The sequence below is a fragment of the Thalassobacillus sp. C254 genome (assembly GCF_001310615.1).
On the sequence record NZ_BAXQ01000009.1, the window covers coordinates 1 to 57,671 of the forward strand.

The following is a 57,671-nucleotide window of genomic DNA, read 5'->3' on the forward strand; positions in this document are numbered from 1 at the left end:
TCTAGCAATCTATGAATTGCCGCCTCAACAGCGACTCAATTAATATTATCAGAAATTGTTTTTAATGTCAACAACTTTTTAATAATAATTGCTGTTCTCAACAGCGACAAGTAATAATATATCATGTCCTTAAAACACATGCAACACTTTTTTGTATTTTGACTGAGACTGATAAAAAAGAACATTATAAATGGAAGATCACTCACCCATCAAAAAAAGCAGGGACTTTTAAGGACCCCGCCTAAACTTTTTCTCTCTATGGAAGAATCAATAAATCGACGACTACGAGAAGTGCCACTCCAGGAATGCCCAGCAACCCGGAGATCGAAACTGTAAAGAGGTTTAAAGGGATATGATAACCCACTGCACTCCCAAAGACATTTAAAAAGAATAAAGCAAGAGCTCCAATCATCAAACGTATGACCCCTTTTCCAATCCACCGAAAGGCTTAAAGGGCCCAGTGACAAATAAAATAAAAAAGACGAGCAAGCCTAATGCTGAAATAAGTAGTATCGGGTCCACTTTCGTTCACCTAGCCTTTCCACTCACTTGTTTACTCTATATGTATGTCCATCCTAAAAAATCTTTCCCCTTAAAATACCTGTTAGAAGTAAAGGCACTTCAGACTGGTCCTTCCCCTAAAAACAGCAGCCCATATCAGGATAAGCTTTCCTTCATTCATCTTCCATAATCAATAAGGTAAAGGAGGGGAGCGAAAAACAGATATACCGGCTTTACTTCTGCTGACTGCAGAAAAGAGCAAGTGAACAAAAGGGGCCAAATAAATAATACAAAGAAACCCACGCTTTAAAAAAACGTGGGTGCCTCTTCAATATGAAGGATGAAGGTGCTTTTTTACTTACTCACTCCGCTTACCTTCTTTTGTCTTGCTTCTTTTAAGAGAAATAAATACTTGGCTTCTGTAAGCTTAACATCAGCCAACACTTCTCTTGATGGCTCTACACTTTTTGATACAAATGCCTGCTGTCTTTCCAGCTGGTGCTTCATTTCCCCGATTAAACGCACGAGCCTCTCTCTTTCTTTTTGCCGGATTCTTTTCTTTTTAAATAACATCGGCATCCTCTTTCCTATAACTCACGTCGTCCCTCGATCGCTCTTGATAACGTTACTTCATCCGCGTACTCCAGATCTCCTCCTACAGGAAGCCCGTGTGCAATCCTTGTTACCTTAATTCCTGTAGGTTTAACAAGGCGGGAAATGTACATGGCAGTGGCCTCCCCTTCAATCGTAGGGTTTGTTGCCACAATGATTTCAGTCACTGTGTCATCTTGAAGTCTTTTAAGAAGTTCAGGAATTTTAATATCTTCCGGCCCGATTCCCTCCATAGGGGAAATTTCTCCATGAAGCACGTGATACAAGCCATGATACTCACGCATCTTCTCCATCGCCATCACATCTTTTGAATCTTGCACTACACAAAGAACGGTTTGATCTCGTTGTTTATCCTCACATATCCTGCATGGATCAGTATCTGTTATATGGTGGCATACTGAACAGTACGTCAAATCTCTTTTTGCGTTAACGAGGGCTTTGGCAAAGTCCAGGACGTCATCTTCCTTCATGTCTAACACGTAAAAAGCAAGACGGCTGGCTGTCTTTGGCCCGATTCCCGGGAGTTTCATAAACCCGTCAATAAGCTTTGAAATAGGGCAGGTACTGCACCGAACACTCCTCCTAATTTAGAACATCCCAGGCAGGTTCATCCCTTTCGTGAACTTGCCCATATCTTGTTCTACTAACTCGTCTACTTGTTTTAGTGCTTCATTTGTTGCGGCTAGAACCAAGTCTTGAAGCATTTCTACATCATCTGGATCTACTACATCTTCATCAATTTCAATATCTACAATTCGCTTGTCACCAGAAGCGATAACCTTAACCGCTCCTCCACCTGCTGTCGCCTCAACAGTTTTTTCTTTCAGTTCTTCTTGTGCTTTTTGCATCTGTTTTTGCATCTTTTGCATTTGTTTCATCATACTACCCATATTTTTCATTTCTCACGCCTCCTAATATAGTCACTATTCACTTTCTACAATTTCTATTAAATCAGAACCTACTAATTTAATGGCTTCGTCAACAATCGGCTCCGTTCCTGCCTCGTCTTCTGTCTGGCTGCTGAGCTGGCTCCGCATATAATCTTCCTTAACCTTTTCCCATTGGCCCATAAGAATGGTTATAAGAGTCATCGGCTTCCCGCTGATCGTTTCAATCGCGCTTTCAACTAATGAGCGGAACTTTGAGTCCACCATGTTTCTGTGCATCTCGTTTTGAAATGCCAGGAGCACAGAATCCCCTGTGGCCGCCACCGGCTTAGAATCACTTGCCCAGGCACTGGCCGGGACACTTTCGCCTTTAATTTTATTCATTACTTCCGGCCATTTAGAAGAAATGACTTGAAGTTCCTGTTTCGAAGCCGAACCTAGCATTTCTTTGACTTTGCCCAGTCCGGCTAAATTAACCCCGCCCTGTTTGGAGGAAGAAACAGAAGGCGCCACTCGGGATTTTGGCTGCGATTCTTCTTTTCTTCCTGCAGCGGCAGGCACTCCCTGTTTTTTCAACGTCTCCAACTCTTTTCCATCCGGCTGAGCTTCTTGTGTAATTCCTGGACCTCTGCAGAGCTTGTTCCTTCAGCCTGGTTTTCTACATAACAAACATTGATTAAAGATAGCTCCAAAAAAATTTTGGGGTGGCTTGCCCACTTCATTTCCTGATGATAGTGGTTCAACTTATCAATTACTTCATATAACCATGGAGTGTCAATGGACTGGGCTGTCTCCTCGAAGCTTTCCTCCACTCTCACACGGTCAAGCACTTCATCCAGCTCCGGTGCTGTTTTATATAAAAGCATATCCCGAAAGTAATAAATTAAGTCTTCCATAAAGCGAAGGGGATCTTTCCCCTCTCTTATTAATGCGTCTGCTGTCTTGATCGCTTTTGCTGTATCTTTGTCCTTTAATGCCCTGGCTGTATCAGTCAAAAATTGCTGTGACACAGCTCCGGTAATAGCAAGCACATCAGCAGATGTCACCCTATCTTCAGCAAAAGAAATGGCCTGGTCTAACAGACTCAATGCATCCCTCATACCGCCCTCGGCTGCACGGCCAATCAAATGGAGAGCTTCTTGTTCTGCCTCAATATGCTGCTCTTCTAAGATATATTCCATTCGGCCAACGAGGGCCTGGCTGGATATGCGTTTAAAATCAAAACGCTGGCAGCGAGATATAATTGTTAAGGGAATCTTATGAGGTTCTGTTGTTGCCAGTATAAAAACAACATGCTTCGGAGGCTCTTCAAGCGTTTTTAGAAGCGCATTGAACGCTCCTGTAGAAAGCATATGCACTTCATCTATAATGTACACTTTATACCTGATATCTCTGGGTGCAGCCATTACATTTTCACGGATATAGCGGATTTCGTCGACCCCGTTGTTCGAAGCCGCATCTATCTCCATTACATCAACAATTGATCCATCTCCTATCCCCCGGCAAGAAGAACACTCATTACAAGGTTCTTTTACGGGAGCGTGTTCACAGTTGATGGCTTTAGCGATGATTTTGGCTGCGCTTGTTTTCCCTGTCCCCCTGGGCCCAGTAAATAAATAGGCGTGAGAGAACTTTTCCTGGATCAGAGCATTCTGCAGTGTCTTTGTAATATGCTCCTGTCCTACCACATCGCTTAGCTGCCGTGGTCTCCATACCCTGTAAAGCGCCTGGTAGCTCACTCCCGTTCCTCCTTTAACCGGCTGACATTCATCCCTAATTATACCGGTCTCAAGCGCATAATTCAAAGCAAGGATGCATCCAATTCCGGACTTTTCTTTTCAATAATTTTATGTACAAAAAAACGACCCCCGACGGAGCCGTTTGATCATTTCATTTATTAAAGCCGTGCACCTTCTGTTGATAATGCCTCCATAAGCGTTACCTGAACAGTTAGCTAGACCCAGGCGACTCTGCGGCACACGGAAGTGGCCGCTTACTGCTGCTTCCTTCCGGACCTGACAGGGTTCACGGGTTTCCGTTGCGCAGAACCCGGGCGTCAACACCACTTATTCAGGGCAGACCTTACGGAGACAAAACCTCGAGAAGGGATTAAGCCTCGCTATAGCGGATTGCGAGTACAGGGCACCGCTACCTCCCCGCCTAGCACGACAAATTTGATAACATTGTTAGGCGTCAGCATTTCAGCGACGCATTTCTTATTCTACATACTCTTGATACAAAATGCAAGAGGCTCTTCGTAGAAAATTTTTATTTCTCGTTTGCGGTGTTTTCCTGCTTTTTTTCCAATTCAGCAATCTTAGCCATAATTACATGAGGCGGCGTATGCATGATATGCTCTAGCGGCATATTAAGTTTTTCAGCAAGCCTTTGTGCTGTTTCTAAAGAAAATTGATTCGGTTGCACCGTTCTCCCTCCACTTCTAAAACCTCTAAGGTAACTATATCACGAGAAACCAGAGGCAGCCAATCTAAAAAAGGTCAGATTTTTGTCTTTTCTTTTCTTTCTTTTTTTTGCGCAATTCCTGAAAAAAGGAAGTCAATAACAGTCCGCACTCCTCTTCAAGGATACCCGCCCTTACGTCAGCCCGGTGATTGAAACGGGAGTCATCAAGAAGGTTCATCAGCGTACCGGCACATCCTGCTTTTGGGTCGACTGCGCCAAACACTACGCGTGGAACTCTGGCCTGAACCAGAGCCCCCGCACACATAGGACAAGGCTCTAACGTCACGTACAATGTACAATCTTCCAACCGCCAGGAACCCATATATTCACATGCCTTTTCTATAGCAATCATTTCAGCATGAGCATCCGAACGCTGTCTGGTTTCTCTTTCATTATGACCTCTCGCAATAATTTCCCCTTTAAAAACAATGACGGCACCAATTGGGACCTCTCCCTTTTCCTGAGCTCTAAGAGCCTCATTTATTGCTTCCTTCATAAAACGTTGATCATGTTCCTTCATCAAATGCTCACCACCTCTCTTTCCCAGTAACACTATTTAAGTATAAAAAAGCATACCCTTTGACAAAAGGTATGCTTGTAATAGTAAGTATTATGGCGGAGGAGGAGGGATTCGAACCCCCGCGGGCCGCAAAGCCCCTGGCGGTTTTCAAGACCGCTCCCTTCAGCCGGACTTGGGTACTCCTCCGTGCTTGTTTATGTCTTTTTGGCTGACAAGAACTATAATAGCATAAGGTCATAACCCATGCAAGCAGTTTTCTAAAAAAAATTTAAAATGTAGTAAAAGAGCCGTTCCAACCGGAACAGCTCTTTTGTTATCTTTGGCTTTTAGGATCAAACGCATCTCGTAACCCATCACCGACGAAGTTAATAGATAAGACAGTCAGCACAATCAGAAGACCAGGCGGCAGCCAGGCCCATGGCTGATTTGTTAATATATTTAAGCTTGTGGCTTCACTCAGCATAGATCCCCACGTTGGTGTAGGCTGCGGAATCCCAAAACCAAGGAAACTTAATGCAGATTCTAAGATGATCATTTGTGCCATAATGACGGTAGCATTGACGATAATCGGACCGACAGCATTCGGGATCATATGCTTCCCGATAATCCGAAGATCTGAGCGCCTATTGATCTCGCACTAAGTACGTATTCTTTTTCCCTTAAAGATAAATAATTCCCTCTAATAATACGGGTGATATTTGGCCACGTAATTAAACCTAAAGTCACCACGAAAATGAAAATAGTCGTTTCCTCTAAAATAGTTACTACTGTTAACACCATAAGCAAGAATGGAAAGATTAAAAAAAGGTCAGCCAAACGCATAATAGCACTATCCACAATTCCCCCGTAGTACCCAGCTAATGAGCCAAACACAACACCAATCACTGTAACGATAAGGGTAATAAATACCCCTACTTGAATAGACACCTGCCCACCGTACAATAATCGGGCAAAGTTATCTCTCCCTGAACTGTCCGTCCCTAGAAGATTAGTAGAATTTGGATCAGCATGTACGTTTAACAAGTCCGTTCTTGTCGGGTCAATGTCTGTTATTAACGGAGCACTAAAGGATACAATAGTTATTAAAATAAAGATAACGAGACCGATAACCGCTAACTTATTGCGGATAAAGCGCCGCAAAGCGAGTTGGGTGGGACTATAGTGCTTTTCCTTTTCTTGTCCTTCGCTCGGTTCAGGTGCACCTGGGTCTGTGTTATCCATTTGTTCTGTAGCTCTAGGATCACTCATGTCTTTCACCTCAATCGTAGCGAATTCGCGGATCAACTACAGCGTAGAAAATATCCGCTAACAAGTTACCGACTAATATCGTAACTCCAACTAATAAATTTATCCCCATTATTAACGGAAAGTCCCTGTTCATTATTCCTGTTAAAAAGAGTTGTCCTAGTCCTGGAAAGTTAAAGGTGGCTTCAATCACTACCGCCCCGCTTAACAGGGTTCCAAACTCAAACCCAAGTAATGTGATGATTGGAATCAATGCGTTTCGAAGGGTGTGCTTATAAAGAACACTGTTTTCTCCTAACCCTTTAGCACGTGCGGTTCGAATAAAGTCACTTCCCATGACGTCTAGCATTTCAGATCTGATGTAGCGCATGTAAATGGCAGTACTTGCCAATCCCAGGGTGATCCCTGGAAGAACTAAATGATGTAATCGATCAATAAAGGCTTCAAACCCTGTCAAACTCGTCGATGATACCGTTCCCTGTGCTGGAAACCACCCTAATTGGAACGAAAAGAAATAAATCGCCACCAGTGCAGCAAAAAAGTTAGGTGTTGCCAGTCCCAAAAAACCAAATGTAGTAGCAGAATAATCTACTACGGTGTATTGCTTACGAGCTGAATAAATCCCTATAGGCAAACCGACAATAATCGTGACAAATAAAGAAAATACGGCTAAATAAATTGTATTGGGCACCCTCGATAGGATAAGCTCCTGCACTGTTCGTCCCGAGTAGTGCAATGAATCACCCAGGTTCCCTCTTGCCACATTAGAGAGCCAATTTGCATATTGAACATGGGGTGGTTCATTTAATCCCAATGCTTCTCGACGCTGCTCTAAAACTTCCGGGTCAATCGTAGGATCGAGCTACTGGCCTGTTAAAGGATCCCCTGGCGCTAAATACGCAAGGGCAAACACAACAACTGTCACAATAAATAACATCGGAATGAAGACAAGTACGCGCCTTAATATATACTTGTACATGTTTTCCTCCTTCTCCCTCTCATAGCAATGGCGTGTGGCATATTCACCACACGCCATTTACCATCTTATACAGCCTTATTCGGCGAGGTACCACTCGTGTGTATCTTTGTACATATTGGCAGGGTGTTCAGTAACTCCCTGGAGGCTGTCGACGTATGCAAAGTTATTGATTGGAGACCATAAGAAGACCATAGGAACTTCTTCAGATACATGCTCCGCCCACTCTGCATACACTTCCATTCGGTACTCTTCATCAAATGCTTCTGGAGCTTGTACGCCAGCTGCAATGAGTTCGTCACTATGCTCATCATTCCAGCGCGTATAGTTATAAGCAACATCAGACTGGAAATAGACTGCAGGATCCGGATCGCCAGATGCTAAGCTCCAGCCCATAAGGTAAAGATCCATGCTTCTCTCATCATCCTCAACTCGGTCAGCATGAGCAGAAAATTCACGAGGCTGCTGCACATTTACATTAATACCAATATCCTGAAGGTTCTCCCCGATAACTAAAGCCGCATTCTCACGAGCTTCATTTCCAGTAGGGTATTCAAGGTTCAATACGTATTCTTCTCCATCTGGATCTTCATAGAAGCCATCGCCTGTTATATCTTCAAAACCGGCATCTTCAAGAAGGCACGTGCCTGATCCGGGTCGTACTCATATTTCACTGGCGCATCTTCATCATATGCCAGGAAGCTTCCGGGAATGGAGCGTGGAGGACCTCTCCAGAACCATGAAGGAGTCCTTCAATCATCGCTTCACGATTAATACCATAGACAAGAGCTTGACGCACACGCTTGTCTTCAAGTTTTTCGTTAACAATGAAATTATCAGGATCAACTACACCGGCTTCCACATCCTCACTTGGACGGTGAGCCAATTTAAGACCCATGTATTGGTAACCTAAATCTTGAGGCTGGTAAAGGTTCACATTCCCCAGCGCTTCAACACTTTCCACATCATTTGGCACGATTCCGTCTGGTTCAGCACCATGTGAATCTCACCATTATCCAGTAAACCAGTCATAACAGATTGGTCAACCACTCTCCAGGTCACACTATCAAGATGAGGTCTACCTTTCCAGTAATCCTCAAATGCTTCAAGCTCATAGCGATCCCCTTCTACAGCTGCGGTAAACTCAAACGGCCCTGTTCCAATGATTTCCCCAGGGTTAGAGGAAGCAGAATGTTGTTCCATTTCATCAGCAGGAACATCACCAAACACATGCTCTGGAATAATAAAGAAGCTGGCATCGTATTCTGGTGTTACAGTAGGCTCTTCCCACCGAAATACAACCGTATGTTCATCTACAGCTTCCACACCTTCAAACTCCTCCGTATCACCGGCTTTAAACTCATCATAGCCTAACAGTGAATCTGCATAGCTTGTACGAACACCTGTATATTCTGGGTCAGCGATAGCAGTATAAGTAAACACGACATCGTCTGCAGTAAATGGCTCGCCATCATGCCATACGACATCTTCACGAAGCTGAACAGTCATTTCTGTTTGCTCATCATTTAATTCGTATTCTTCTGCAAGTTCCCCGTAAAATTCAAGGTCTTCGTTCTGTTCAAAAAGCTTTTCATGTGTGAACTCCAGGATATTATTATCATATGAGGATTGATAGTAAATTGGATTAAACTGGTGATCTGGTGCGGAATACATGGCAAGATTTATATTTCCGCCTTCTTGAGGCTCTCCTGCCGTTTCACCGTTTTCTCCATCTGTCTCTGTTTCCGCGCCGTCTTCTGCCGGATCTGCACCTTCTTCAAAATCCTCATCGCCGCCATTACACGCTGACAAGATAAGACCTGTAGATAGTAAAAATAACAAACTTTTATGTTTCATCTTTTGTGACCCCCTTTTATTTTCTAAACCAGCAAACTTTTTTGACTCTTCCCTCTCCTCCTATACCCGCGTCACCTCCTGTACAGGTTAAAAGCTGAATAGGTTAGTCTTGTTCGGCATTTTCAGCAATTTTAGGTTCAGGCTCGGTGTACAAGTGACAAGCAACATAATGTCCTCCACCCATATTTGTTAATTGAGGCCGTTCTGTTTTGCATCTTTCATGAGCTTCCGGACATCTCGTGTGGAACGGACAACCTGAAGGAGGGTTAGAAGGGCTCGGCAAGTCACCCTCTAAGACCACCCTTTCTTTTTCTTCTTCTACATTGGTTGTCGGTACAGCCGATATTAAGGCCTGTGTGTATGGATGAAGTGGTTTTTTGTATATTGATTCCTTAGGAGCAATTTCTGCCAGCTTTCCAAGATACATCACAGCCACACGGTCGCTGATATGCTTAACCACGCTGAGGTCATGAGCAATAAAGATGTATGTTAACCCGTATTCATCCTGTAAATCTTCCATCAGGTTAAGAACTTGTGACTGAACTGAAACGTCCAGGGCGGAAACGTTCATCACCTATAATCAGCTTCGGACGAGTCGAAAGAGCACGGGCAATCCCTATTCGCTGCCGCTGGCCGCCGGAAAATTCATGGGGATATTTGTTCCTTGCACTTTCGTTCAGACCCACTGTTTCAAGAAGATTTATGACTCTTTTTTCCCGTTCATTTTTGCTCATGAGCTTTTGAACGACCATCGGCTCTTCTATGATTTCTCCTACACTCATTCTTGGATTTAAAGATGCGTAGGGATCCTGAAAAATCGTCTGCATTTCTTTTCTTAAATTTCGCATTTTTCGTTGAGAGATATTTGTTATCTCTTGTCCGTCAAAACGGATCTCTCCTTCAGTAGAATCAAGAAGACGAAGGATCATTCTTCCTAAGGTCGATTTTCCAGACCCTGACTCTCCCACAATTCCTAAGGTTTCTCCTTTGTAGACGTCAAACGTGATATCATCAACTGCTTTCACATGGGCTACAGTTCTTTTTAAGAACCCTCCTTGATAGGAAAGTATTTTTTTATATTTTTAACTTCTACTAACTTTTCACGGTTTTGAACATCATGCTGGTTCTGTTGTTTCTCTTTTGTAGTGTTCATGAATGCTGACCTCCTTGACTCTCTTCATAGAGAATACAGCGGACTTTTTGCCTATTCCCTGTATCCCGAAGGTCCGGCACTTCCGTTGTGCATTCTTTCATCGCATGCTTACAGCGGGGAGCAAACCGGCATCCTTGAGGAAAGTTATGGGCCGGCGGTACAGTACCAGGTATAGATTCCAGCCGTTCTTTTTCATCGTCAAGCTGAGGCATGCTCCCTAACAGACCGACGGTGTATGGATGTTTAGGTTCCGTAAATAGTGTCTTCGCATCTGCGTTTTCTACAATTTGACCTCCATACATCACTAGTACTCTATCAGCCATCTCAGCGACGACGCCAAGGTCATGGGTAATCATTAATATGGAAGAATTTGTTCTTTCCTTCACTTCAGCCATCAGATCGAGAATTTGAGCTTGAATGGTGACATCCAGCGCCGTTGTAGGCTCATCAGCTATTAACAGTTTAGGGTCACAGCTCATAGCGATCGCAATCATCACCCGCTGTCTCATCCCCCCGGAAAGCTGATGAGGATATTCGTCTATGGTTTCTTCGGCACGAGGAAAACCAACCATTTTCAGGAGCTCAATCGTTTTTTCCCGAGCCTGCTTCTTTTTGTATCCTCTGTGCTTTATCAACGGCTCAGCTACCTGGTTTCCAATAGTAAATACTGGATTCAGTGAAGTCATTGGCTCCTGAAAATCATTCCAATTTCATTTCCCCGCACGTTGCGCATTTGCCGTTCCGGAAGATGAACGATTTCTTTCCCCTCTAATTTAATGGAGCCTTCTACTATTTTTCCCGGTGGACTGGGTATCAGACCCATAATAGACATGGAGGTTATACTTTTTCCACTGCCCGACTCCCCTACGATAGCTACTGTTTCCCCTTTGTTAATTTCAAAATCAACACCATCTACAGCTTTAGCCACTCGGTCTCCAAGATAGAAATATGTTTTTAATCCTTTTACGTCTAGTAATGCTTCATTACTCATAGGTACACCTCAATTTAACTCTATTTTCCTTTACTGAATATTTTAAAAATTTATGCTGAGACCCTGGCTTACCAAAAACTAGTTTTCTACTATAGGGTTAGGGTATAATATAGGAAAACGAATCTTTATACTGCTTTAACTCCACGCTTACATCTGCTGTGAGAATACCCTCAATTTGTGATAGTTCTTTGTTTACAAAGTGAACAAGATCTTCATTGCTTTTGAAATAGGCCTGAATAATCAGGTCATGTTTTCCGGAAAAAGCACCAATAAATCTTACTTCAGGGTACTTTTGCAATTTCCCCGCAATTTCTTCCTGCTTGCCTAGTTGAGTAGAAAAGCCAATAATCGCCTGGACTTTTAAGCCTACTTTATTTGGGTTCGTATGAATGATAAACTCAAATACTCCCTGCTGAAGCATTTTATTTATTCGGGAACGAATGGTTCCTTCACTCACATCAAGACAACGAGCAATCTCACTGTATGATCGCTTTCCATTTTCCTGCAAATACCCTAAGATAGCGAAATCTGTATTATCCAAATGGTTCATTTCTCTCACACTTCTTTTTGTATGTACTCTTCCTAGGCTTGTTCGTTATACATGCTGATTTTTTCCAAGTATAGGAATGTGTTACGATATCTTCACGCATATACGTCTTTATTTATAATTTTCGTAAGAATTAAAAGAATGAATTAAGATTATTATAAGGAAACTTGTAATTTAATGCAATATTCGTTTTTAGAAAAAAGCAAAATTATTGAAAGATTTTTTTACAATTCTACATATTTCAACGCCTAGAGACCATTTGGTAATATATTCTTCAATTTTTCTCCCTTTTCTATTTCCTTCGAATTCCGTAATTTTTTGCGAAATCACGTACATCTTTATATAAAAAGCACTCTGTCTCGCCAAAGACAGAGTGCTTATTTATCTGATGTGAGTTTTGTTTTTCATATAAGGCTGTAGAACCTCAGGGATTTTTATTGTCCCGTCTTCTTGCTGATAGTTTTCAATGATTGCAGCTACCGTGCGGCCCACCGCTAAACCAGAGCCATTTAACGTGTGAACAAATTCTGTTTTGGCCTTTGCATCTCTTTTAAAACGTATGTTAGCTCTTCTGGCCTGGAAAGATTCGAAGTTACTGCAAGAGGATATTTCTTTATATTCATTGTAGCTTGGAAGCCAAACTTCAATATCGTATTTTTTTGCGGCAGTAAATCCTAGGTCCCCTGTACACATGTTCATGACCCTGTACGGAAGGTGTAAGAGCTGAAGCACCTTTTCTGCGTGTCCAGTAAGTTTTTCAAGCTCTTCATAAGAATCTTCTGGTTTAACAAATTTCACCAGCTCCACTTTGTTAAATTGGTGCTGACGAATGAGTCCTCTCGTGTCACGGCCGGCGGAGCTGCTTCAGACCTGAAACAAGCACTAAAAGCCGTATATCCTATCGGAAGTTCTTCACCATTAAGAATTTCATCACGATGTAAATTTGTTACTGGCACTTCTGCTGTCGGAATAAGAAAATAATCTTCTTCTCTAATCTTAAAGGCATCCTCTTCAAACTTAGGAAGCTGCCCTGTCCCCGTCATGCTCGTGCGATTTACCATATATGGGGGCAGTACTTCCTCATACCCATGCTCATCTTCATGAAGATCCATCATAAAGTTGACAAGGGCTCGCTCTAAACGGGCTCCTGCCCCCTTATAAAAAGCAAAGCGGCTGCCTGTCACTTTACTTGCTCTCTCAAACTCCACAATTCCTAGCTCTGTTGCCAGATCCCAGTGGGCTTTCGCTTCAAAAGAGAAAGACGGAATCTCTCCATACGTTCTTATTTCTTCATTATCATCTTCATCACTACCGACTGGCACACTTTCGTGGGGGATATTAGGAATTGTTAAAAGCAAAGTTTCTAACTCTTCTTCAATTTCCCGCAGCTCCACATCAAGGTCTTTTATTTTTGCAGATGCTTCCTTTGTTTTCTTTATTACCTCGTCTGCGTCTTTTTTTTCTCTCTTTAGCTGGGCTACCTGCTGTGACGCTTCATTTCTTTGCTGCTTTAACGTTTCTGTTTCTTGAATTAACTCTCTGCGGCGCTTATCCAGTTCCTGGAACCGGTCGATCTCTCCAATGTTTTCTCCTCTTTTTTGAAGCTGTTCTTTTATTTCTCCGAAGTTATTTCTAAGTTCTTTAATATCAAGCATCATCTTTGCCTCCTTTTTCTGTTCGTTTGTCTTCTTTCTGCTATTCTCCATAAAAAAAGCCCTCATCTGGTAAGGGACGAGAGCTTTTCCCGCGTTGCCACCCTAAATTGAAGACGCCAGTCTTCCTCTTAGCACCCCATAACGACGGATGAACCGGAAGAACCTACTACATTCAGCCCTTCACTCCAGACTGGATTCCTGCTTATTCTTTACCGATTCACACCAGCCATCGGTTCTCTGAAAAAAGAATAAAACAGTACTAGCGTCTATCTACGAATTAAATTTATGAAGAAATCGCTTGTGTTGCGAACTGTTCTTTGGCTTCTTTTACCATTGTAGCAAAATATCTATGCATACGGCAATCTGTCGTTAATTCCGGGTGAAAGGAGCATGCGAGTAAATGACCTTGTCTGGCTACCACGATCTCTTCGCCGTATTTGGCCAATACTTCCACATTGTCACCAACTTCAGAAATAAGGGGAGCACGGATAAAGACAGCCTGTATGTCTTCTCCAATGTCTTTGACAGGCATAAGAGTTTCAAAACTCTCTCTCTGACGGCCAAATGCGTTCCGCTCCACTACCATATCCATCAGTTCTAAATGGCCTTCTCCTTCACCTGCAATTTCCTTTGACATTAAAATCAGCCCTGCGCAGGTTCCAAATACTGGTTTTCCTGATTCTGCAAACTTTTTAAGGGGTTCAAAAAAATCGTATTTATCAATTAAACGGCGCATAGTGGTACTTTCCCCGCCAGGAAAAACCAAACCGTCCAAGTCTTCCAGCTGTTCTGTGCGTTTTACAATCGTGACTTCCGTATCCGGAGCAGCTAAACATTCCACGTGTTCCCGCACTGCTCCTTGAAGAGCCAGCACTCCAATTTTCAACATGATAATGCTCCTTTGCTTGTTTGTATTGATAAGCAATGTACTCCGGGATGATTTCTTACCAGCCGCGGTCCTGCATGCGCTCTGATGCAGCCAACGTAGAAATCTCAAGACCTTTCATTGCTGTTCCTAGACCTTTGGATAATTCACCAATCAATTTATAATCTTCATAATGAGTGGTAGCTTCTACAATAGCACGGGCAAATTTTTCAGGGCTTTCGGATTTAAAGATCCCGGATCCTACAAAGACCCCGTCTGCACCAAGCTGCATCATAAGTGCTGCATCCGCTGGTGTAGCAATTCCGCCGGCAGCAAAGTTTACAACTGGAAGCTTACCGTTCTCCTGAATATTTAAAAGCAGCTCGTAAGGAGCACCGATGTTTTTAGCTTCTGTCATTAACTCGTCTTTTGACATGGTAACAACACGTTTAACCTGTGCTTGTACCATTCTCATGTGACGCACAGCTTCAACAATGTTTCCTGTACCTGGTTCACCTTTTGTACGAAGCATTGATGCTCCTTCTCCTACCCGGCGAAGAGCCTCTCCTAAATCTCTTGCTCCACATACAAACGGCACGGTGTAATCTCTTTTGTCAAGATGATACACTTCATCCGCAGGAGTCAAAACTTCACTTTCATCAATGTAGTCTACTCCTAAAGCTTCTAATACGTGAGCTTCAACGATATGTCCGATACGGGCTTTGGCCATAACCGGGATAGAAACGGCTCCCATCACTTCTTCAACAATCGTAGGGTCTGCCATACGGGCAACTCCACCGGCTGCGCGGATATCTGCCGGTACTCTTTCTAGTGCCATTACAGCAACTGCGCCTGCTTCTTCTGCAATTTTTGCCTGTTCAGCGTTTACCACGTCCATGATGACGCCGCCTTTTTGCATTTCTGCCATACCACGTTTTACTCGATCAGTACCTCTATCTGCCATGTTTTCCTTTTCCCCCTGCTCATTTTATAACTAGATCATAAACGACCTTATAAATAGTAAGATAATTTTTACTATCATTCCGTTCTATATTGTATCATTATTCTTCGTCATGTTAAAGCAGATAAGAAAAGAGGGATTAAAACCATCCTTTTACTGTATCTGCAACGTTGTTCCACATCCCTGAGAAGAAACCGCCGATACTGCGTATGCCTAAAGAAAACCAACCTGCTTTTTCAACTTCTTCATTAACAATTACAGGGACACGCTTCGCTTCTTCTAATTGTTCACTTAAATATTCTTCACTATTCTCACCAGTATATTCAAAATCAATGTACCCAATGACCTCACCTTGTTCAATAGGTGCTGTCAGCTGATTCTCTTCATCAAGGAATTCTCCGTTAATCGTTAAATTAGGTGTATACGCATCAGCCTCTTCATTGCGATGCAGCAGCAACGTTAAAGGTTCAGCGGTTGAAATAGAAACTTCTGACTCTGTTCCTCTGCTTACCGGCAATGTTTCATGGCCTTCAATTTGGTATCCTTCTTCCGCCACTTCTTCATGTTCATAGTTATCAAAACCATAATCCAGAAGTTTTGCAGTTTCTTCAAAGCGGGCTTCACGAGAATCTGTCCTCATCACAACGGAGATTAAGCGAAGATCCTCTCTTTCCGCTGTGGCAGTAAAGGCATTTCCCGCAAGGTCTGTGTACCCTGTCTTTAAACCGTCAAGGCCTTCATAGGCAAAAGGAAGATCTAATTCAGGAAGCATCCAGTTCCAGTTCACCATATCTATTTCGTCATCTGTGCCTTCTTTGAAAGACTTACGCCCAATGCTTGCTGTCTCCAGCACTTCCGGGTACTCATCCAGCAGGTTATAAGCAAGCTTTGCTGTTGCCCGGGCAGACATCATATTCTCTGCATCTGCACCAGTGCCTTCAGGATGCAAGCCTCCCATTGAGTTATTATTCAACCCGCTTGAATTGACAAACTCATATTCATCAAGCCCTAATTCAGCAGCTTTTTCGTTCATTTTATCGACAAACTCTGTTTCAGAGCCGGAAATTAATTCAGCTAATGCTATCGTCGCTGCATTGGCAGAGTATATAGCCATTGATTCATACAGTTCACGGACGGTGTATTCCTCATCAGGTCTTAACGGTACATTTGACAAAGCTCGAACGTGAGAAAGTTCCCTGACCTTATCACTTATAGGAACCGTCTGGTCCCAGGAGATCTCCCTTCCTCGATAGCTTCATGTACCAAGTATTCTGTCATGATCTTTGTCATGCTCGCAGGGGGGAGTATTACATCTATGTTATCTTGATAAATAATCTTCCCCGTTTCTGCATCAACTAAAATTGCAGCCTCAGCTTCTAGATCCGGTCCGCTTGCTTCCGCCGAACCAGCAAATCCAAAAACTGCTAAACTACTAAGTACAGCGGCTGCCCCTGTTCCTAAAAAATTCTTTCCCAACTTGCTACACCTCCATGATGACTTGCACAAAAGATATTCTATCATAAGAATATGGAAAAACATAGATTCCCAGAGACCCTATTCTATCTTTTTTTCACTTCTGTTTTTGTTGCTTTTTCACTATTACACAGCTTTGTTTGCTGCCAGGTGGCTCCTGAAGACAGAAGATTGCTCGCAGTTTTCATTTTGAAGGTAAAAGCGGGGATAATTCAGGAAGGTGACCTTGCTCCAGAGTCTTGCTTGGTAATAAATCTTACTAACAAAAAGAGCTTTTCCCGGGAAATAAAGGAAAAAGCTCGATTGAAATTGCTTACTTTGTTAACAGCCTTCAGCTTCTACTCTCCTGGCTGCCAAAACAGGGGGCCGGAGAACTCAGCCCCTTCCATGGCGTTTTGAAGACCAGGTCTTAGCTTACAAGCTATAGTTTGGTGCTTCTTTAGTAATTTGAACGTCGTGAGGATGACTTTCAATTAAACCGGCGTTTGTTATCCGGACAAATTTTCCGTTTTCTCGTAAATCATCCAGTGTCTTTGTGCCACAATAACCCATGCCAGCCCGAATACCCCCTAATAACTGATGAAGAGTATCGGAAAGCGGTCCTTTATAAGGAATTCGCCCTTCTATGCCTTCGGGTACAAGCTTTTGATTTTTTTCCTGGAAATAGCGATCTTTACTTCCTTGTTCCATTGCCCCTAGTGAGCCCATGCCCCGGTACACTTTAAACTGACGTCCTTGATAAATCTCTCTTTCTCCCGGGCTTTCTGACACTCCCGCCAGCAAGCTTCCGAGCATAACCGCATGTGCTCCGGCAGCAAGTGCTTTTACGATGTCTCCAGAGTATTTAATGCCGCCGTCTGCAATAATAGGCACGTTATGCTTGCCAGCTTCTTGTGCACAGTCGTAGACCGCAGTAATTTGAGGGACTCCTACTCCTGCAACAACGCGAGTGGTACAAATAGATCCAGGGCCAATTCCCACCTTTACAATGTCAGCTCCAGCTGTAATTAAATCCCTTGTTCCTTCAGCTGTAGCTACATTTCCTGCAATAATTGAAAGATCCGGAAACTCATTGCGGATTTCTTCCACTTTGTTGAGTACTCCCCTGGAATGACCGTGCGCCGTATCAATTACGATGACATCTACCCCCGCGTCCACAAGTGCACTTACGCGTTGAACACTATCTTCTGTCACGCCTACGGCTGCTCCGGCAAGAAGACGTCCCTGTTTATCTTTGGCGGAGTTTGGAAACTCGATTACTTTTTCAATATCTTTGATCGTAATTAAACCTTTAAGCGTGCCATCTTCATCAACGAGAGGAAGCTTTTCAATCTTATATTTTTGCAGTGTTTTTTCAGCTTCCTTTAAGGTTGTCCCTACAGGAGCCGTAACAAGATTATTGCTCGTCATTACTTCTTCAATCTTGATGGAATAATCTTCAATAAACCGAAGGTCTCTATTTGTTAATATTCCAACAAGCTTTTGATTTTCATTTACAATCGGCACCCCGGAGATACGGTATTTAGCCATTAATTTTTCTGCATCAAATACCTGTCTGTCTGGTGTAAGAAAGAAGGGATTAGTAATAACACCGCTTTCTGACCTTTTTACTAAATCCACAAGCTCTGCCTGCAGTTCAATAGACATGTTCTTATGGATAATGCCAAGTCCCCCTTCACGGGCCATGGCGATGGCCATACCGGCTTCTGTTACTGTGTCCATTCCTGCACTAATGATCGGGAGGTTCAGCGGAAGTTTTTCTGTTAAAGTCGTTTTCACTGATACTTCGCGAGGATGAATTTCAGACCGGTCCGGAACCAGCAATACATCATCAAACGTCAATCCTTCTTTTTCAAACTTATCTGTGCGCACGATACTTGTCATCCTCTCTATTATGGTCTTCCCTGAATCTAATCAGTCTCTAAATATTATTAAGTAGGGTAACAATTGGGTATCCTACTGTCAAGAAACAAATGTGAAGCTGTCTTCTTAACTAAGAAGACACCATTTCAATGAGTGATTTGAGGACACAAAATGTTATTTTTCATATCTTATCATTTTTTGTCTTTTTTTAATGCTAATTATCTGAAGTTTAAACATTCAAAAAACTATGGGCACAAAAACTCTTTATACTTAAAAAAGGAGCCTCAGGCATGAATTCTCTCGATCAATCCTTTTCTTTTTTTCTCCCTTTAGAAGGGCAGGATATGCTTCAGCGATTTCTTTACCAGCACTATAAGTCCAACTCCTTTCGTGAGGCGAAGGCATTTAGTTACAACAACACCACCCCTCTTTCCCATTACTGGAAGCTTGGCAGGCTGCTCTTTGAACAGGCTGACTCTTCCCCTTTAGCTCTTCAGCCTTTGCTCTATTTTTATGGATTCGTTGATTTGCTTAAAGGAACTGTCCTTCTCTATGACCCTCACTACCCGAGCTCCTCCCATGTGCTGGCCCACGGTGTCAGTACTCGTAAACGCAAGAAAAGAAGCTATTGTTTTTTAGATGACGAAGTAAAAATTCAAAAAAATGGACTCTTTTCACATACGGCCAGCGTTATGTTCCACATGAAACACGTAGAAGGAGAAAAATGGTCAATGGGTCATCTGCTTTTGCAGATCCCTGAGCTTTATGAACTTTTTACTTTTATTCACAATTATCCACCATTGCTAACCGTAGAGTTCCATCCTGAATTCTTTGAGATTAAAAGCCAGCAGCCAATAGGCCAGACCGAAAGAGAAAATGTAAAAGAATGGATCTCAAAAAAGGAGATGAAAGCCGTACTGAAAGAAGAAGGTTCTTCCGTGCTTTCTTATTCTTCCTCTCTTATAGAGAATTCTGCCTTTAAAAAAACTCTCCTTCAAGATCATGAAAATCGTTATTACCTTCTTCCTGACGTGGAGAAGCATACTGGTTTACATGAATTACTGGTTCATTACCTTCTTTTGTATAACCTAAGCATGATATGCAGATATGAAACGGAATGGTGGGGAGAGCTGATCACCCATCAAACAACCAGTGATTTTTCTTTTATAAAAGCTTATCTTGCCCTTGTACGAGAAAAAGTTCCCTTTCTTTTTCAGCCTTACTATACCCCATAGTATCCTGAAGATCTTTATCAGCGCCAAACAACTACCTCTTTGATTGTGTAAAGATCTTTTGCAGAAAGCTGAATAACCTTCTCAGTATCTTCCATGCAGATAACAGGGCAAGAAGGTGCTTTGTCATCTATGAACACAATCTTTCCTTTTTTACCGTTGTTCAATTTCACAGTAAGGCCAGTTGAAAGTGTAATTAAACTCTCCAGAAGAGTTTCAGTTACTTTAGGGGAAAACTTGCCAAAGTTTTTTAACGATATATCTTCTACCGCCTTAAACGGCGACTGCCCTAAACGGTAAGGGCGGTTTGTTGTCATGGCATGGTAGGCATCTGCCACAGCTACTATTTGACTAAAGGGATGGATCTGATCACTTTTTACACCTGTAGGATATCCGCTTCCATCTTCTCTTTCATGGTGCTGAAGAACAGCCAGGGCCATTTCGTTGGAGGCTATATTTTCCCTGACCATTTTATAGCTTACATATGGATGCTTTTTTACAATTTCATATTCCTTTTCTGTTAATATCCCTTTGTTATCCAGGTGGGATCTTCCTATCTTAAGCATTCCCACATCACATAATGCAGCAGCTTCAGCTATCTGAATGCTCTCTTTTGGTGTATACCCCATCTTTTTACTTATAAAGTAAGAGAGTAATCCGGTACTGACAGCATGGTGATAAGGGTAGTCTTCCTTAATGGAATATTGATTAAGAAACAAAGGTATGGGCGGAATCTTGTCCATTTCTTCAACAAGGCCAGTAAAGATCCCTTCCAGCTTCTTATTATCTACCTTTTCTTTATTCACCCACTCTCTGGAAAGTTTAGTAAAGGTCGTCACTGCCTGTTTGTACCGATACAAAAAAAGGGACGTTTTGGAAGAAGCAAGGCTGCTTTCTTGGTTTACTTCAAAAGAACTATTCTCTGAACTTCTTTCGTTTTGGCTGTTTTCTTTTTCTAAAAGGGAGCCTGTTCCTACAATTTCCACACTCTCTACAAGAAAGACCTCCAGTATTTCTAAGTGAGATTCCTCCAGCACCGTATCTTTTTTCAACAAAGGAACATTCTTAGATACAAACACGTCTTCTTTCAATATAAAGCCTGCTTTTACTTCCTTTGAGTTTACTCTCATCCTCATTCTCCTCTAACCATGACGATTGTCTTCTTTTACCTTTTTTAAGGCATTCAAGCTTAGATCAATTAATCAGATTACGCTCCTTAAACTCTTTGTTTATTTCTTTCATCATACCTTTCAAGGAAATGAAAGGCTATGCTTTTTGATTATAAATAAAAAGGATCAACCTCCGGCCCGTTTGGCCGAAAGTTGATCCTTGGTAAACCATTGTTATTCTTTTTTGCTGCCTGTATTATTCTTCTTCCGAATCCATATCTTCTGCTTCTTCTACTGCTTCTTCTGCAGAAGCTTCCGCCTCACTGGTTTCTTTGGCAGCTTCATTTCCTTCTTCAGTTTCTTCCTCTGTTTCGTCGAGCTCTTCCTCGATTTCTTCCTCGATTTCTTCAGGGATTTCCACTGGTGCAACGGTAGCCACTTCTTCACCTTCTCCTACACGTATCAAGGTAACCCCTTGCGCATAGCGGCCTAACCTGGATATTTCCTCTGCACGTATACGAATCAATACCCCATGTACGGTCATAATCATGATATCCTGCTGATCCGCTACAAATCTCAGGGCAACAAGATGGCCTGTTCTTTCGGTAAGAGTCGCTATTTTAAGACCCTTCCCTCCCCGGTTCTGTACTTTGAATTCTTCTGGGAGAGTTCTCTTGCCAAATCCTTTATTTGTAACAATCAGGACATCTTCATTTTCTTTAATGATGTCCATCCCTATCACTTCATCATCTTCTGCAAGGCTGATGGCCTTCACCCCTGTAGCACTTCGGCCCATGAGCCTGACGTCTTTTTCATGGAAACGGATGCCCATTGCATTCTTTGTTCCAATTAGCAGTTCATCATCCCCGTGGGTCAAACGCACGCCATGAAGCTCATCGTCCTCTCTCAGGTTAATAGCAAACAGGCCGCCTTTTCTTATGTTTGCAAATGCTGACAGGGAAGCACGTTTTGCTATTCCTTTTTTTGTAAGGAAGAATAACGAGGAATCTTCGCTGAAATCCTGGATTGGAATCACCGTACTGATAAATTCATCCTTTTCAATCTGCAGCAGGTTAATCACTGGAATTCCTTTTGCCGTTCGTCTTAATTCAGGAATTTCATACCCTTTTAAACGATAAACCTTCCCCTTGTTAGTAAAAAAGAGAATGGTGTGATGAGAGTTTGTAGTAAATAAATGCTCTACAAAGTCATCCTCGTTGGTTCCCATTCCTTGTATTCCTCTCCCGCCTCGTTTTTGGCTTTTGTAGGTGGATAAAGGAAGTCTCTTAATATATCCCTGGTGAGTGATACTGATCACTACGTTTTGTTTAGGAATCAAGTCCTCATCTTCAATATGATTGCTGCCTGCAGTAATTTCTGTTCGGCGGCTGTCATTAAATCTTTCTTTAAGCTCAGTAAGCTCTTCGCGGATGATTTCCAGGACTTTTTCTTCACTTGCCAGGATTGCTTTCAGTTCTGCAATTCTGGCCATTAATTCTTTATATTCGTTTTCAATTTTATCCCGCTCTAATCCAGTCAAACGTTGAAGACGCATATCAAGGATGGCCTGTGCTTGATCCTGACTTAAAGAGAACCGATCCATTAAACCGTTTCTTGCAATCTCCGTTGTTTGAGAGCTTCTAATTAATTCAATCACTTCATCAAGGTGGTCAAGAGCTATTCGCAGTCCTTCCAATATGTGAGCCCTTGCTTCTGCTTTGCGAAGTTCAAAAGCAGTCCTTCGTTTAATTACCTCTTTTTGATGCTCTAAATAATATGATAAGCATTGTTTTAAGTTCAGCACCTTCGGCTGTCCGTCAACGAGGGCCAGCATATTGATGCCAAAGCTCGTCTGCAATGCCGTCTGCTTATATAAGTTATTTAACAACACATTTGCGTTTGCATCCTTGCGGACTTCAATTACGATTCTAAGGCCCGTGCGATCCGATTCGTCTCTTAAGTCTGTGATTCCTTCAATCTTCTTATCCCGGACAAGTTCCGCTATCTTTTCTACCAGCCGTGCCTTATTTACCTGGTAGGGAAGCTCAGTTACAATAATTGCTTGTTTTCCATTCGGGCTTTCTTCTATTTCAGCTACCGCACGAATTAAAATGGAACCACGTCCGGTTAAGTATGCTTTTCGAATGCCGCTTCGTCCTAAAATGGTAGCCCCTGTTGGAAAGTCAGGACCTGGGATATGTTCCATTAATTCTTCAATTGAGATCTCCGGATTCTCGCTGAGCTCGAGCACTCCATTAATCACTTCACCAAGCTGGTGAGGAGGTATATTGGTAGCCATCCCTACAGCAATGCCGGCGGCTCCATTAACAAGGAGGTTGGGGAAACGTGACGGAAGAACAATGGCTCTCTTTCTGCCCCGTCATAGTTATCTTGATAGTCAATTGTGTCTTTATTAATGTCACGAACCATTTCCATGGAGATCTTGGCCATTCGCGCTTCAGTGTAACGCATGGCAGCTGCTGCATCTCCATCTACGGATCCAAAGTTTCCATGTCCGTCGATAAGCATATAACGGAAACTAAAATCCTGTGCCATCCTTACCATCGTTTCATAAACGGCAGAGTCACCGTGCGGGTGGTATTTCCCAATAACCTCTCCGACGATACGCGCTGACTTTTTGTATGGCTTATCCGGTGTCATGCCTAATTCGTTCATAGCAAATAAAATTCTGCGGTGCACAGGCTTTAAACCATCTCTTACGTCTGGCAAAGCACGGCTGACAATTACGCTCATGGCATAGTCTAAAAAAGACGTCTGCATTTCTTGTCCTATGTTTATTTCTCTTACTCTGGATTCATTCTCTGCCATCCTACTACCTCCATTTCCTTCCGGTAACGTCCTGGCAGTGGGCTCTGGATTCTATTGCCCTGTTACCAATATTAAGCAGGAAAGGGCAGGGTCCTCTTCCCCACCCTCTTGCTTATACGTCTAGATTCTTAACATAATGTGCATTTTCCTGAATAAAATCTCGCCGTGGTTCCACGCGGTCGCCCATAAGCGTTTCGAAAATTTCATCGGCTTTCATGGCGTCTTCCAAGGTAACCTGCAGCGTTGTACGTGTCTCAGGGTCCATCGTAGTCTCCCACAGCTGATCCGGTTCATTTCACCAAGCCCCTTATAGCGCTGATACCCTGGTTTAGGCTGCTTAGGAAGCTCTTCCAGGATTTGATCTAGTTCCTTTTCATAATACGCATAGTGGATCGCTTTTCCTTGCTGAACCTTGTAAAGAGGAGGCTGGGCAATATATACATATCCTTCTTCAATAAGGGGACGCATGTATCGATAGAAAAAGGTTAAGATAAGCGTTCGAATATGGGCGCCATCCACATCGGCATCAGTCATAATAATAATCTTATGATACCTTGCTTTTGAGATATCAAATTCTTCGCCAATCCCGGTACCTAAGGCAGTGATAATTGAACGTATTTCATTATTTGCAAGGATCTTGTCAAGCCTTGCTTTTTCCACATTAATAATCTTACCGCGCAAAGGAAGAATTGCCTGAAAGTGCCGGTCTCTCCCTTGTTTTGCTGATCCTCCGGCTGAGTCGCCCTCCACTATATAAATTTCACTGATAGAAGCATCCTTCGTGGAGCAGTCTGCGAGTTTTCCAGGAAGAGAGCTTACTTCCAGGGCGCTTTTTCTTCTTGTAAGCTCCCTGGCTTTTTTCGCTGCTTCCCGAGCCCTTGAAGCCATCAGTCCTTTTTCCACAATCAGCTTTCCAGTGTCCGGGTTTTCAATTAAGAAACGTGAAAAAGCTTCTGAAAACAAGGAATCAGTAATCGTTCTGGCTTCACTGTTTCCTAGCTTTGTCTTTGTCTGCCCTTCAAATTGCGGATCGGGAATCTTCACCGAAATGATAGCTGTCAGTCCTTCTCTTACATCTTCTCCTGTAAGATTAGGATCGTTTTCTTTAAAGAGGCTGTTCTTACGGGCATAATCATTGATCACACGTGTGAGGCCTGTTTTAAAGCCTGACTCGTGGGTCCCGCCTTCGTGGGTATTTATGTTATTAGCAAATGAATAAATATTACTGGCAAAGCTGTCATTATATTGGACGGCTATTTCAACCTGAATACCTTCTTTTTCACTTTCAATGAAAATAGGCTTTTCGTGCAAAGTATCACGAGAGCGATTCAAGTATTCTACAAAGGAAGCGATGCCTCCTTCGTAGTAATACTCTACCTTCTTTTCTTCTTCTTCTCTCTTATCCGTAAAAATAATTCTGAGCCCTTTATTTAAAAAGGCCAGCTCCCGAAGCCTGGTTGCTAATGTATCAAAATCAAACTCCTGGGTTTCCTGAAAAATTTCCTGGTCAGGCTTAAAATGTATCTTCGTGCCCCGCTTTTCTGTCGTGCCGATCTGCTCTAGATCCTGCTGGGGCACACCTCTTTTAAAGCTTTGAAAATAGATTTCTCCTTCTCTGTGCACTTCTACTTCTAAAAGTTCTGACAGAGCGTTCACAACAGAAGCTCCTACCCCATGTAAGCCGCCTGATACCTTGTAACCGCCGCCGCCAAATTTACCTCCTGCATGAAGAACGGTCATAATCACTTCAACAGCAGGTCGGCCCATTTTTTCATGCATGCCGACAGGGATCCCGCGCCCGTTATCTTGCACGGTAATGCTATTATCTTCTTCCACAGCGATTTCTATTGTGTCACAATATCCGCCCATCGCTTCATCAATACTATTATCAACAATTTCCCACACTAAATGGTGGAGTCCCCGTCCGCTTGTAGAGCCAATGTACATTCCCGGGCGTTTTCTTACGGCTTCCAAACCTTCCAAGACCTGAATTTGACTCTCATCATATGAATGTTGTTCCATGGACAATTTATTCACCTTCACTTCCTATGGAAATATCACAGCTTCCTTGAACTGTGCTTTCCGTTCAGTTACCTCGTCATGCTGAAAAAAAGATTCGGAAATTTCTTCCTTGCTTACGATCTATTTTTATATGGGAGCTTTCCCATTAATTGTCATGCACGGTTTCTTCTTCACTATAATCCTCAATACCTGACACAACTGAAGCCCTTCTTTTAAGGGTTAATGAGGAAATAGGTGAAAAGTAAAGGATATCGTCAGTTACGACAATCGACTTTTGCAAATCTGCAGAAATTTCTATGATGTCTTTCTTGTCTTTGGCATTTAAAAACTGCTGACTGATTGCTGAAGACTTGTTTGTTTCATAATCTAAGATTGCCACTACGTCTTTAGCGCGGATTACCGTGTCACCGCCTAAATGGATAAACATCGTATACCCCTCATTTCTTCTGCTGCAAACGACCATCTTCTACATAAAACATGGAAGCTTGCTTTAGTGTCTCATGCTCTATACCTTCAACGCTGGTTGTCGTTACAAAGGTCTGCACCTTGCCCTGGATCGTATTTAAAAGGTGAGACTGACGGTGATCATCTAATTCAGAAAGAACATCGTCTAATAATAAAATCGGGTATTCCCCGATGTTTTCTCGAATTAGTTCTATTTCAGCCAGCTTTAATGATAAAGCGGTCGTTCGCTGCTGTCCCTGTGAACCATATGTTTGCACGTTCCTGTCATTTACCGTTAATTTAATATCTTCCCGGTGAGGACCAACTAGCGTCACACCGCGGCGTTTCTCATTATCTCTTACTTTCCCAAATGCTTGTTTGTATTCTTCTTCTATCATCGACAATTCCATGCCTTCTGATACCTCTGCAGTAGGGACATACGAAAGAATCAGCTCCTCTTTTCCCCGGCTGATTTCTTTATGAATCGTCTTCGCCCATTTTTCCAGCATGTTCAGAAAGTGGAAACGCCTTTCGACTAACTTGGCTGCTGCTTTTATTAATTGCTCAGTCAGCACCTCCAGCATCATATCGGCTTGAGTGCCTGACTTGGAAAACATGTCTTTCAGCAACTGGTTTCGTTGCTTTAATATCCGGTGATAGACAGCAAGATCATGCAAATAAACCGAACTGATCTGCCCTATTTCCATATCAATAAATCGGCGCCTGACTTGTGGGGCGCCCTTCACTAAATTTAAATCTTCTGGTGCGAACATGACTACATTGCATGCTCCTATATATTCACTTAACTTTCTTTGTTCTAATTCATTATATTTAACCTTTTTTCCCTTTTTTGAAAGGATCACTTCAAGACTAAACGGGCCTGATGATTTCGAAAGCTGGGCATGGATGCGAGCAAAATCCTCATCCAGTTTATTAACTCTTTCTCCCTGGGAGTCCGGTGGGATTTTGTAAAAGCAAGCACATAGATAGCTTCCATAAGGTTTGTTTTCCCTTGAGCATTTTCCCCTATTATAACATTGATTTTATTTTCAAATTGCAGGGTCAGCTCTTCATAATTTCTATACTGTTTTAAATAAAGCGATTCAATATGCAAAAAGCATCCCTCTAACTAGAAGCGGAAACAACAAACTGCCCTATCCCTTTAATAACTATTTCATCCCCGTCATAGAGCTTTTTCCCTCTTCGCTGTTCCGGCTCTCCATTTAACTGAATCTCATGTTCAGATAAAAACCACTTGGCCATTCCGCCTGTATCGATAACCCCGGTTTCTTTTAAGAATTGACCAAGAGTAATATATTCTGTTGAAATCTTTACTTGCTCCATCCCTTGCTCCCTCCTTTTGTCACCAGTTTTCAATCAGGAAAATAAGGTCTTTACCAAAATAAAAAATGTATGCCTCCGCAAGGCACATGGATACATCTTATATTTTACTAAACTCTCGTCCATACGCCAATAGGCTGTTTGGATTTCTTTTTTTCCTTAAGGCTCTACTCCTTATTGTCTTTACATTTTATTATTTTACCCTTTTTGTTTTTTTCTTTATCAAAAGAAAACCCGCTTTTTTGGGAAAGCGGGGAATCGGCTGAGAACTCAATACTCTTTTTAGTATGTTCTGACGGGTGAAAAAAGGTGAAGCATTTGGTTATGGTCAGTCGGACGAATGACAAAAGGACTCATAGCTCCAGTAAACATGATATCAATCACTTCACTATCAATGACTTTTAAGGCATCCATGATGTTTTTGCCGTTAAAAGAGATCCTGAGTTCTTCTCCTTCAAGCTTTTCGGTCGTGATTTTTTCAGTAACCTTCCCTACTTCTGCAGATACCGAGCTCACTTCAATTGTTGTTTGATCAAGCGTCTTTAGGTTAATGACATTGTTTTTTGCTTCCCTGGACAACAGCAGGGCACGTTCGAGTGAATTTAAAAGCTCTTTTGTGTGGATTTCCATGCGCGTTTTTGACTGGCTTGGAATCATATTTTTTGTTACCGGATACTTTCCATCGAGTAAACGAGAGAAAAACAAAAGGTTCTTAAGTTTAAACAGAACTTGGCTTTCGGTTACTACAATGTCTATATAGTCTTCGCTGTCTTCTACGATCTTGCTTAGTTCGTTTAAGCTTTTCCCTGGAATCACGACGTTGCTTATTTCCAGTTCCTCCATGTTTGTTTCCACAGGAGCCGTCCGAAGTGCCAGCCTGTGACTGTCTGTTGCAGTACAGGAAAGTGTCTGGTCTTCTATTTCCAGGTTTACACCTGTCAACACGGGGCGTGTTTCCTGAGAGGACACTGCAAAAACTGTTTGTCTGATCATATCTTTCAACAGACTTTGGGGCAACGAAAACGTCTGATCTTCCTCAAGCTGTGGTAAACGCGGGTACTCTTCAGGATCCAGTCCGTTTAAATTAAACACTACACTTCCTGATCGTAAAGTGGTCGCAAATTGATCTTGAACACTTACCTCTATTTCATTACCAGGGAGTTTTTTTACGATATCAGCGAAGAATTTTGCCTGAAGTACGATGCTTCCTTCATTTTTTACTTCCACATTTCTTTTTTCATCTTCTTCTGATGGAATAAACGCTTCTATGGATATATCAGAATCACTTCCTGTTAAAGTGACGCCTGTTTGTGAAGCTGAAATTTTTATGCCCGTTAATATGGGGATTGTTGTACGGGAAGAAACAGCTTTATTTACATGCTGTACCCCGTGTACAAATTGTTCTCTGTTTATGACAAAATGCATAATTCATCTCCCTTTAACATATATTTATTATTTAATAAAAAAATCGTCGTAGTAATAGAGGGTGTTTATACTGTGGATAAGTCAGAAGAGTTCACGAATGGCAAAGAAATCCACATGTGGATAGTGTGTGTGTAACTTTACTGGTTTTGCACATTATCCTTTAAGCTTGTCGATAATTTCCTGCACCTTTTGCTGTAATTCTTCATCAGACGACATTAATTTTGAAATTTTCTCATGAGCATGAATGACTGTCGTGTGATCTCTTCCGCCGAATTCCTCCCCGATTTTAGGCAGAGATGAATCTGTCATTTCCCTTGAGAGGTACATAGCAATCTGTCGCGGAAAAGCGATCGTTTTTGTTCGTTTTTTTGCCATGAGTTCATCTCTTTGAATTTGAAAGTGTCCGGCTACCTGCGTTTGAATATCCTGTATGGTCACAACCCTCGGCTTAGCTGAAGGGATGATATCTTTTAAGGCTTCTGCAGCAAGATCGGCATTCATATCCTGGTTAATTAACGAAGAATAAGCGACCACTCGAATCAGAGCCCCTTCAAGCTCCCTTATATTTGTATCTATTTGATTTGCGATATAAAGCATGACTTCATTTGGGATATCAAGCTTCTCTGCTTTTGCTTTTTTTCGCAGGATCGCAATTCTCGTTTCCAGGTCTGGAGGCGTAATGTCTGTGATTAACCCCCATTCAAATCTGGAGCGGAGCCGATCTTCCAAAGTGGGAATCTCTTTTGGTGGACGATCACTTGAGATCACAATTTGTTTGCTTTCTTCGTGCAGGGCGTTAAACGTATGGAAAAATTCTTCTTGAGTCTGTTCTTTCCCCGCTAGAAATTGAATATCATCTATCAAAAGAACGTCAACGTTTCGATACTTGTTTCGAAAGTTAATCGTTTTGTTGTCACGGATAGAATTAATAAACTCATTAGTGAATTTCTCAGAAGATAAATACACCACGCGAGCACTAGGATTATGGTCAATGACGTAATGCCCGATTGCGTGCATCAAGTGTGTTTTCCCAAGTCCTACACCACCGTATATAAATAAGGGATTGTACGCTTTAGCAGGTGCTTCGGCCACTGCTAAAGAAGCAGCATGGGCAAATCGGTTTCCTGAGCCAATGACAAACGTGTTAAACGTATATTTGTCATTTAACATGCTTTTTGGAATTTCTTCTTGTGCAGCCTGGGCTTTAGGAGGGGATTTCTTCAAATCTTCCTCAACTGAAAACTGATCTGTTTCCTCATCATCCGGGATAATAAATTTCACCTGCAAAGCAGCGCCGGTAATGTCCTTTAATGTATCGGAAATAATGTCGGAATATCGGTTTTCAAGCCAGTCCCTGGCGAATTCATTGGGTGCTTTTACAATGATCATGTCTTCTTTTATATCTGCTGCTTGAGTTGCCTTCAGCCAGGTTTCAAAACTGGGCTTACTCACTTTTTTTTGAATAAGCTCGAGTGTTTGATTCCACAAATCAGTTATATTCTCCAATCCGTGCACCCTCCTTTTGTCAGTAATATTGTCTTCCCTTCCGAGAAAAACAAGGCAAGAAAGGCTTCCCAACTTCATTGTGAAAATAAGAAGGAAGCCTCGTAAGGTCAGTTGTATAAGAAATGTTCACCCTGTATGTATAAAAATACTTCAGTACTTATGCACAAAAAAACAGCACTAATAAACATGTATATATAATATAGTAGGAAGAAGGAATGTCCACAACTGGAAGTGAAATGTGGACAAGCATATACAGAGCCTGTGGAAAGTTATCAACACAGTTATCAACAGCTGTGGATAAGAAAAACCTTGTTCACAGTTGTCCAGAGTAAAAACAAATATATCATATCAAAAAAAAGAGCGTTAGCAACGGGATTATATGTACTTATCCACACAACTCTACCCCTTGTGTACAATAATTATCCACACCACAAGATGGTGTGTACAACTTGTCGAAAAGGTGTCGAAAACTAAAAAAAGGAACAGAAAAGTTATCCACAAAGGCAAATTCGGTTACAAGGAACAAAGATTACATCATTTAGGGAAATTCATTTTTTAGGCAGGCAGAATTTCTTTTTTTATGCTCTGATAAAGAAGAAAGTTGATTTCTTATGGGAGAAAAAACGCATACGACATCGGGAATAGCATTATCCGAAGATCCCAAAAGGTGTTTTCCCCAAGACTATGGCAAACCGAGACATAGAGGACACCGTGAATGAAGTGATGCAGGAATAGATGTTGCACTTACGTTTAGGAGCAAGCGAGCGTAAATAAACAATAAAGTTTTACAAAGCCTTTTTAATTAGAGGAGTGTTTTCATTTACCTTTGACTTATGTGAATATAAAAAACAGAAGCATCTTGACATGTTTGTCTTTCCTCTATATAATTCTACAGGATGTCTTGTTTATAGAAGATAAACCTCAGGAGGTGCATATAGAATGGGAAAACCAACTTTTAACCCGAATAATCGTAAGCGTAAAAAGGTTCATGGCTTCCGTGCGCGTATGAGCACAAAGAATGGACGTCATGTATTAAAGCGTCGTCGTCAAAAAGGAAGAAAAGTATTATCTGCTTAAGGCCACTGATTGTGACAGTGGTCTTTTTTCTCTTTTATCTTGTATGTTTTAAAAAGAAGGGGAACTTACAAGTGTGAAATCCACTTTTTTCATTACATATTTTTTGTCTAATGAGGTGCTGGGATGAAAAAGGAGTACAGAATAAAAAAAATGAAGAATTTAGTGCTGTGTTCCAAAAGGGGACCTCTTTTGCCAATCGGCAGTTAGTAATTTATGTTATGGATAAACCAGGTCAGGAGCACTTTCGAGTCGGACTTACGGTCAGCAAAAAAGTAGGGAACGCTGTAACCAGAAATCGGATTAAGCGCCACCTTCGTGAGCTTGTCAGGGAATTTAAAGATGACATGCTTCAAGAGAAAGATTACGTAATTATTGCAAGAAATCCTGTAGCCAATATGGATTACCATGAAATAAAGAAGAGCCTTATTCATGTAATGAAAAGGGGAAAGATATTAAGATCATCCAGACAATCAAGGCAGCAATCTCCAAAAAACATAAGAAAAAAATAACAGGAACAAAATTGTTCATAGAATGATATCTTTATTTCTTGTTATCTCTTCGCTACAATAGTAAAAGTAGTGTCTTTTGACCAAAATTGTAGGTTTTTATGAGAAAGGTTCTGTGACCTGAAATGTTCGTTTTCTCCAGGAAGAAGCGGGAGTGGACAACTGGGACTGGCAGGGGAGGAAGACTGTGAAAACAATTATGTTTGTGGTCGTGCAGTAAGAACAAGCGGCCAATGGCACGCTGTTTGTTTTCTCATCTCGACACCCAACATGGTGCGGGAATTTTTTATAAAGCCTGCTCATACTTAGATATAGTCAAGGAGGAAGGGTAGTGAGCAAGAAACTAGGTTTGGCAGCAATGCTTGTTGGTTTAATGGTTTTTTTGACTGGATGTTTCAACATTGAGGATCCGATCACAGCTGACAGCGAAGGTGTTTGGGATTCTTTTTTTGTGTATCCGCTCTCGTGGCTTTTAATTACGATAGCTGAATACTTTCAAGGAGATTACGGGTATGGTCTTTCGATCATTATTGTAACGATTATCCTTCGTATTTTAATTCTGCCGTTAATGATTAAACAAACAAAAAGCGCCAAAGCAATGCAGGAACTTCAGCCTGAAATGCAGAAGTTAAGAGAAAAATACAGTGCAAAAGATCAGCAGACACAGCAAAAGCTTCAGCAGGAAACAATGAAGATGTTCCAGGAACGGGGAGTCAATCCATTGGCGGGCTGTCTGCCTATCTTCATTCAAATGCCGATTCTTATTGCTTTTTACCATGCAATTATGAGAACGAGAGAAATTGAAGGACATGTATTTTTATGGTTCCCTCTCGATTCCCCGGATTTTATCTTACCGCTGATTGCAGGGGTAACCACATTCATTCAGCAAAAAATGATGATGGTTACAGATAACCCGCAAATGAAAATTTTGCTTTATATGATGCCGATCATGATTACAGTATTTGCTTTCTTCTTCCCGGCAGCACTTGCATTATACTGGGTTATCGGTAACTTGTTTATGATTGTCCAAACGTACTTTATTACTGGTCCGAATGTGAAGAAAAAAGCTGATGCTGAAGCAGGAGGAGCGAAAAAGTAGTGAGAACGATTAAGGTCTCCGGTAAAACGATTGAAGAAGCCTTATCTCAAGCACTTAACGACCTTGAAGCACAAAGAGACGAAGTGGAGTACGAGGTACTTGAAGAACCTCAAAAAGGGTTCCTCGGGTTCATTGGAAACAAGCCTGCTTTACTGAAGGTGCAGGTGAAACCTCAGCCAAAAGAAGAAGCTTTATCCTTTTTAAAACAGCTTCTGCAGGACATGGAAGTAAAGGCAGAGGTAGAGGAAAAGGGAGAAGGAAAGGATATTGAATTTCATCTGACAGGGGAAGATTTAGGGTCTCTTATCGGAAAAAGAGGAAAAACGTTAGATGCCATTCAGTATCTTGTTAATCTGGTTGCAAACCGTCACTCTGGTCAATACCTTCGGCTTACGGTAGACGCTGAAGGATACCGTGAAAGAAGAAAACAGTCGTTAGAGCATTTAGCATCTCGTCTGGCAAACAAGGCTTTGAAAACAAGGCAAAAGGTAACACTCGAGCCAATGAATGCGAGAGAAAGAAAAATCATTCATCATGCCTTGCAAAAGTCACGTGAGATAGAGACTTTTTCGGAAGGAAAAGAACCTTATCGTAAAGTTACTATCCTTCCTAAGGATCATAGCGGGAAGAGATAGGGACAACGGCCGGAGACGCCGTTGCTCACAAACGAAAGGAGACGCCACTCAGGCGTCTCTTTTTTTATGGTTACGAGCTGCTTATCGCATCTTTGATATATTATTGATGCAGCAATTTTTACCAAATAAGCTCGCTTTCTTCATTATAGGTAATTACTAAAGAAAGGAAGGCAGTCAACGTCATTCAAATGGTAAGGTAATACAATTTTCCAGCTGCACACCCCCGCCGTGTTTCCTGCTCGCTAAAGGAGGATCGATGTGTGGTCTACGTAGAGTCTATATGTAGTCTACATGTAGCAGAAGATACAACCTGAGCGTTGGAAAAGGCTCGTGTGTGACTGACCAATAGCAATGCGAAGAGCAGGATCTCTCCAGCTCCTCCTTTTTAGACAACCAGAATGACTGAGAGCAAATACGGAAGGAAACGGAGGCAGATGCTGGAGAGGAGTCATATTCATGAAAACAGTTATCCACTTGTGGATAAATATTCTTTATATCCCTCGTTTTTTGTGATATTCTATTTTGTCAGGAAAGGAATATATCCACAACCTTTTCTGAAAGAAAAAGCTTCTTATCATTTATTAAGACCTTTTTGGCTATACCATAGATAATTACTTTAATTTATATAGAAGAAAAACAGGGAGGTGTGTTTCTTGGAATTTGATACGATTACCGCCATTTCCACTCCTTCGGGGGAAGGGGCAATAGCGATTGTGCGGATCAGTGGAGATGCGGCAGTCACGATTGCCGACAATATTTTTAAAGGAAAAACACCTCTGGCAAAGGCTGAGACTCATACAATTCATTACGGACATTTGATAGAGCCGTCTACAAGTGAAATAATAGAAGAAGTGATGGTCTCTGTACTGAGGGCTCCTCGTACGTTTACAAAAGAAGATATCATAGAGATTAACTGCCACGGGGGAATTGTATCGGTTAACCGGGTTCTTGACCTGGTTCTCAGCCAGGGAGCAAGGCTTGCTGAACCTGGTGAGTTTACCAAAAGAGCCTTTCTGAATGGCCGAATTGACCTTTCCCAGGCAGAAGGGGTTATTGATTTAATTCGCGCGAAAACTGACCGGGCAATGAATGTGGCTTTAAAACAAGTTGAAGGTCGATTGTCTTCTCAGGTGCGCCGCTTAAGACAAAAGCTGCTGGAAACAGTCGCTCATGTCGAAGTAAATATTGATTATCCTGAATATGATGCAGAAACCGTGACTCTTGAGTTATTGAAAGAAAAAGGGGAAGAGGTCCGCCAGGAAATCGAGCAGCTTCTGATGACGGCAAAACAAGGGAAAATTCTAAGAGAGGGATTGGCAACTGCATCATAGGGCGCCCTAATGTAGGAAAATCATCTCTTATGAACAGCCTTGTCCATGAAAACAAAGCGATTGTCACAGACATTCCCGGCACGACAAGAGACGTGCTTGAAGAGTATGTGAATGTTCGCGGAGTTCCCCTTCGTTTAATAGATACAGCTGGAATCAGAGAAACAGAGGACATCGTGGAGAAAATCGGTGTAGAACGCTCAAGAAAGGCGTTAGCTGACGCTGAACTCATCCTCTTTGTGTTAAATGCCGCTGAAGAATTATCTAAAGAAGATGAGGCTCTCTTTGAAGCGATACAGGATATGAATGCCGTAGTAGTTTTAAATAAGACAGATCTGGAGATCACAATAGATACAGACAGGGTAAGCAGCTTAGCTGGAGAGCGGCCTGTGATCGGTACTTCCTTATTGAGAGAAGAAGGCATTGACGAGCTTGAACAAGCGATTGCCCATCTCTTTTTTGATGAAGGTGTGGAAGGGGCCGATTTAAGCTACGTGTCTAACGCTCGCCATATTGCCCTGTTAAAGCAGGCTAAAGGAGCTATTGAAGAAGCACTGGAAGGAGCAGATATGATGCTTCCGGTGGATATGGTTCAAATTGATATTACCCGGGCTTGGGAGCTTCTCGGTGAAGTTATTGGCGATAACGTTCATGAAAGCTTGATCGATCAGCTGTTTTCTCAATTCTGTTTAGGAAAATAAAGAATGAATGAAATAAATATAAAAGAAAAAGGAGGATGCAGCATGCAATACCAAGGCGGTAATTATGACGTCATCGTCATCGGAGCGGGGCATGCCGGCGTTGAAGCCGGGCTTGCTGCTGCCCGTATGGGAGCGAACACTCTCGTACTCACTTTAAACTTGGATTCTGTTGCGTTTATGCCATGTAACCCTTCTGTAGGTGGTCCGGCTAAAGGAATTGTAGTCAGGGAAATTGATGCCTTGGGCGGGGAAATGGCACGAAACATTGACAAAACCCATATTCAAATGAGGATGCTTAATACAAGAAAAGGTCCAGCGGTGCGTGCACTTCGAGCTCAAGCTGACAAATTTTTGTACCAGCATGAAATGAAAAAAACGATGGAGGAAGAAGAGAATTTAATCCTTCGTCAAGGCATGGTGGAAGAATTAATTGTAGAAGACGGTGTTTGTAAAGGGGTTATCACTAATACGGGTGCTGCTTACTACGGTACATCAGTCGTTGTGACTACAGGCACGTATTTACGGGGGAAGATCATTCTTGGGGAACTCTCTTATGAGAGCGGCCCGAATAACATGCAGCCATCGGTTAACCTTTCTCATAACTTAAAGGATTTAGGCTTTGACATGGTTCGTTTTAAAACCGGGACTCCACCGAGAGTCAATGGAAATACCATAGACTATGATAAGACCGAGATTCAGCCAGGCGATGAAGAGCCACGGGCTTTTTCCTATGAAACAACAAAGTATATTACCGATCAGCTTCCATGCTGGCTCACGTATACAGGTGAAGAAACTCATCAAATGATTAATGACAACCTGGGTCGTTCTCCTATGTACTCAGGAATGATTGAAGGTACAGGACCAAGGTATTGTCCATCCATTGAAGACAAGATTGTCCGCTTTAACGATAAACCGAGACACCAGATCTTTTTAGAGCCAGAAGGCCGTAATACGACAGAAGTGTATGTACAAGGACTATCTACAAGCCTTCCGGAAGACGTTCAGTTTAAGATGCTGAAAACCATTCCAGGACTTGAAAACGTCCGGATGATGAGACCTGCTACGCCATTGAATATGATGCCATTGTTCCCACACAGCTTTGGCCGACACTGGAGACAAAGCGTATTGAAGGCCTGTTTACGGCAGGACAGATCAATGGAACCTCAGGCTATGAGGAAGCTGCAGGACAAGGGTTGATGGCAGGCATTAACGCTGCGAGAAAAGCTCAAGGAAAAGACGGACTCATCCTTGATCGTTCCGATGCTTATATCGGGGTATTAATTGATGATCTTGTGACAAAAGGAACAAATGAACCGTACCGTTTATTAACTTCAAGAGCCGAATACCGACTTATTCTGCGCCATGACAATGCGGATCTGCGCCTTACGGAAACCGGTCACGATATTGGCCTGATTTCGGAAGAACGCTTTGAAAGGTTTACACGGAAAAAGGAACAAATTGCTGCTGAAAAGGCTCGGTTAGAAAAAGTGATTATTAAGCCGACGGAAGACGTCCAGCGCATGCTTGAAGAAAAAGAAGGAACGCCTATGAAAGAAGCCGTTTCTGCTTCTCATTTACTCAAGCGTCCAGAGCTTGGGTACCAGGATGTTGCTCAATTTTCTCCTGCCGAAGCTGCGGTGACACCGGATGTTGCCGAGCAGGTGGAAATCCAAATAAAATATGAAGGCTATATTGCAAAACAGCTTGAACAAATAGAAAAGATGAAGAAAATGGAAGAGAAAAAGATACCAGAAAACCTCGATTACTCAGCGATTTCAGGGCTTGCCACGGAAGCCAGACAAAAGCTGAGTGAAGTAAGGCCCTTATCTGTTGGGCAGGCTTCCAGAGTAGCTGGGGTGAATCCTTCTGACATTTCGATTTTGTTAGTGTATTTAGAGCAAGGAAAGCTGGCAAGAGTAAAAGAAGCTTAATGAAGGTAAACAGGCTCCCTCTGTAATAGACGGGGGCCTGTCATTTACATAATTACCTACAGAAAAGGTGGAGCAGACACATGAGCAGACAATTTTTTACAACTTGGCTTGAAAAAGAAGGCCTCTCTTTATCAAAACATCAGCTCAAGCAGTTTGATGAGTACTTTCATCTCCTTGTGGAATGGAACAAAAAAATGAATTTAACAGGCATTACCGAAGAAGATGAAGTGTATGAAAAGCATTTTTATGACTCACTAACGGTCGCTTTTTTTCATGATTTCACGAAAGTGAAGAAAGTGATAGATATTGGTGCTGGTGCTGGTTTTCCGAGCCTTCCGTTAAAAATTGCTTATCCCCATCTTGAAGTGGTGATCGTAGATTCTTTAAAAAAGAGAATTACGTTTTTAGAGCACGTTGCAGAACATATTGGCATAGATAAGGTCCAATTCATGCATGGCAGAGCGGAGGAGCTTGCTAGAAAAAAAGAACTTCGGGAGCAGTTTGATGTGGCTTTGGCAAGAGCAGTAGCCCGAATGCCGGTCCTTACAGAATTATGCCTGCCATTTGTGCAAAAAAATGGCTCTTTTCTTGCGATGAAGGGTGCAAGCGGGCTGGAAGAAAAAGAAGAGGCAGGAAAAGCAATTTCCCAGCTGGGAGGGAAATGGGGCGAGGCTTACTCATTAAAGCTTCCAGGAGAAGAAAGTGAGCGTTCTATTTTAAAAGTCGAAAAAGTTAAGGAAACGCCTAAAGCCTATCCTAGAAAGCCTGGAACACCTGCAAAGCAGCCGATAGTATAATTTGTTCCTCTGGACAAAGTCCCTGTTCATGATACAATTGACGCATATTATTCCCGTTTTCTCCATACGCAAAACTATCATTCTGAATAAAGTGTCAGCATTCTTTTAAAAATATGTTTCAGCAAGGAAGGATTCTCTCTTTTTTTGAAGAAAGTAAATAGATTGTAGCTCCAATAAGGTGGTGTCAGGCAATGAAGCAATCGCTTCAACGGTTGTTTGGCCTCGGCGATCAGCATGAAGGCAAAGAAGAAAATGAAATAGAAAGCTTGGAAGAGATCCAGCAGGAAGAAGTGAAAAATCTTCCAGTAGAGGACATTATACCTAACCCTTATCAACCCCGGACTGTATTCCAGGATGAAAAAATAAAAGAATTGGCTCAGACCATCCGGACTCACGGAGTCTTACAGCCAATCGTTGTAAGGGTGAGAAATGGCCGCTTTGAACTCATTGCAGGTGAACGCCGTCTCCGGGCTGTTAAAAGCTTAGGCTGGGATGAAATCCCGGCTTTAATTAAGGATTATAATGATGCTCAAACGGCCTCGTTAGCGTTAATTGAGAACCTTCAAAGAGAAGGCCTGACAGCGATTGAGGAAGCCTTGGCTTATGATAAGCTCTTACAAATCCATAATTTAACTCAGGAAAGTCTTGCCCAGCGTTTAGGAAAAGGCCAATCAACTGTTGCGAATAAGCTTCGTCTGCTTCACCTTCCTGAGTCTGTTCAAGATGCATTAATGAACAGGCTCATTACTGAACGGCATGCAAGAGCCCTCCTTGCTTTAAAAGATGAAGAAAAACAATCAAAGCTTCTTTCAGAAATCTTAGAAAAAGAGCTGAATGTAAAGCAGACGGAAGAACGTATCAAAAAGATGCTGGAGGAAGTACCAAAGAAAAAGGCCAAACGAAAGCATTACCCTAAAGATATGAGATTGGCTATGAATACGATCCGTCAATCCGTCGACATGGTAGAAAAAAGCGGCTTGCACATAGATACAGATGAAGAGGAAAATGAAGACTTCTACCAATTCACCATTCGTATTCCTAAAAAATAATCTATCATGGAGACATGGTAGATTTTTTCTGGAAAGCTTTGAAGACTGTTCTCAGAGAGAATGACACGAAAATGAAAACAAAATTTCCCGGGAAACATGATAAAATAAAACCAGTATTTTTCAATGTTGCTTTTGATAGAAAGAAGTCAGGGGAGAGAAAGTTGGTGAGCCTGTGGCAAAGGTGATTTCGGTTGCTAACCAGAAAGGCGGAGTGGGGAAAACCACGACTGCTGTGAACTTAAGTGCCTGTCTAGCTTACATAGGAAAAAAAGTTCTTCTCATAGATATAGATCCACAAGGAAATGCAACAAGCGGGGCTGGCATAGGTAAAGGCGATGTAGACGAGTGTGTATATAATCTACTGGTGGAAGACATGGATATTAGAGAGGTGATTCGTCCTTCTTCAGTTGAAAACCTTGACGTCGTTCCTGCAACGATTCAATTATCAGGAGCAGAGATTGAGCTTGTACCGACAATCTCAAGAGAAATCCGCTTAAAAAAGGCTCTTTCTGACGTGCAGAGTGAGTATGATTACATGATTATAGACTGTCCCCCATCTTTAGGTTGTTAACCTTAAATGCCTTAACAGCCTCGGATTCAGTTCTGATCCCCGTGCAATGTGAGTATTATGCGTTAGAAGGCTTAAGCCAGCTATTAAACACGATCAGGCTAGTTCAAAAACATTTAAATACAGATTTAATGATTCAAGGGGTTTTACTTACTATGCTTGATGCCAGGACAAACCTGGGCCTGCAAGTCATCGAAGAAGTAAAGAAGTATTTCAGGGAAAAAGTATTCCAAGCCATTGTTCCTCGTAACGTCAGGCTGGGGGAAGCACCCAGCCATGGAAAGCCCATTATCATCTATGATGCGAAATCCAGAGGGGCGGAAGTGTATTTAGAATTAGCAAAGGAAGTGGTTTCCGTTGGGTAAAGGGCTTGGAAAAGGATTGAGTGCATTTTTTCCAGAAGAACTCACTAGTCAGGAAGATGGAGTTCAAGAAGTAAGAGTAAAGGATTTGCGCCCAAATCCTTATCAGCCTAGGAAAGTCTTTTCTAAGGAGGCAATTGAAGAGCTAAGAATTTCAATTGAAAGAAACGGGATCCTTCAGCCTTTGATTGTCAGAAAGAGCATTAAAGGGTACGAAATTGTCGTAGGTGAAAGACGTTTTCGGGCGGCACAAGCAGCCAATCTGGATACAGTGCCTGCTATCGTCAAGGACCTGTCAGATGAAAAAATGATGGAAATAGCTCTTATTGAAAATTTACAGCGGGAAAATTTAAACCCTCTTGAAGAGGCATACGCTTATGAAAAGCTAATGAATTACCTTGAGGTGACTCAAGAGCAGCTTTCGAAGCGTCTGGGCAAAAGCAGGCCTCATATTGCAAATCACCTTCGTCTTCTCCAGCTCCCGGCTAAGGTTCAGCAAATGATAGGAGAGAAAGAACTATCTATGGGACATGGACGGACTCTGCTTGGTCTCAAGGAAGAAAAAGAGATAACAAAGGCAGCGGAAAAAGTATTAAAGGACAAGTTAAGCGTCCGGCAGACAGAGGAGCTTGTACAGCGAATCAATGAAGATGTTTCACGTGGAACGAAGAAAAAGAATGAAGGTAAGCCCTCGGTCTTTATAAAAGCAAAGGAAGAGGAACTTCGTACTTATTTTGGCACCTCGGTTTCGATTAAAAAAGGTAAAAAAAGAGGGAAAATTGAAATTGAATTTTTCTCTGAAGATGACCTTGAAAGGATCCTTCAATTAATGGAGAGTGAGGAAGCTTAATAAAAAGCCTTTACGGTCTCGAAGCCATCAGCATGATGGCTTCTTCTTTGTAGAAAACTGTTTACAGGAGAACCATCTCCGGTATCGCCAAAGAATGAGGAGGAAATATCTATGATTTATTTAGACCATGCCGCTTCTTCCTACCCAAAACCTGAGATGGTAGCGAAAGAAATGGCTTCAGCTGTAATGGATTACGGAGCCAATCCAGGCAGAAGTGGTCACGAGTTGTCTAGGAAAGCTGCAGAAAAAATTTCAGACACGAGGAAGCTGTTGGCACGTATGTTTGAGGCACCATCGGCTGAATATGTTATTTTCACCCAGGGGGCTACCATGTCTTTAAATATGGCCATAAAAGGGCTGAGCTGGGAGCATGGAGATCATGTGATCAGTACGGCTTTTGAACACAATGCTGTTCGAAGGCCCCTTGAGTTTTTAAAAAGAGAGTATGGAGTAAAGATTACTTACATTGAAGCTGATTTAAACGGAAAGATGTCTGTTTCTGCCCTGGAGGACAGCATAACGGAGAACACCAAAGCTATTGTAACGACCCATGGGTCAAATGTGACTGGAACAATAGTGGATTTGAGTAACATAGATACGCTGGTCAAAGAAAAAAACCTAACATGGATAGTGGATGCTTCTCAAACAGCCGGAGTTATTCCTCTTTCAATGAAGAAGCTTTCCATTGATTTAGCAGCGATCCCTGCTCACAAAGGACTCCTTGGCCCGCAGGGGGTAGGAGCCCTGTTGCTCAGTAAAAAAGTACAAATTGATCCGCTGATTCACGGAGGAACAGGATCGTTTTCATCAGAGGAGGACATGCCTGACAAGCTGCCTTTTACTTATGAGGGAGGCACTTTAAATACACCGGGTATTGCCGGGTGGCATGAAGGGTTAAAGGAAGTTGAGAGGCTGGGAGAAAAAGCAATATATGAGCATGAGAAATCCTTGGCAGAGTTTGTATTACAGGAGCTGAAAAAAATGCCTGAATACAAAGCATTTGGACCGGGGCAAGGGAGGGAGCGGCTTGGGGTGCTTTCTTTTCTCCTTGATGGAGTTGATTCTCAGGAAATTGCAGCTGTGCTCGATTCTCATTACAACATTGCTGTACGTGGCGGTGTTCACTGCAGTCCTCTCCTTCATCAGCAGCTGGAAACTGCAGACTGCGGCTTAATTCGCGTCAGCTTTGGTCCTTATAATACAAAAAAAGAAGCAGAGGAATTACTTGCTGCATTAGAAGAAATAAGAGATGGATTTTTACTGTAACCAGATTGTGCATCTTTATTAGGAGTTAAAGCAATGATTCTACTAGGTACTATTGTAAATGGATTAGCTATTATTATTGGCTCTTTGCTGGGACTGTGTTTTAAACGGATTCCTGAACGAGTGAAAACAACGATCATGCAGGCCATCGCCTTGGCAGTGATGGTATTGGGAATTCAAATGGGGATGCAAAGCGAACATTTTTTAATTGTAATTGGAAGCCTGGTGATCGGAGGCTGGATTGGAGAAAGACTACAGATAGAGGATCACCTTAATCACTTGGGACAATGGCTGGAGCGAAAGACCGGTGCAAAAGACGGAGAAGGACAAATCGCAAAGGCCTTTGTTACCACGACCCTTATCTATGTAGTAGGAGCCATGGCTGTATTAGGAGCACTCGACAGCGGCTTAAGAAACGACCACAGCGTATTGTATACAAAAGCTCTCTTAGACGGTTTTTCAGCTTTGTTATTTACCACCACTTTAGGCATTGGAGTTATTTTTTCCTTTGTTCCGGTTGTCCTTTATCAAGGAAGTATTGCTCTGCTTGCCGGACAAATTGATCGTCTGCTGCCCAGTGAGCTGTTGGACATGTTTATTGTAGAAATGACTGCCACAGGTGGAGTTATGATTCTTGCCATTGGCTTAAAACTTGCGGGAATCCTTGATATGAGGATTGCCAACCTCCTTCCTGCCATTCTTGTAACGGGCGGGTTAGTCTCCATTGTGTATTATGTTGATCTTCTCTTTTAGAAAGTGGCTCTGTAAAAAGGGAAAGACAGAAATCCTGCTCACCACCATCCCAGGAGGCAGAGGATATGCTGAGGACAATGGAAAAGCATCGTGAATGGGAGGAAAGGAGCCTGAACAGTATCGCTCTTGTGTTTTAAAAGCAAAGGGTGTTTGCTGGCGCGCGGGGCCTTCGTGAATGGCTAAAGAGTGAAAACCCGAACCATTTATTACAGTGGTTCGGGTTTTCTTTGAATCTTTGGCTCCTGCCTCTTATCTTTTTTATGATTTTCTAATAGGCTGTACTTCCAGGGACGGGGAAGGAAAGAAGCTCTTTGTAGTTTTTGTGGGAGCAGGAGCTGGTTCAACAGTACGATCACGCAGACGCAGGTCCGTTTTACGCAAACTTTCGGCAATATGTTCGGCCATGGACATTACCGTGTGGAGTCTTGTATTTTGCAGAACAAAATATTCCATCATTCCGCTGACATTTACAATGGCGGTAATGTGCATGTCACCCACAGCAGGGAGCTTCTTTTTCATAGCAGAACCAGGATGAACAGGACCTTCCGCAACATTTATTTTCCCCACATTTTTCATGCGGCCCAAGCAGGCATCCACAGCAATAATAAAAGGTGAATCGTGGGTAACAGCTATTTGTTCAAGCACACTCTCAAGGTTAAGAGCGTGTACCGGGTCAGCCAGTGTACCGTACACATGAAGCCGCTGGCGTCTTTTCTTAGAAAGTAATGTTCCCGCTAGAGGCCAAGAGAGTCGCCGGTAGATCGGTCTGTGCCGATGCAGACAATCACAATGTCTCTGTGCGCCGGAACCTCTTTTAACTGAGAGGTTAAGCTTCGAGTCAGCTGTTCTACCGCTTGCTCATCATCAATATGGACTTGAAAGGAATAGGGTGGCTGGCCAAAACGAATTTTTTTACCAATCATATTTGTCTCTCCTTTGTCATACTAGTCCCATTATAGGGACGCTTTCTTATTTCTATACTCAGCGAGAAAGTAAAAGTCTGATTTAGGGAGCGATATATGGTAAGTGGCGGACTAAAATGGATGTGCTTAATTATTGGTACGATGATCGGCGCAGGATATGCATCAGGACGAGAATTATGGGAATTTTTCGGCCATGAAAGCGGACTGGCTATTCTTTTATTTACAGTCATGTTTAGTGCTAGCTGTCTCATTATCCTTCACATTAGTTATCAAAGCGGGTCCTCTGATTATGTTGGTGTGCTGCACAAGTTAATGGGCCGGAAAGTAACGGTTTTGTACGATGGATTGATTATCATGTACCTGTTTACAACGAGCGGAGTAATGGTTGCCGGCGGCGGAGCCACAATGCAAACCTTCCAAATTCCTTACTGGGTGGGCGTACTTATTATCAGCAGTTTTCTAGTATTATTGTTTGTATGGGACGTAAATGGGTTAACAAGCGTAAATTCGTTGATAATTCCCATCTTGATTACCAGCCTTCTTTTTACGTTAGTGGTCTTTCAATGGGAAAGCGGGAATGCTTTGTTTTTTGAAGAACCAGGCCAAAGAAACTGGCCTGCAGCCTTTACCTTTACAGCGTTAAATATTCTTCCCTTAGTTGCTGTGCTTTCAGCTGTAGGCAACAAAATAAAGCATGAAGGAGAAATCTGGATAGCGAGCATAGGAAGCGGCCTTATACTTGGGGGTCTCTCCTTCCTTTATAATCAATCATTAATTGTAGTTGCCAGCGACATTATGCTTTACGAAATTCCTCTTTTTGCCATATTAAATGCGTACCCGTACGGCATGCTGCTGTTTATGGCTTTTCTTCTTTGGATGGCCATCTTTACTACAGCAGCGAGTGGCATATTCGGGTTAGTGAGCCGTGTGAAAAGCTGGCTTCCATGGCCGGCCTGGGTGCTGTCGATTATGTTTCTTTTGTTGATGATTCCGATGACGAGCATTGGGTTTTCTAATCTTGTAGCGTTCCTATATCCTTTATATGGGTTACTCAATTTATATTTGCTGGGAGCTGTCCTTCTTTACCCTTTTTTACAAGGCAAGAACAATCTGTAGGCGAAACAGACTGAGTGACAAAAGGTACTTGTTATCTATCTAATCTATTTCCCGGGTAATAGGAGGAAAAAACCACCAAAGGGCATGAGAGAGGTGTAAAGCATAAGGGTAGGGCTATTTGCTTTTTTTACAAGGTATGAAAGTCGCTATCTTTGTAAATCAGGTGTAAACTAATAGGAAAAGCAAATATGAAACTGTGTAGTAAGAAGGTAGAAAGAGGTGAATCAGTTGGCGGATCAGCCTTTTCAATTAAACGATGTAGTGGAAATGAAGAAACCTCATCCATGCGGAGAAAACAAGTGGAAAATTATCCGTATGGGAGCCGATATCCGGATTAAATGTCAGGGGTGTGGGCATAGTGTTATGCTGCCAAGAAGAGAGTTCAGAAAAAAAATCAAAAAAATAATCGAACGGGCTGAAACTCAAGAGTAGTATTCAGGACTCTGGGTGATAACGGGCTTTAATAGAGCAGGGTCTGTTTTAAAAGGAAATCTAAAACAAGATGGTAACAAAGCCGAAAAATAACAAAACGCTTCCGATGCCAAAAAAGAGGGTCGGAAGCGTTTTGTTTGATTTCTTTAGTGTGTAAAAATTAATACTCCCTTTTCTTAATAATCCTGATACGCATGAGGAAAAGCGGGTGCTGAGGCAGAAGTGCTACGTGCGTTCAATCTTCACACCAAACGTATTTATTGTTGTCTATGTCTCAGACAGCGCTTCAGCTTCCTCGCAAGCAAAAATCGCTGACGGCGGGATCATCAGGTAGAAACCTCTTTATGTAAAAAAATCATCCTTTTGCGATGACTGGCAACTCCACCTTGTTTTTTACCCTTGATCTCTCTATAATTGTAAAGGTGAAAATACTGGATTTACAAAAGGTTAAGACCTTTTTGTCAAATATATTTACGGCTTTACGCTCTCAGTAATTTGAAATGAGGGCCATATTTTTATGAGAAAAAAGGAAGTGACGTTTCATGGCATTGACAACAGGGATAGTAGGTCTTCCAAATGTAGGGAAGTCCACTTTATTTAATGCTATTACCCAGGCAGGAGCAGAATCAGCAAACTACCCGTTTTGTACCATTGACCCAAATGTGGGGATCGTAGAGGTCCCTGACGAGCGACTTCAAAAGCTGACTGAGCTTGTGAAACCAAAAAAGACTGTTCCGACAGCTTTTGAATTTACGGATATTGCAGGCATTGTAGAAGGTGCCAGTAAAGGTGAGGGACTGGGAAATCAGTTCTTATCTCATATCCGCCAAGTGGATGCTATTTCGCACGTTGTCCGCTGCTTTGAAGATGGTGATATCACTCATGTTTCCGGGAGAGTAGATCCAATCAGTGATATCGAGGTCATTAACCTTGAGTTAATTTTAGCGGACCTTGAGTCAGTAGAAAAACGACTCACAAAAGTGGCAAAGCAGGCCAAGTCAAAAGATAAAGAAGCGATGGCTGAGTATAGTGTCCTATTGAAGCTTAAGGAAGTGTTTGAACAAGAGATGCCGGCACGCAGCCTCGAGCTTACAGAAGAGGAAGAAAAGCTCGTTCACGGTTTTCATCTTCTGACGAAAAAGCCGGTTCTTTATGTCGCTAATGTAAGTGAAGAAGATCTTCTAAGCGAAGAGGATAACGAACATTTACAAAAGGTGAAGGAATTTGCAGCCAAAGAAAACTCTGAAGTAATTACTGTTTGTGCAAAGATAGAATCTGAGATTGCTGAGCTGGACGGAGAAGAAAAGGAAGAATTTCTTCAGGAACTTGGGATTTCAGAGTCCGGCCTCGACAAACTCATTAAAGCAGCTTATCAGCTTCTTGGCTTGGAAACCTATTTCACGGCAGGAGAGCAGGAAGTACGAGCATGGACGATCCGTAAAGGCACAAAGGCTCCTCAGGCAGCCGGAGTGATTCATACAGACTTTGAGCGGGGCTTTATCAGGGCAGAAGTAGTTTCTTATGATGACCTGGTAGAAAGAGGCTCCATGGCAGCCGCCAAGGAGGCCGGAAAAGTAAGGCTTGAGGGCAAAGAATATATTGTTAAAGACGGTGACGTCATTCATTTCCGTTTTAACGTCTAAGGGATATTGCCAAAGGTGAAAGACTCTGCTATAATTGCTAATTGCGAGTGAAAACGATTTGTCCGTTTTTTCTCCTTGCTCCTATACGGAGCCGTAAGACCAGAAGGAGGTGACGCATTATGCGCAAATACGAAGTTCTTTATATCATTGCTCCAGATCTTGATGAAAACGGAACAAAGGAAACAATTGACCGTTACAGCAACGTTCTTACCAACAATGGAGCAGAGATTGAGAAAGTAGACGAGATGGGAAAACGCCGTCTTGCTTACGAGATCAATGATTATCGCGATGGTTATTATGTAGTGGTATACGCTAACTCTAACACTGAAGCGATTAATGAATTTGATCGTCTTGTAAAGATGGATGACAAGATTCTCCGTCACTTAGTAGTTAAAGACGAAGATTAATGAATGGAACCGGGAGGGGATTCGATGATCAATCGTGTAGTGTTGGTCGGGCGTCTCACCCGTGACCCTGAATTGAGATATACACCAAACGGCGTAGCAGTGACCAATTTTGGCATTGCTGTAAATCGACCGTTTACAAATCAGCAGGGAGAGCGGGATGCTGATTTCTTCAATTGTGTAACGTGGAGAAAACAAGCAGAAAACGTCGCCAACTACTTAAAAAAAGGAAGTATGGTCGGCATTGATGGTCGTTTGCAAAGCAGAAGCTTTGAAAACAATGAAGGTCGTCGTGTAAACGTGGTAGAAGTACAAGCAGAGAATGTGCAATTTTTAGAGCCTAAGAATGCTTCCGGAGGAGCACGTGACGATTTTCGAGGCGGACAACAAGGGTCGTATGGCGCGGCTCAAGGTGGTTATGGCAGCCAAGGAAAACAAGGCTCTTCGAACCTTGATGAAGATCCGTTTGCTAGTGATGGAAAGCCCATCGATATTTCTGATGATGATTTACCGTTCTAGTAACCCTCCCACCACGAGATAAAGAATAGTATATATAAATAAAACCTAAATTAAAGGAGGCGAAATACATGGCACGTCGCAGAGGTAAGCGTAGAAAAGTGTGTTACTTCACGGTGAACAAAATCGAAAAAATCGACTACAAAGATGTTGATCTTTTGAAGAAGTTCATCTCTGAAAGAGGGAAAATTCTTCCTCGTCGAGTAACTGGAACTTGCGCGAAGTATCAACGCCAACTGACTAAAGCAATCAAACGCTCTCGTCAAGTTGCATTGCTACCATACGCAAAAGAGCAATAATATTAGTGGAAAGCATAACAGGTTTACGTCTGTTATGCTTTTTTTGTTCTTTTGTCAGCAGTGTGTAAGAGAGCAGTGCCTCGTTCCTATTTACCTCCTGTTCCTGTAGCCGTACATAAACGGTATATTGCACAGTTGTCTTCGTGGTAAAGGTCCAGGCACTGGCTCTCCCTTTACTTGTTCCCTTTCTTTTTTGGTTGGAATGGGATAAAATAGACAAATGAATTTACCACTATCTCACACACTATTCAACAGTAATGATAATGAACAAAGTATAGTTGTAGAACATAATGAGGTGAAACCATGCAGAGAACAAAGGCTCTGACAGAAGGGGCTTTACTTACAGGACTTTTTATTGTTCTTATGCTGATGGCCCTTTGGGTGCCGGTTATTAATATGATTGTTTTATGGTTTCTTCCCCTGCCCTTTATCGTGTACGTAGTTAGACATGGAGTAGGAGCAGGACTGGTAATGTGGGGAGTAGCTTTCTTATTATCTTTCATCATTTCTGGATTGTTTGGTTTTCCTTTCACTTTTTTCTTTGGTGCAGGCGGGATCATAGTAGGGGAAATGATACGCAGGAAAAAAGAGGCGCTGGCTGTGTTAGTAGGTGGAAGTCTTGCTTATATTTTTGGTTTGCTGCTTCTTTACATCGGAAGCATTGTCCTTTTTGATATAAACGTAGTACAAACCTCCCAGGAAATGATGAGGCAGTCTATGGAAACTGCTGAAAATATGCTGGGTGGGTTGGGGCAGGAAACGGACGAAGAAGCAATGGCAGTCTGGAGAGAGGCACTTGATCAGCTCCAGTATCTGATACCGGTTATATTGATTCTAACTGGCATCACGTTCGCTCTTGTTACCCAGTTGATTGCACATGTGATTTTAAGAAGGCTGAGAGAACCAGTTGAACCTTTTCCTCCTTTTCGAGAGGTGAATTTCCCTCGCTCGCTCCTTTGGTATTATCTGGTAGCGGCTGTGCTGGTAATTGTTGGACTTGAAGAAGGCACATCCATGTATATTGTCGTTGCTAACATATTTCCTATTCTTGAGCTGGCCATGACAATTCAAGGAATAACTGTGATGTTTACTTATACACATGCTAAATCAATGTCTAAGGCTTTACCAATTCTTTTAGTGATCGTGGGAATCTTCCTGCCTTTTATCCTTTATCTCATTCGAATCTTAGGTATAATTGATTTAGGATTTAACTTGAAAAAAAGGATTGAAACTGACAAGAAGTAGGGGTTGACTTTATGCCTAAGTTCTTGATGAAACGGTGGCACGGCTATCATATTATTGCACTGTTTACGGTAGCCACAGTGTTTATAGGGCTGCTTACCCTTTACCAGTGGGAGCTTGGTTTGCTGGGCTTTTTTCTTCTGGGTCTTTTGCTGTTTTTCACGGTACAAGCGCGAAAAAGCTTTTGAAAAAGATCTGGAAGAATACATTTCTACATTGAGCCACAGAGTAAACAAAGCTGGTGAAGAAGCTGTCACAGAAATGCCTATAGGTATGGTGTTATATAATCCGGATTATGCCATTCAGTGGTTAAATCCCTATATGATGTCTTATTTTCCAAATGAATTTCTCGGGGAATCTTTAGATGAGATTTCAGATGAGCTCATTCCCTTAATAAAAAAGAAAGAAAGTGAAAAACAAATCCATATAGGCACCAGGCATTATCATGTGTACTCGCGACCCGAGGAACGTCTCCTCTACTTCTTTGATATGACTGAAACAGTAAGGACAAGAAGTTTATACAGCGAGGAACAAACCGTCATTGGGCTAATATATCTTGATAACTATGATGAGGTAACCCAGGGAATGGAAGATCAAATCCGCAGCAAATTAATGAGTCAGGTGACGTCTTCTTTGAATAGCTGGGCCAACCGCCATGAAATTTTATTAAGAAGCACTTCTTCTGATCGGTATATCGCGGTATTTAATCAGCGGGCGCTTCATGAAGTGGAAGAGACACGCTTTGATATATTAGATGAGGTCAGAGAGCTTACAGGGAAGGAAAAAGTCTCTATTACGTTAAGTATTGGAATTGGTACAGGGGAATCTTCTCTTCGTGAAATCGGAGCACTTGCCCAATCCAGTTTAGACCTGGCCTTAGGACGAGGCGGCGACCAAGTGGCGATCAAAGAACAAAACGGGAAGGTACGGTTTTACGGCGGAAAATCCAATGCGATGGAAAAGCGTACTCGTGTCAGAGCCCGGGTTATCTCTCATGCGCTAAGAGATTTTGTTCTTGAGAGTGATCAAATTATTATTATGGGACATAAAAATCCGGACATGGATGCGATTGGTGCGGCGATTGGTGTCTTGAAAATCGCAGAAGTCAACGATAAGGATGCCTATATTGTAATTGATCCTTCGGATATTAATCCTGACGTCCAAAAACTCATGGAGGAAGTAGGAAAGCATGAGGATTTATGGGCTCATTTTATTACTCCTGAGGAAGCAATGAATGAGCTTTCTCGCCATACCCTGGTCGTTGTCGTGGATACCCACAAGCCATCTATGGTCATTGAACCGAGAATTGTCGAAGCAGTTGAAAGAGTCGTGGTTCTTGACCATCATAGAAGAGGGGAAGAGTTTATAAAGGACCCTGTTCTTGTGTATATGGAGCCATACGCTTCCTCTACCTCAGAACTCGTCACGGAGCTTCTTGAATACCAGCCAAATAAGCTGGAAATGGATACCTTGGAAGCAACTTCTCTGCTGGCAGGAATTATTGTCGATACAAAAAGCTTTGCAATCAGGACTGGGTCAAGGACTTTCGATGCAGCATCTTTCTTGAAAGCAAACGGGGCGGATACGACACTTGTTCAGCAGCTTTTAAAGGAAGATATAGATAAATATGTGAAGCGCTCTAAGCTTATTGAACAGGCATATATTTACCGGGAGGGTCTGGCCATTGCCAAGTCATCTGAAGAAGATACCTTTGGTCAGATTTTAATTGCACAGGCTGCAGATACACTTCTAACTATGAATAATGTTCGAGCGTCCTTTGTCATTTCTAAGCGGGAGGATGAGAGAGTCAGTATAAGTGCCCGCTCCTTAGGTGATGTCAATGTTCAGGTGATCATGGAAGCAATGGGCGGAGGCGGTCATCTGACCAATGCCGCAACACAGCTTGAAGAAGTGACTCTTGAAGAAGCAAGAGAAGCGCTTGAACTTGCAATAGATGAATTTTTAGAAGGGGGAACACAAACATGAAGGTGATTTTTCAACAAGAAGTCAAAGGGAAAGGTAAAAAAGGGGAAGTGAAAAATGTTTCTGAAGGATATGCAAGGAACTACTTATTTCCCAACAACCTGGCTGTAGAAGCAACAAAAGGAAACATGAAAAACCTTGAAGCAAAAAAGCAAAGTGATAATAAAAAAGCAGAAGAAGAACTAGAGAAAGCAAAAGAATTCAAGGAAAAGCTGGAAGCAGCCAAAGTGGAAGTTAAAGCAAAAGCCGGGGAAGGCGGCCGTCTCTTTGGAGCGGTATCCACTAAGCAAATTGCTGAAAAGCTAAAGGATATGAATTTAAAAGTAGAAAAGAAAAAGATTCAGCTTGATGAACCTATTCGCAGCCTTGGTGTGACAAAAGTGCCCGTTAAGGTTCATCCAAAAGTAACTGCAACTGTAAATATTCACGTCGTAGAAGAATAAAAAGAAATGGCTGATATTGTCAGCCATTTCTTTTTTTATATCTATCTTGATGACATTGGACGAAAGAGTCATTTCTTTCATATTTCTTTTTCTACAGGCTCGCCTTATAATAGAACATGGCAGGAAAATGAGCCAAGAAAATATTTATACTAGGAAGGCGATGTACGATGAATGAAGTGTTTACAGACCGGACACCGCCTCAAAACATAGAAGCTGAACAAGCTGTGTTAGGGGCGATTTTCTTAGAAGGCGAGGCCCTTGTAACAGCTACGGAACATCTTACCCCTCATGATTTTTACCGGGCTTCACACCAACGAATCTACCAAGTAATGATAAATTTAGCTGATAAAGGTGAGCCAGTTGATTTAGTAACAGTAACCTCTGCCTTGCAGGATGCACAGCTGTTAGAAGAAATAGGCGGCCTATCCTATTTAACGGATCTGGCTAATTCTGTACCCACTGCAGCAAATGTTGGGTACTACAGCCAGATTGTTGAGGAGAAGTCGTTACTGCGCCGGCTTATACGGGCAGCCACAAACATTGCTTCTGAAGGCTATGCAAGTGAAGAAGAGGTAGAAGATATACTAAGTGAGGCTGAAAAATCTATATTAGAAGTTTCTCAGCGTAGAAGTACAAGCGCTTTTGTATCCATCAAGGATGTCTTGATAGAAACCTATGATAATATTGAAATGCTTCAAAACCGAGGAGAAGATGAAGTTACGGGAATCTCCAGCGGATTTGTGGAGCTGGACCGAATGACTGCCGGGTTTCAGCGAAGTGATTTAATTATTGTGGCGGCAAGACCTTCCATGGGAAAGACTGCTTTTGCTTTGAATATTGCTCAAAACGTTGCGACCAAAACGGAGGAAAACGTGGCCATTTTCAGCCTGGAGATGGGAGCATCCCAGCTCGTGCAGCGTATGCTTTGTGCAGAAGGAAACATTGATGCACAAAAAATGCGGACAGGGGCTTTGGAGGAAGAAGATTGGGAAAAACTAACTATGGCAATGGGGAGCCTTTCAAGGGCTGGAATTTATATAGATGACTCTCCGGGTATTCGTGTCGGAGACATCCGCGCTAAATGTCGACGGTTGAAGCAGGAACAAGGCCTTGGAATGATTCTGATTGATTATCTTCAATTAATCCAGGGAAGCAGTAAAGGCGGGGAAAGCAGGCAGCAGGAAGTTTCAGAGATTTCGAGAAACCTGAAAGCAATTGCCCGTGAGCTTGACGTTCCCGTCATTGCGTTATCTCAGCTTTCCAGGGGAGTAGAATCCCGCCAGGATAAACGACCAATGATGTCTGACTTGAGGGAATCTGGAAGTATTGAGCAGGATGCTGATATTGTTTCCTTCCTTTACCGTGAAGATTATTACGACAAAGAAGCAGAGAACCAAAACATCATAGAAATTATCATTGCAAAACAGCGTAACGGACCTGTAGGAGCGGTAGAGCTTGCTTTTATTAAGGAGTACAATAAATTTGTTAACCTTGATCGAAGCCATGATGACAGCTTTGCTCCTCCGGTAGCTTAGGCAGAACTAGCCTTAAGAGGATCTTTCTCTGTATGTTTTAAGAATCTTAGCTGAAACTAAGGAAGATTCTTAACGATACAGAGGGGATGTTTCTTAAGGTTTTTTTCTGTACCGGAAATAGGAGGAGAAAAATCACGTATTCTTATGGCGGTCTGTGTTTCTCTTCTCAGATACATAATTATAACGAACATATGACTTTGTCAATTACAAAAATGTTCGGGTTTTGTTGACTTGCTTATGGTAAGTTGATACAATATGAAAGGGTTTTTAGGAGAAAAAACTTCTTAAATGAATATCTGCCTGCACAGAACCTTTTGGAGAGTTTTTCGTAACAAAAGGTGTGTTTTGGCTTATAAGAGAGTGGTTGTACATACTTTTTGGAGGTGGACGCTTTGTCGTCAGTAGTTATTGTAGGTACACAGTGGGGAGACGAAGGAAAAGGAAAAATTACAGATTACCTCTCGGAAAATGCAGAGGTTGTGGCTCGATATCAAGGCGGAAATAATGCCGGCCATACGATTGTGTTTGGCGGAAAGAAATATAAATTGCATTTAATTCCATCAGGAATTTTTTATGATGATAAAGCTTGTGTGATTGGAAATGGAATGGTAATCGATCCGAAAGCGCTTGTGGAAGAGCTGGCTTATCTTCATGAAAGAGGTGTAGACACCAGCAATTTGAGAATCAGCAATCGTGCTCACGTGATCCTGCCTTATCATATTAAATTGGATGCCGTAGAAGAAGAAAGCAAAGGTACCAATAAAATTGGAACAACCCGCAAAGGATTGGTCCTGCATACATGGATAAAGCAGCAAGAATCGGGATTCGCATTGCAGACCTTCTGGATAAAGAAGAGTTTGAGGAAAAGCTTGAAAGAAATCTTAAAGAAAAAAATCGTCTTCTTGAAAAGATTTATGATGCAGAAGGCTTTAAGATCGAAGACATACTTGAGGAATACTATCAATACGGTCAGCAAATCTCAGAGTACGTGGCTGACACATCTGTTGTGTTAAATGACGCGATTGATGAAGGGCGCCGCGTATTGTTTGAGGGTGCACAAGGGGTTATGCTGGATATCGATCAGGGGACTTATCCGTTTGTCACTTCTTCTAACCCTATTGCAGGTGGAGTGACGATTGGATCAGGTGTTGGTCCCTCAAAGATTGATCACGTGGTAGGGGTGTCTAAAGCGTATACTACACGTGTAGGAGATGGCCCGTTTCCAACTGAATTGCATGATGAAACAGGCGACCAGATCCGTGAGGTTGGTAATGAATACGGAACTACCACTGGACGTCCAAGAAGAGTAGGGTGGTTTGACAGTGTAGTTGTCCGCCATGCAAGAAGAGTAAGCGGACTGACTGATCTTTCTTTAAACTCCATTGATGTATTAACAGGAATTAAAACCTTGAAGATTTGTACAGCGTATAAGTACAAAGGTGAAATTATGGAGGAGTTCCCGGCAAGCTTGAAAGTATTAGCTGAATGTGAACCTGTCTATGAAGAACTTCCAGGGTGGGAAGAAGATATTACAGGCGTAAAGTCACTCGGAGACCTTCCTGAAAATGCCCGCCATTACATTGAGCGGATATCTCAGTTAACGAACATTCCTTTAACCATTTTCTCTGTTGGACCAGACCGGAACCAGACAAATCTTGTCCGGGGCGTGTGGGGAAGATAACAAAGTGCAGGAACAAAGGAGAAAGGAACTTTCTTTCTCCTTTGTTTTTTTCATACTTTTCCTTTTCATGGACAGGGCGGAATGTTAAAATAGGTACAGAATTTAAGGAAGAACAAAGTTTTTAAAAAAGAATATAGATTTCTTCTTGCATTAAAAAAACACCTGTGATACTATTAATCATGTCGCCGAAAACAAAGCATAACTGCTTGCGAGACACACAGGAGCCATTAGCTCAGTTGGTAGAGCATCTGACTTTTAATCAGAGGGTCGGAGGTTCGAATCCTCCATGGCTCACCATTTAATTACATAATACATAAGTTTTATGATATGGAAAGTGACATAGAACACTTCTTTTCCTGTAAGCCCGTTGGTCAAGTGGTTAAGACACCGCCCTTTCACGGCGGTAACACGGGTTCGAATCCCGTACGGGTCACCATTTCATTTCATAAACTGGGCCTGTGGTGTAGCGGTTAACATGCCTGCCTGTCACGCAGGAGATCGCGGGTTCGATCCCCGTCAGGCCCGCCATGTTTAGGCTCGATAGCTCAGTCGGTAGAGCAGTGGACTGAAAATCCACGTGTCGGCGGTTCGATTCCGTCTCGAGCCACCATTTCATACTCTTTGAGTATGTTTTTTTATAGGAATAATTGAATGTAAGTGAAAATTGACACTGCGCGGTTGGTAAACCGGGCAGTTTTTCAGTAAATAAAGGGAATAACCCTAGATTAACAGAGAAAAGACGGCAGATAAGGAAGTATTTCATTAACAAGATAACTTCCCCTGCTCGCTATGTTACAATAGAAGCTGAATTAACGATCCAACGCTTCTTTATGCTGGGCGATTAATCTTTTAGTGATGAAGAAATGGAGCGGATGAGGATGGACAAGAAAATTCTTGTTGTCGACGATGAGCAGCCGATTGCTGACATTTTAGAATTTAGTTTAGATAAAGAAGGTTTTGAAGTACAAGTGGCTTATGATGGAAAAGAAGCAGTAGAAAAAGTGCACGAATTTGAACCTGACTTGGTGCTTCTGGATATTATGCTTCCCCATCAGGATGGAATGGAAGTATGCAGAGAAATCCGCAAGCATTTTGAAATGCCTATTATTATGCTTACTGCCAAAGATTCAGAGATTGATAAAGTACTGGCTTAGAGCTTGGTGCAGATGATTATGTAACAAAGCCTTTTAGTACCCGGGAATTAATTGCCAGAGTTAAAGCTAATTTACGACGCATCAAGCCCCTCCTGAAGAAACAGAACAAAAGCAAAAGGACATTCAATTTGGCGATCTGCTCATTGATCCGGATGCGTATCTCGTTTCTAAGCGAGGAGAGCCTATAGAACTTACACATCGAGAGTTTGAACTGATCTATTATTTAGCAAAGCACATTGGACAAGTGATGACGCGAGAGCATTTACTTCAAGCTGTTTGGGGATACGACTATTTTGGTGATGTACGAACAGTGGATGTAACTGTACGCCGGCTCCGTGAAAAAGTGGAGGATAATCCCAGCTACCCTACGTGGATTATTACGAGAAGAGGAGTAGGCTACTATTTAAAAAACCCTGAACAGGAGAAATAACCATGAAAGCTATCGATTTCTTTAAATCGATTAATTTTAAAATCGTAGTAATCTATGTATTGCTGCTTATTATTGCGGTACAAATTATTGGTGTCTTCTTTACGAATCAGTTAGAAGAACAACTCGTGGATAATCATTTTTCCATGCTGGAGGAACGGGTTAATTTACTTGAGTATAATGTGGCCCAGGAAATGGTCAGGACCAGAGGGATGATGATAACTCGTTAGAGAGAGATATCAGCATCCTTTTAAATGAGTTTTTTACTATTGATAACGCTACAATTCAAGTTGTTGATGCTAACCAGGTAGTACGGGGCACGTCTCTGAGCCAAAACCTTGTAGGGCAGCTCAACACTGAAGTCAGAGTCAAGAGAGCCCTGCTTGGAACAGAAGATGAAGATATCCTTCTTGATCCTCAGGGAAACCGGATATATGTGATGGCGCACCCGGTTCGTGTGGACGATACAATTGTGGG

General features: G+C 42.2%; 39 protein-coding genes, 4 tRNA genes, 1 other RNA gene, 18 pseudogenes and 1 other annotated feature (1 of these 63 running past the window's edge). Of the genes and pseudogenes, 30 read left to right on the forward strand and 32 right to left on the reverse strand.

Going from position 1 to position 57,671, the window contains the following annotated elements; translation table 11 throughout:
• Positions 1-256: 256 nt before the first annotated feature.
• The 23 genes and pseudogenes from JCM19033_RS25590 to guaB all read right to left on the reverse strand — a co-directional run bounded on the left by JCM19033_RS25590 (position 257) and on the right by guaB (position 18,590).
• Positions 257-412, reverse strand: a complete 156-nt coding sequence (locus tag JCM19033_RS25590; RefSeq protein WP_269758133.1) for a pro-sigmaK processing inhibitor BofA family protein — start codon at positions 410-412, stop codon at positions 257-259.
• 443 nt (positions 413-855) lie between these two features.
• Complete coding sequence (locus tag JCM19033_RS10120; protein WP_054636230.1) at positions 856-1,074, reverse strand: YaaL family protein; 219 nt, start codon at positions 1,072-1,074, stop codon at positions 856-858.
• 14 nt (positions 1,075-1,088) lie between these two features.
• Complete coding sequence (gene recR / locus JCM19033_RS10125) at positions 1,089-1,700, reverse strand: recombination mediator RecR (protein WP_269758134.1); 612 nt, start codon at positions 1,698-1,700, stop codon at positions 1,089-1,091.
• Positions 1,701-2,012 carry a YbaB/EbfC family nucleoid-associated protein gene (locus JCM19033_RS10130; RefSeq protein ID WP_054636232.1) on the reverse strand — a complete coding sequence of 104 codons (312 nt, stop codon included), beginning with the start codon at positions 2,010-2,012 and terminating at the stop codon, positions 1,701-1,703.
• Between the two features lie 24 nt (positions 2,013-2,036).
• A complete protein-coding gene (locus tag JCM19033_RS27410) occupies positions 2,037-2,585 on the reverse strand; it encodes a hypothetical protein (protein WP_306301309.1) in 549 nt (182 codons plus the stop codon).
• Positions 2,573-3,739, reverse strand: coding sequence for a DNA polymerase III subunit gamma/tau (dnaX, locus tag JCM19033_RS10135; protein ID WP_306301310.1), 1,167 nt, complete (start codon positions 3,737-3,739; stop codon positions 2,573-2,575). Before dnaX ends, JCM19033_RS27410 begins: the two co-directional genes overlap by 13 nt.
• Positions 3,740-3,903: 164 nt before the next feature.
• An RNA gene (gene ffs / locus JCM19033_RS22175) (signal recognition particle sRNA large type) lies at positions 3,904-4,169 on the reverse strand.
• A gap of 99 nt (positions 4,170-4,268) precedes the next feature.
• A complete protein-coding gene (locus JCM19033_RS22180; RefSeq protein WP_083465382.1) occupies positions 4,269-4,424 on the reverse strand; it encodes a YycC family protein in 156 nt (51 codons plus the stop codon).
• A gap of 64 nt (positions 4,425-4,488) precedes the next feature.
• Positions 4,489-4,983: a tRNA adenosine(34) deaminase TadA gene (tadA, locus tag JCM19033_RS10140; protein ID WP_054636233.1), complete on the reverse strand. Its 495-nt coding sequence runs from the start codon at positions 4,981-4,983 to the stop codon at positions 4,489-4,491.
• 93 nt (positions 4,984-5,076) lie between these two features.
• Positions 5,077-5,169, reverse strand: a tRNA-Ser gene (locus JCM19033_RS10145).
• A gap of 127 nt (positions 5,170-5,296) precedes the next feature.
• Positions 5,297-6,231: pseudogene (opp4C, locus tag JCM19033_RS10150) on the reverse strand (oligopeptide ABC transporter permease).
• A gap of 10 nt (positions 6,232-6,241) precedes the next feature.
• Positions 6,242-7,207, reverse strand: a pseudogene (locus tag JCM19033_RS10155) (ABC transporter permease).
• Positions 7,208-7,282: 75 nt separating this feature from the next.
• A pseudogene (locus JCM19033_RS25595) lies at positions 7,283-7,831 on the reverse strand (ABC transporter substrate-binding protein); the annotation flags it as partial.
• A gap of 43 nt (positions 7,832-7,874) precedes the next feature.
• Entirely contained in the window at positions 7,875-8,168 is a 294-nt protein-coding gene (locus JCM19033_RS25600; protein ID WP_269758120.1) for an ABC transporter substrate-binding protein, read from the reverse strand.
• Positions 8,138-9,061, reverse strand: coding sequence for an ABC transporter substrate-binding protein (locus JCM19033_RS25605; RefSeq protein ID WP_269758121.1), 924 nt, complete (start codon positions 9,059-9,061; stop codon positions 8,138-8,140). The genes JCM19033_RS25600 and JCM19033_RS25605 overlap by 31 nt, the downstream gene beginning before the upstream one ends.
• A 103-nt stretch (positions 9,062-9,164) precedes the next feature.
• A pseudogene (locus tag JCM19033_RS10165) lies at positions 9,165-10,214 on the reverse strand (ABC transporter ATP-binding protein).
• Positions 10,211-11,205, reverse strand: a pseudogene (locus JCM19033_RS10170) (ABC transporter ATP-binding protein). Before JCM19033_RS10170 ends, JCM19033_RS10165 begins: the two co-directional pseudogenes overlap by 4 nt.
• Positions 11,206-11,302: 97 nt before the next feature.
• Positions 11,303-11,755: an Lrp/AsnC family transcriptional regulator gene (locus tag JCM19033_RS10175; protein ID WP_054636314.1), complete on the reverse strand. Its 453-nt coding sequence runs from the start codon at positions 11,753-11,755 to the stop codon at positions 11,303-11,305.
• A 378-nt stretch (positions 11,756-12,133) separates the two neighbouring features.
• Positions 12,134-13,407, reverse strand: a pseudogene (serS, locus tag JCM19033_RS10180) (serine--tRNA ligase).
• Positions 13,408-13,476: 69 nt separating this feature from the next.
• Positions 13,477-13,689: a binding site (T-box leader), on the reverse strand.
• A 1-nt stretch (position 13,690) separates the two neighbouring features.
• Complete coding sequence (gene pdxT / locus JCM19033_RS10185; protein ID WP_054636234.1) at positions 13,691-14,296, reverse strand: pyridoxal 5'-phosphate synthase glutaminase subunit PdxT; 606 nt, start codon at positions 14,294-14,296, stop codon at positions 13,691-13,693.
• A 55-nt stretch (positions 14,297-14,351) separates the two neighbouring features.
• Entirely contained in the window at positions 14,352-15,236 is an 885-nt protein-coding gene (gene pdxS, locus JCM19033_RS10190; protein WP_054636235.1) for a pyridoxal 5'-phosphate synthase lyase subunit PdxS, read from the reverse strand.
• 136 nt (positions 15,237-15,372) lie between these two features.
• Positions 15,373-16,754 (reverse strand): annotated as a pseudogene (locus JCM19033_RS10195) (D-alanyl-D-alanine carboxypeptidase family protein).
• Between the two features lie 366 nt (positions 16,755-17,120).
• Positions 17,121-18,590, reverse strand: coding sequence for an IMP dehydrogenase (guaB, locus tag JCM19033_RS10205; RefSeq protein ID WP_054636237.1), 1,470 nt, complete (start codon positions 18,588-18,590; stop codon positions 17,121-17,123).
• Between the two features lie 269 nt (positions 18,591-18,859).
• On the opposite strand from guaB, the gene JCM19033_RS10210 reads away from it, so the two are divergent.
• A complete protein-coding gene (locus tag JCM19033_RS10210) occupies positions 18,860-19,804 on the forward strand; it encodes a YaaC family protein (RefSeq protein WP_054636238.1) in 945 nt (314 codons plus the stop codon).
• Positions 19,805-19,821: 17 nt separating this feature from the next.
• Here the strand turns inward: JCM19033_RS10210 and JCM19033_RS10215 are convergent, their stop codons facing one another.
• The 8 genes and pseudogenes from JCM19033_RS10215 to dnaA form a co-directional block, all read right to left on the reverse strand.
• A complete protein-coding gene (locus JCM19033_RS10215; RefSeq protein ID WP_054636239.1) occupies positions 19,822-20,931 on the reverse strand; it encodes an HD-GYP domain-containing protein in 1,110 nt (369 codons plus the stop codon).
• Positions 20,932-21,166: 235 nt separating this feature from the next.
• Positions 21,167-23,739 (reverse strand): annotated as a pseudogene (gene gyrA / locus JCM19033_RS10220) (DNA gyrase subunit A).
• Positions 23,740-23,851: 112 nt separating this feature from the next.
• Positions 23,852-25,761 (reverse strand): annotated as a pseudogene (gyrB, locus tag JCM19033_RS10225) (DNA topoisomerase (ATP-hydrolyzing) subunit B).
• Between the two features lie 145 nt (positions 25,762-25,906).
• Positions 25,907-26,188, reverse strand: a complete 282-nt coding sequence (gene remB, locus JCM19033_RS10230; protein WP_054636240.1) for an extracellular matrix regulator RemB — start codon at positions 26,186-26,188, stop codon at positions 25,907-25,909.
• 10 nt (positions 26,189-26,198) lie between these two features.
• Positions 26,199-27,319 (reverse strand): annotated as a pseudogene (gene recF, locus JCM19033_RS10235) (DNA replication/repair protein RecF).
• 11 nt (positions 27,320-27,330) lie between these two features.
• Entirely contained in the window at positions 27,331-27,549 is a 219-nt protein-coding gene (gene yaaA, locus JCM19033_RS10240; protein WP_054636241.1) for a S4 domain-containing protein YaaA, read from the reverse strand.
• A gap of 279 nt (positions 27,550-27,828) precedes the next feature.
• Entirely contained in the window at positions 27,829-28,971 is a 1,143-nt protein-coding gene (gene dnaN / locus JCM19033_RS10245) for a DNA polymerase III subunit beta (RefSeq protein ID WP_054636242.1), read from the reverse strand.
• 153 nt (positions 28,972-29,124) lie between these two features.
• The gene (gene dnaA / locus JCM19033_RS10250; RefSeq protein WP_054636243.1) at positions 29,125-30,477 is read right to left on the reverse strand and encodes a chromosomal replication initiator protein DnaA; all 1,353 of its coding nucleotides are present in this window, start codon (positions 30,475-30,477) and stop codon (positions 29,125-29,127) included.
• Between the two features lie 939 nt (positions 30,478-31,416).
• On the opposite strand from dnaA, the gene rpmH reads away from it, so the two are divergent.
• The 13 genes and pseudogenes from rpmH (at position 31,417) to JCM19033_RS10310 (ending at position 43,396) form a co-directional block, all read left to right on the forward strand.
• Entirely contained in the window at positions 31,417-31,554 is a 138-nt protein-coding gene (rpmH, locus tag JCM19033_RS10255) for a 50S ribosomal protein L34 (protein WP_054636244.1), read from the forward strand.
• Between the two features lie 167 nt (positions 31,555-31,721).
• Complete coding sequence (gene rnpA, locus JCM19033_RS10260; protein WP_374701229.1) at positions 31,722-32,063, forward strand: ribonuclease P protein component; 342 nt, start codon at positions 31,722-31,724, stop codon at positions 32,061-32,063.
• Between the two features lie 328 nt (positions 32,064-32,391).
• Positions 32,392-33,159: a YidC family membrane integrase SpoIIIJ gene (spoIIIJ, locus tag JCM19033_RS10265; RefSeq protein ID WP_054636246.1), complete on the forward strand. Its 768-nt coding sequence runs from the start codon at positions 32,392-32,394 to the stop codon at positions 33,157-33,159.
• Complete coding sequence (gene jag, locus JCM19033_RS10270; protein ID WP_054636247.1) at positions 33,159-33,794, forward strand: RNA-binding cell elongation regulator Jag/EloR; 636 nt, start codon at positions 33,159-33,161, stop codon at positions 33,792-33,794. Before spoIIIJ ends, jag begins: the two co-directional genes overlap by 1 nt.
• Before the next feature lie 653 nt (positions 33,795-34,447).
• Positions 34,448-35,823, forward strand: a pseudogene (gene mnmE / locus JCM19033_RS10275) (tRNA uridine-5-carboxymethylaminomethyl(34) synthesis GTPase MnmE).
• A 42-nt stretch (positions 35,824-35,865) separates the two neighbouring features.
• Positions 35,866-37,754, forward strand: a pseudogene (gene mnmG / locus JCM19033_RS10280) (tRNA uridine-5-carboxymethylaminomethyl(34) synthesis enzyme MnmG).
• 80 nt (positions 37,755-37,834) lie between these two features.
• Positions 37,835-38,551 (forward strand): 16S rRNA (guanine(527)-N(7))-methyltransferase RsmG, encoded by a 717-nt coding sequence (gene rsmG, locus JCM19033_RS10285; protein WP_054636248.1) that lies wholly within the window; start codon positions 37,835-37,837, stop codon positions 38,549-38,551.
• 191 nt (positions 38,552-38,742) lie between these two features.
• Entirely contained in the window at positions 38,743-39,600 is an 858-nt protein-coding gene (noc, locus tag JCM19033_RS10290) for a nucleoid occlusion protein (protein ID WP_054636249.1), read from the forward strand.
• A 232-nt stretch (positions 39,601-39,832) separates the two neighbouring features.
• Positions 39,833-40,245 (forward strand): annotated as a pseudogene (locus tag JCM19033_RS25615) (AAA family ATPase); the annotation flags it as partial.
• Positions 40,246-40,299: 54 nt separating this feature from the next.
• The gene (locus JCM19033_RS25620) at positions 40,300-40,533 is read left to right on the forward strand and encodes a ParA family protein (RefSeq protein WP_269758136.1); all 234 of its coding nucleotides are present in this window, start codon (positions 40,300-40,302) and stop codon (positions 40,531-40,533) included.
• Entirely contained in the window at positions 40,526-41,380 is an 855-nt protein-coding gene (locus tag JCM19033_RS10300; RefSeq protein WP_054636250.1) for a ParB/RepB/Spo0J family partition protein, read from the forward strand. The genes JCM19033_RS25620 and JCM19033_RS10300 overlap by 8 nt, the downstream gene beginning before the upstream one ends.
• Positions 41,381-41,491: 111 nt before the next feature.
• The gene (locus JCM19033_RS10305; protein ID WP_054636251.1) at positions 41,492-42,646 is read left to right on the forward strand and encodes an aminotransferase class V-fold PLP-dependent enzyme; all 1,155 of its coding nucleotides are present in this window, start codon (positions 41,492-41,494) and stop codon (positions 42,644-42,646) included.
• 33 nt (positions 42,647-42,679) lie between these two features.
• On the forward strand, positions 42,680-43,396 hold the full coding sequence (locus tag JCM19033_RS10310) for a DUF554 domain-containing protein (protein WP_054636252.1): 717 nt from the start codon (positions 42,680-42,682) through the stop codon (positions 43,394-43,396).
• A gap of 258 nt (positions 43,397-43,654) precedes the next feature.
• On the opposite strand, the pseudogene yyaC reads toward JCM19033_RS10310, so the two are convergent.
• A pseudogene (gene yyaC, locus JCM19033_RS10315) lies at positions 43,655-44,319 on the reverse strand (spore protease YyaC).
• Between the two features lie 96 nt (positions 44,320-44,415).
• Between yyaC and JCM19033_RS10320 the strand changes: the two are divergent.
• From JCM19033_RS10320 to walK, 16 genes and pseudogenes are all read left to right on the forward strand, one after another.
• Positions 44,416-45,435, forward strand: coding sequence for a hypothetical protein (locus tag JCM19033_RS10320; RefSeq protein WP_054636253.1), 1,020 nt, complete (start codon positions 44,416-44,418; stop codon positions 45,433-45,435).
• A 228-nt stretch (positions 45,436-45,663) separates the two neighbouring features.
• Positions 45,664-45,867: a DUF951 domain-containing protein gene (locus JCM19033_RS10325; RefSeq protein WP_054636254.1), complete on the forward strand. Its 204-nt coding sequence runs from the start codon at positions 45,664-45,666 to the stop codon at positions 45,865-45,867.
• A 542-nt stretch (positions 45,868-46,409) separates the two neighbouring features.
• A complete protein-coding gene (ychF, locus tag JCM19033_RS10330; RefSeq protein ID WP_054636255.1) occupies positions 46,410-47,510 on the forward strand; it encodes a redox-regulated ATPase YchF in 1,101 nt (366 codons plus the stop codon).
• Positions 47,511-47,629: 119 nt separating this feature from the next.
• On the forward strand, positions 47,630-47,917 hold the full coding sequence (gene rpsF / locus JCM19033_RS10335; RefSeq protein ID WP_054636256.1) for a 30S ribosomal protein S6: 288 nt from the start codon (positions 47,630-47,632) through the stop codon (positions 47,915-47,917).
• Between the two features lie 24 nt (positions 47,918-47,941).
• A complete protein-coding gene (gene ssb, locus JCM19033_RS10340) occupies positions 47,942-48,433 on the forward strand; it encodes a single-stranded DNA-binding protein (protein WP_054636257.1) in 492 nt (163 codons plus the stop codon).
• Positions 48,434-48,501: 68 nt separating this feature from the next.
• The gene (gene rpsR / locus JCM19033_RS10345; protein ID WP_054636258.1) at positions 48,502-48,729 is read left to right on the forward strand and encodes a 30S ribosomal protein S18; all 228 of its coding nucleotides are present in this window, start codon (positions 48,502-48,504) and stop codon (positions 48,727-48,729) included.
• A 303-nt stretch (positions 48,730-49,032) separates the two neighbouring features.
• On the forward strand, positions 49,033-49,974 hold the full coding sequence (locus tag JCM19033_RS10350) for a YybS family protein (RefSeq protein WP_054636259.1): 942 nt from the start codon (positions 49,033-49,035) through the stop codon (positions 49,972-49,974).
• Positions 49,975-49,985: 11 nt separating this feature from the next.
• Positions 49,986-51,957, forward strand: a pseudogene (locus JCM19033_RS10355) (DHH family phosphoesterase).
• Positions 51,954-52,397, forward strand: a complete 444-nt coding sequence (rplI, locus tag JCM19033_RS10360; RefSeq protein WP_054636260.1) for a 50S ribosomal protein L9 — start codon at positions 51,954-51,956, stop codon at positions 52,395-52,397. Before JCM19033_RS10355 ends, rplI begins: the two are co-directional and overlap by 4 nt.
• A gap of 167 nt (positions 52,398-52,564) precedes the next feature.
• The gene (dnaB, locus tag JCM19033_RS10365; protein ID WP_054636261.1) at positions 52,565-53,932 is read left to right on the forward strand and encodes a replicative DNA helicase; all 1,368 of its coding nucleotides are present in this window, start codon (positions 52,565-52,567) and stop codon (positions 53,930-53,932) included.
• 392 nt (positions 53,933-54,324) lie between these two features.
• Positions 54,325-55,613: pseudogene (locus JCM19033_RS10370) on the forward strand (adenylosuccinate synthase).
• 221 nt (positions 55,614-55,834) lie between these two features.
• A tRNA-Lys gene (locus JCM19033_RS10375) sits at positions 55,835-55,910 on the forward strand.
• 155 nt (positions 55,911-56,065) lie between these two features.
• Positions 56,066-56,141: transfer RNA gene (locus JCM19033_RS10385), tRNA-Asp, on the forward strand.
• 6 nt (positions 56,142-56,147) lie between these two features.
• Positions 56,148-56,223: transfer RNA gene (locus JCM19033_RS10390), tRNA-Phe, on the forward strand.
• A gap of 268 nt (positions 56,224-56,491) precedes the next feature.
• Positions 56,492-57,197 (forward strand): annotated as a pseudogene (yycF, locus tag JCM19033_RS10395) (response regulator YycF).
• 2 nt (positions 57,198-57,199) lie between these two features.
• A pseudogene (gene walK, locus JCM19033_RS10400) lies at positions 57,200-57,671 on the forward strand (cell wall metabolism sensor histidine kinase WalK) (it continues 1,345 nt past the right edge of the window).

What these genes read in the sequence shown, in the direction of transcription:
- JCM19033_RS25590 (WP_269758133.1), bottom strand. Translation starts at nt 412, where the DNA reads ATGATTGGAGCTCTTGCTTTATTCTTTTTAAATGTCTTTGGGAGTGCA.
- JCM19033_RS10120 (WP_054636230.1), bottom strand. Translation starts at nt 1,074, where the DNA reads ATGTTATTTAAAAAGAAAAGAATCCGGCAAAAAGAAAGAGAGAGGCTC.
- JCM19033_RS10130 (WP_054636232.1), bottom strand. Translation starts at nt 2,012, where the DNA reads ATGAAAAATATGGGTAGTATGATGAAACAAATGCAAAAGATGCAAAAA.
- tadA (WP_054636233.1), bottom strand. Translation starts at nt 4,983, where the DNA reads ATGAAGGAACATGATCAACGTTTTATGAAGGAAGCAATAAATGAGGCT.
- JCM19033_RS25605 (WP_269758121.1), bottom strand. Translation starts at nt 9,061, where the DNA reads ATGAAACATAAAAGTTTGTTATTTTTACTATCTACAGGTCTTATCTTG.
- JCM19033_RS10175 (WP_054636314.1), bottom strand. Translation starts at nt 11,755, where the DNA reads ATGAACCATTTGGATAATACAGATTTCGCTATCTTAGGGTATTTGCAG.
- pdxT (WP_054636234.1), bottom strand. Translation starts at nt 14,296, where the DNA reads ATGTTGAAAATTGGAGTGCTGGCTCTTCAAGGAGCAGTGCGGGAACAC.
- pdxS (WP_054636235.1), bottom strand. Translation starts at nt 15,236, where the DNA reads ATGGCAGATAGAGGTACTGATCGAGTAAAACGTGGTATGGCAGAAATG.
- guaB (WP_054636237.1), bottom strand. Translation starts at nt 18,590, where the DNA reads ATGACAAGTATCGTGCGCACAGATAAGTTTGAAAAAGAAGGATTGACG.
- JCM19033_RS10210 (WP_054636238.1), top strand. Translation starts at nt 18,860, where the DNA reads ATGAATTCTCTCGATCAATCCTTTTCTTTTTTTCTCCCTTTAGAAGGG.
- JCM19033_RS10215 (WP_054636239.1), bottom strand. Translation starts at nt 20,931, where the DNA reads ATGAGAGTAAACTCAAAGGAAGTAAAAGCAGGCTTTATATTGAAAGAA.
- remB (WP_054636240.1), bottom strand. Translation starts at nt 26,188, where the DNA reads ATGTTTATCCATTTAGGCGGTGACACGGTAATCCGCGCTAAAGACGTA.
- yaaA (WP_054636241.1), bottom strand. Translation starts at nt 27,549, where the DNA reads ATGGAGCAAGTAAAGATTTCAACAGAATATATTACTCTTGGTCAATTC.
- dnaN (WP_054636242.1), bottom strand. Translation starts at nt 28,971, where the DNA reads ATGCATTTTGTCATAAACAGAGAACAATTTGTACACGGGGTACAGCAT.
- rpmH (WP_054636244.1), top strand. Translation starts at nt 31,417, where the DNA reads ATGGGAAAACCAACTTTTAACCCGAATAATCGTAAGCGTAAAAAGGTT.
- rsmG (WP_054636248.1), top strand. Translation starts at nt 37,835, where the DNA reads ATGAGCAGACAATTTTTTACAACTTGGCTTGAAAAAGAAGGCCTCTCT.
- noc (WP_054636249.1), top strand. Translation starts at nt 38,743, where the DNA reads ATGAAGCAATCGCTTCAACGGTTGTTTGGCCTCGGCGATCAGCATGAA.
- JCM19033_RS25620 (WP_269758136.1), top strand. Translation starts at nt 40,300, where the DNA reads ATGATTCAAGGGGTTTTACTTACTATGCTTGATGCCAGGACAAACCTG.
- JCM19033_RS10305 (WP_054636251.1), top strand. Translation starts at nt 41,492, where the DNA reads ATGATTTATTTAGACCATGCCGCTTCTTCCTACCCAAAACCTGAGATG.
- JCM19033_RS10310 (WP_054636252.1), top strand. Translation starts at nt 42,680, where the DNA reads ATGATTCTACTAGGTACTATTGTAAATGGATTAGCTATTATTATTGGC.
- JCM19033_RS10320 (WP_054636253.1), top strand. Translation starts at nt 44,416, where the DNA reads ATGGTAAGTGGCGGACTAAAATGGATGTGCTTAATTATTGGTACGATG.
- ychF (WP_054636255.1), top strand. Translation starts at nt 46,410, where the DNA reads ATGGCATTGACAACAGGGATAGTAGGTCTTCCAAATGTAGGGAAGTCC.
- rpsF (WP_054636256.1), top strand. Translation starts at nt 47,630, where the DNA reads ATGCGCAAATACGAAGTTCTTTATATCATTGCTCCAGATCTTGATGAA.
- ssb (WP_054636257.1), top strand. Translation starts at nt 47,942, where the DNA reads ATGATCAATCGTGTAGTGTTGGTCGGGCGTCTCACCCGTGACCCTGAA.
- rpsR (WP_054636258.1), top strand. Translation starts at nt 48,502, where the DNA reads ATGGCACGTCGCAGAGGTAAGCGTAGAAAAGTGTGTTACTTCACGGTG.
- JCM19033_RS10350 (WP_054636259.1), top strand. Translation starts at nt 49,033, where the DNA reads ATGCAGAGAACAAAGGCTCTGACAGAAGGGGCTTTACTTACAGGACTT.
- rplI (WP_054636260.1), top strand. Translation starts at nt 51,954, where the DNA reads ATGAAGGTGATTTTTCAACAAGAAGTCAAAGGGAAAGGTAAAAAAGGG.
- dnaB (WP_054636261.1), top strand. Translation starts at nt 52,565, where the DNA reads ATGAATGAAGTGTTTACAGACCGGACACCGCCTCAAAACATAGAAGCT.